The sequence below is a fragment of the Bradyrhizobium sp. AUGA SZCCT0160 genome, from assembly GCF_018130105.1.
Taxonomy (GTDB): domain Bacteria; phylum Pseudomonadota; class Alphaproteobacteria; order Rhizobiales; family Xanthobacteraceae; genus Bradyrhizobium.
In genome coordinates this window covers 1-54,255 of the sequence record NZ_JAFCMD010000007.1, presented here as the reverse complement: position 1 = coordinate 54,255, position 54,255 = coordinate 1, and the positions used below count along the sequence as shown (strand labels likewise).

Below are 54,255 nucleotides of genomic sequence, written 5' to 3'. Positions count from 1 at the left end.
TAAGCGCGCTCAGAACCTACCAGTTAAGCCAGTTTAGACCATGCGCCCGTTTTAATTGGGCCAGGCAAAACTGGAAAACGCTGCCATGTCCGAACAGAAACCCCTGCCGCGCGGCCGGACCTTCCTGGCCGGCAAGGTGATCTCCAATTACGGCCAGTCCACCATCGACTGCACCGTTCGCCGGATATCCGACACCGGCGCCGTGATCGAAGTGGAGACCGTGCTCGGCATTCCCGAGCATTTTCATCTGCTGATACCAGGCGAGGGCGATCCGCTTCCGTGCAAGCGCTCGTGGCAGTCGGAGAAACAGATCGGCCTCGTGTTCGACGTGGAAGACGTCAAGGCAGAAGCCGCCGAGGCCGGCCTCGATGGATCAAAGGGCGCTGATCAGATCATGCGGAGCCAGACGCTCGCATTGCGGGCGGCGCTTGATGTCATGGACGTCGGCGTGGTCCTGCTCGACGCCGACATGAAGTCTCAGTTCATCAACCGCGCCTTCCGCCGCATGTGGGCCTTGCCGGACGCTACAGCCGATCGAAACCCGTCTTTCGTGGCGCTCCTGTATCATGGCCGCGACACCAAGGCTTACGAGATTGAGCCCGCCGCGATCGATCGTCACATTGCCAATCGCGTCCGCACGGTAAGGGAAGGCGACGCCACGCCGATCGACGTGCGCCTGACCAACGGCGCTGTGGTGCGGGTTCAATGCGCGAGCCTGCCGAACGGCGGCAGAATTGTCACCTATTCCTACGTGACCGACATCGTCCGTCATATGGACGAGCTGGAAGTGTTGCGCAGCGCCCTCGACAATGTGTCGGAAGGGATCATCATGCTCGACAGCAATCTCAACGCGCAGTTTCTCAACGGCAAGATCCGGCAGTATTGGGCGTTGACCGAAGCAGAGGCGGACAGCCGTCCTTCCTTCGAGTCGTTGCTCAGAAGAGCGCCCCACGCGGGCGCCCGCATGCCGCCGGACGAGCTGGACGCCTTCTGCACCGCCCGCCTTGCGGCGATCCGGGATGTCAGCGAGCCGGTGCGGGTTTTGCAAACCGCCGATGGCCGCCACATTCGGGCGCATTGCACGGCGCTGAAAAACGGCGGCCGGATGCTCACCTTCGTGGGCATCACCGATCTCGTCAACAATGCGCGGAAACTGGAGGAACTGGCGACGACGGATTCGATGACCGGCCTCGCCAACCGCCGCCATTTCATGGCGCTCGCCGCGGCGGAATGGAGCCGGTTTCAGCGCTACTACCGGCCGCTCTCGGTGCTGATGATCGACGTCGACCACTTCAAATCGGTGAACGACCGCTACGGCCATGCGGTCGGCGATGACGCGCTGGTCGCGGTCGCCAATGCCTGCCTGGAGAGCAAACGCTCGTCCGATATCGTCGGGCGGATCGGGGGCGAGGAGTTTGCGATGCTGTTGCCGGAGACCGATCTCTATCAGGCGCGGATCGTGGCGGACAGGATTTGCAAGGCGGTCGCCGCCAGCAAGTTGCAGGCTGACGAGGTCCCGTTCAAGGTCACGGCCAGTATCGGCTTTGCGGCCGCGACCGTGAGCATGCCGGGATTTGAGGCCTTGCTGAAAGCGGCCGATCAGGCGCTCTACCAGGCCAAGGATCAGGGGCGCAATCGTATCGTTGGTTGGTCGCCGCCGCCGGCGACAAAACTCGCCGCGGAGTGAGGCGTAAGATGCGAAGGCAACCCGTCAGCGTTCGCCGAGCAATTCGTTGATGCGGCGCTGAAGCTGTCGCTTCTTGATTTCGCTCTTGCGCAGCCGCTCCTCCAGATCGGAAACCGGCTCGGGGGCTTGGCCGCTAAAGGCAAGGCCGACGAAATTGTCGCGCCACCACACCACCTTGGCGAGGAAGGAGCGGCCTTTCCGTGCGATGCGCAGCGAAATCTGTTCCCTCGGAAGATTGGCGGTATCGCTGAATTCGACGCTGGCGCCCTTGTCGGAGATGTTGCGGACGATGCACTCGCGGCGCGTGCCGGTCTCGCCGATTTCCGCGACGCCGCCGTAGATCACCTTGTCGCGCGCGTTCTCGCGTCGGTCCTGCATCGATATCTCCCAATCAAAGGAAGACTTTTACGCCGCTTTATCGGCCGCGAAAGGCTTTGGCCGGCAAAATGCAGCGTTAACGTAAACCAACGTCGGCCGCGATGGCGGCGATTTGGGGCTTTCGGAGGCCCAAACATGGTTACGCCGCGCTCTGGAACCGACAGCGCCGCGCGGCTATTAAGTACCTTCGATGGAAATCGGACGGCAATGCGAACAGGTCATGGTCTCCGCGCCGGGTTGAGCTTGCTGGCGATGCTGGCGTCGCTTGCGCAGGCTATCGCGGAGGACGCGACATCTCCGCCGACCGAGGCCGCGCGGCCGGGCGCTGAGGAACCGGCGAAACCGCCGGAAGCGCCGCCTCCCGAAGCGACAGCTCCAGAGAAGCCCAAGGAGACCGCGCGCGAGAGCGATACGCGCGAGGCGCTGTGCCTGATGGTGGAATCGGCGGCGAGGGCGGCAAACCTGCCGCTGGAATTCTTCGCGCGCGTGATCTGGCAGGAGAGCCGCTTTCAATCCGATGCGGTGGGGCCGATGACCAGGAGCGGCCAGCGCGCGCAGGGCATCGCGCAGTTCATGCCGGGAACCGCGAACGAGCGGCGGCTGCTCGATCCCTTCGATCCCGTACAGGCATTGCCGAAATCCGCCGAGTTCCTTAGCGAGTTACGCGACCAGTTCGGCAATCTCGGCCTCGCGGCGGCGGCCTATAATGCCGGCCCGAGGCGGGTGCAGGAATGGCTCGCCGGCACGGGATACATGCCACAGGAAACCCGCAACTATGTCGTCGCGATCACCGGCTCAACGGTCGAGGAGTGGGCGACCGCAGGACGGAACGGTAAGATGCCGGAAGCCGCACCAGCCTCCAGTTGCCGCGAACTGATGGCCTTGCTCAAGCGCGCGCCCAATCCCTTCGTGACGGGCCTCGAACAGCGCATCACGCTCTCCGCCGCGAAATTGTGGGGCGTGCAGCTCGCTGCTGGCTTCAACCGCGACAAGGCGCTGGCCATGTATGCGCGCGCGATGAAGCGACTGAGTGCTGTGATCGGCGACCAGGACCCGAGCCTGCTCAGTTCCGTGATGCGCAGCCGCGGTACCCGAGCCTTCTACCAGGTGCGGATCGGCGCGGACACGCGGCCGGCCGCGGATGATCTCTGCAACCGCATCCGCCGCGCCGGCGGGGCGTGCTTTGTGCTGCGGAACAGGGGCGTGCCGGGGTGAATTCACCTGGTGGATGGCGATTATACAATCGATCGATTGGACGAATAGCGTGCCGCTCAGGCATCACCGTTGCACCCACAACGGAGAATTCAACATGGGAACCATCGAGAACAAGGATACCATCCGCCGCATCTATCAGGCGCTGGAGACCGGCGATCGAAGCGTGTTCGGGGCGTCCGTGCATCCAGACTATGTCTGGCGCTTTCCGGGCCACAGCAGCTGGTCGAAACGCTTTAGCGGTCAGGAAGAAGTCCGCACCAAGCTGCTGAAACCGCTGTTTGCGCTGTTCGCGACCGAGTATCGGGCGCACGCCATCAATCTGGTCGCCGAGGGCGATTACGTGGTGGCCGAAGTGCGCGGCGACGTGCAGACCAAGCGCGGCCAGCGCTACAACAACGAATACTGCTTCGTGTTCAAATTTCGCGGCGACAAGATCGCCGAGGTGGTCGAATATTGCGATACCGATCTCGAAGAGCGCGTGCTGGGCAATTACGATGACGCCGTCGGGCGGATGGCGGCGTCGTAAGGCCGCGGACGCGCGGCTGCATGCCAGCCCTGAGGCGGGCCGCGCTTGACGTCGCCTTGCTTCACCGCCGTTATGCCGCCAGGATTCACCCTCGGCCGGCTATACGTGGCGCTCCCTCCGCTCGACTCCGTGACATGGCAAAGCCCGTTGCGCGCCTTCGCATTGGGGATGCGCTCGGTTGCGACGACGGTTCTGAGCCTGGTGCTGTTTGCGACCTATGTCGGCATCGGCGCGCTGGCGCATGACAGCCATTTCAGCCTGGGGTGGGTGCTCGGCAGCACGGTTCTGGTCTGGGCGGGCCCGGCGCAGATCATCCTGATTACGACGCTGGGCTCGGGGGCAACGGTGGTGCAGGCCGCGATCGCGGTCGCCGTCAGCGCCATCAGGCTGTTTCCGATGGTGGTGTCGGTGCTGCCGACCATGCGGACATCAGGCACCAAGCGTCGTCATCTCTTGCTCGCGGCGCATTTCATCGCCGTCACGCTCTGGGTCGAGTGCCACCGGCTGTTGCCGCTGGTGCCGCGCGAGCGGCGCATCGCGTTCACGCATGGGCTCGGCTGCGGACTTCTCTTGGTCTGTCTGGTCGCGACCACGGTCGGCTACGGCCTGGCCGCCAATCTGCCGGTGCTGTTCGCCGCGGCGATCCTGATGTTGACGCCGCTGGCGTTCCTGCTTTCCACCGCGCGCAACTGCCGGCAGATATCGGACGTGCTGGCGCTGGTGCTCGGGCTCGCGCTGTATCCACTCGTCGCAACGCTGCAGACCGGCGTCGATATCCTGATCAGCGGTGTCAGCGCGGGCACGATCGCCTACGGCGCGCACTGGTGGCGGGCGCGCGCATGAGCGACTGGCTCGCAAATTTTCTGGGTGACCCCCACGCGCTGCTGGTGCTTGTCGTCGCAGGTTTCCTGCCCAACGAGGTCTGGCGCATGCTCGGGCTGTGGCTCGGCGGCGGCGTCGACGAGGGCTCGGAAGCGCTGATCTGGGTGAGGGCGGTGGCGACCGCGATCCTCGCCGGCGTCATCGCGCAGATCCTGGTGCAGCCGCCGGGCGCGCTCGCGAGCGTGCCGGACTGGCTGCGCTACGGCGCGGTCGCCGCAGGCTTTGCGGTGTTCATGCTGACGCGGCGGTCGATCTTTGCCGGCGTCGTTTCGGGCGAGGTCGCGTTGGTGGCGGGAAAATGGTGGCTCGGTTGATTGCAGGTGCCGCATAATCCGGTACTGTTCCTCCAACTCAGAAACGGCGAGGAACAGCATGAATTGGCGCGCAGTGGCGGCTTTGGCCTTTGGTTTGGTTACAGCCGCGTCGCAAGGGCAGGCGGCCGAATATCCGAGCCGCGCGATCAAGCTGATCGTGCCCTATGCGGCAGGCGGCCCGACCGACGTGCTCGGCCGCATGGTCGGCGAATATCTCAGCCGCGACCTGAAGCAGCCGGTGGTGATCGAGAACAAGGCCGGCGCGCAGGGCGCGATCGGCGCCGAGGCCGCGGCGCGGGCCGAGCCCGACGGCTATACGCTGTTCTTCACAGCGGCATCGATCTTCGTGCTCAATCCGATGCTGTACAAGAAGCTGCCCTATGATCCGCAGCGGGATTTCCGGATGCTGGCGCTGATCACTGATCTGCCTGTGGTCATGGAGGTTCATCCTTCCGTACCCGCCAAGACGGTCGCGGAGTTCGTGGCTTACGCGAAACAAAACCCCGGCAAGCTCAATTTCGGATCGGCCGGCACCGGCGGCACCATTCATCTCGCCGGCGAGATGTTCAAGCAGATGGCCGGCGTCGATATGGTTCATGTCGCCTACAAGGGCGCGGGTCCTGCGCTGACCGATCTGATATCGGGCAATATCCAGCTGATGTTCGACACGCTCGGCACCGCGCTGCCGCCGGTGAAGGGCGGGTTGCTGCGGGCGCTCGCGGTCAGCTCCGCGCAACGAATCCCCGATCTGCCCGACGTGCCGACCATGGCCGAAAGCGGCTATCCGGAGTACGGCGTCAGCGTCTGGTACGGCGTTTCCGCGTCGTCAAAACTGCCTGACGATATCGCGCGAAAAATCACCGCAAGCCTCGACAAGGCGCTGGGTGATGATACGTTCCGCGCCTCGCTCGAGAAGGTCGGCTTTCCGCCGCTGCGCCCGCGCAGCCAGGCCGAGATCGACCAGTTCATCGCAACCGATCGCGCGCGCTGGGCGGGCGTGATCAAGGCGCTCAACATCTCACTCGATTAGCGTTTTCAAGCGAAGTGGGCACCGGTTCGCGTTAAGAAAACGCGTCAAACGTAAGAGCATTAGAATATGGTTCGGGAAAGTGAAATCCGCGAAGGCGAACTCGCCGTCGATATGCCACCGGCGCGCGACGCGGGCCTCATCTTCATAGGGCGCATCCGCACGCCCTGGAAATCGCGGCTGGAAACCCCGCGGCAGGGCCGTCACGACGGGCCGGTGTGCCGGCTGGAGATTTTCGAGCCCTGGGTGCCCGCGATCAAGGGCGTCGACTTCTATTCCAATCTCGAAGTGATCTACTGGCTGCACCAGTCGCGACGTGACCTCGTGCTGCAAAGCCCGAAGAACAACGGCAATACCCGCGGCGCATTCTCGCTACGCACGCCGGTGCGGCCCAATCCGATCGGCACGTCCATCGTCAAGCTGGTCGGCGTCGAGGGCAATGTGGTGCTGGTGCGCGGCCTCGATTGCCTCGACGAGACGCCGCTGATCGACCTCAAACCCGACCGCTGCGAATTCACACCGCTGGCGCCGCCGCAGGCAGGGGATTTCGAGACGGAGTAGCTGGTTTCTCCGTCGTGGCGACGAAGCAATCCACCTTTCCGTTATGCCGTGCGATGGATTGCTTCCGCTTCGCTCGCAATGACGGTCGTGGTATCGCGCGCTACCCCTTCAGCGCCGCGATCAGCTTCGTTGCGTTGTCTTCCAGCACCTTGACGTCTTCCTTGCGGCTGGCGGGCGGCAGCATGGCGACGCCGTCGTGGCGTGGCAGCACGTGCATGTGGAGGTGGAAGACGACCTGTCCGCCTGCGGGTTCGTTGAACTGCTGGATGGTGATGCCGTCGGCCTTGAACGCCTTCATCGCGGCGGCGGCGATCTTGTGGGCGCCGCGGGCGACATGGGCGTAGTCGTCGGGCGTGATGTCGAGGATGTTGCGGGCGGGGGCCTTCGGCACCACCAGCGTATGGCCGGGCGAACGCGGCATGATGTCGAGGAAGGCGAACACATGCTCGTCCTCGTAGACCTTGTGGCAGGGAAACTCGCCGCGCAGGATCTTTGCGAAGATGTTGTTGGTGTCATAGGCGGCGGACATGGTGGCTCCCTTAGGTTTGGTCTCATTCTCGGATCGGTATTGTAAAGGTCAAGCCTCGTCGGCGGCCTTGCGGAACGGCCCCGCCTCGGTGAGTTCCCGCCCGACCTCGGCCACATAGGCGCGTTCGCGCTTCAGATAGTCCGCGATCGCCCGGCGCAGATCGGGATCGGCGATGTAATGCGCCGAATAGGTCGTCTGCGGCAGATATCCGCGCGCCAGCTTGTGCTCGCCCTGTGCGCCGGCTTCCACCGTTTTCAGGCCGCGCTCGATCGCAAACTCGATGGCCTGATAATAGCAGACCTCGAAATGCAGGAACGGATGATGTTCGACCGCGCCCCAGTTGCGGCCAAACAGGGTGTCGGAGCCGATGAAATTGATGGCGCCGGCGATCCAGCGGCCGCCCCGCCGCGCCATCACCAGCATCACGTCCCGGCTCATGCTCTCGCCAATCAGCGAGAAGAATTTTCGCGTGAGGTAGGGCCGGCCCCATTTGCGCGAGCCGGTCTCCATGTAGAACGCAAAGAAGGCGTCCCAGGCCTCCTCGGTGATACCAGCTCCGGTCAGGCGGTGGATGGTGATGCCGGCGGAGACGGCCTCGCGCCGCTCGCGCTTGATCGCCTTGCGGTGGCGGGAGTTCAGCGATCCCAGGAAATCATCAAAGGTCTTGTAGCCGTCATTGTGCCAGTGGAACTGCTGGTCGGTGCGCTGCAGGAATCCCTGGGCGCCCAAAAACTTCGCTTCCGCCTCGCGCGCAAAGGTCACGTGAACGGAGGAGGCGTTGGTGGCGTTGCACAGCGCCATCAGGCCTTGCGCGAGCGCCGTCCCGATCCGCTCGTGGTCGACGTCGCCGCGGATCAGCAGGCGTGGACCGGTGGCGGGCGTAAACGGCACCGAGGCCTGCAGCTTTGGATAATAGCGGCCACCGGCGCGCTCATACGCGTCGGCCCAGCCGCGGTCGAAAACATACTCGCCCTGCGAATGGGATTTCAGATAGCAGGGCACGATGCCGGCGATGCTGCCATCGAGCCGGGCGAGCAGATGCCGCGGACCCCACCCGGTGCGGGCGCAAGCCGAGCCGGAGGCTTCGGCGGCGGCAAAAAAGGCATGTGAAACGAACGGGTTATAGGCTGGTTTTGAGTCGGCGCACGAATCACCTGACGCGCCGGGTGAAGCCAGCGTGTCGAGGTTTTCGAGGCTGTTCGGATCGCCTTTTGGATTGGCGCAGGCGTCCCATTCCGCAGCCGGGATATCGCTGGCGGAGGGGACGGCTTCGAGGGTGATTTCGGATGACGCCATCGAGAATTCGCAGCCGGTCCCTTGCGATCAGCCATCGCGATGGTGACCAAGTCAGGCAAAGATCAAGTCAGGCAAAGATGTTGCATTGCGCCCGTGACTTCAAGGCCTGCAGTGCGGATCAGGTTCCCGGCGGGAAACTCCGAGCCCAATACGTCAGGGCACAAATCCCTCAAAGATCATCTGGTCGGCGTACCGGGCAGCGCGGGCGCGCTGGTCCGGCGTGCGCACGGTCCAGGTCAGCAGCGGCAGGCCGAAAATATTGCGGGCGATCCAGGGCGCGGCCGCCGGCAGTTCGTTGACCCAATAGGCGACGAAATGCGGCCGGGTGCGGAAGGCGTGGCGCAGATGCGTCATGCCCCGGCGTTGCGCCGCCGACGCCTCCGGCCATTCGTCCTCGGTATATTCGCGCTCGGCAACGATGCCGCGGGGCAGTGAAGGGATCAATTCGCGCAGCGCCAGCACCTGGTCCGGGTCGAACGACATGCCGACTGCGGGTCCGGAATAGGTCGCGAGCACCTCTGCCATCCGCTTCACCAGCCTGCGGTCGCCGTCGAAATGGCTTTTGACCTCGATCACCAGCGGCACGCGGCCGGCGACCAGCGCGCAGAGGTCGCTGAGCGACATCATCCGCTCCGGCGTGTTCTTGAACTTCACGGCCTTCAGTTCGGCCGCGGTCTTGCCGAGCAACGCGCCCGAGCCCTCGGTGAGCCGGCCGAGCGCATTGTCATGGTGCACCATCGCCTCGCCATCGGCGGTGAGCTGGATATCGACCTCGATCGAGAAGTTTCCTGCGATCGCCGCATGCACCGCGCCCGGCATGTTCTCGAGGATGCCGCGCGCGGCATCATGCAGGCCGCGATGGGCGACCGGCCGCGCCGTCAACCAGTCAGGTGCAGACACTCCGAATTTCCCTCAGGAGACCTCGAACACGCCGTCGACTTCGACCGCCGCATCGGAGGGAAGGGAAGAGACGCCGACGGTGGTGCGGGCATGGCGGCCCTTGTCGCCGAAGGCGGTGACCATCAGGTCCGAAGCACCGTTCAGCACCTTCGGCCCGTCGAAATAATCCGGCGCCGAATTGACGAAGCCGCCGAGGCGGACCACGCGCACCACCTTGTCGAGATCCCCGAGCGCGGCCTTGATCTGCGCGAGTAGGTTGACCGCGCAACCCTGTGCAGCGGCATAGCCCTGTTCGGTGGTGACGCCGGCGCCGAGCTTGCCCTTGGCGATCAGCTTGCCTTCGGCATCGGCGCACACCTGGCCGGAGACGAACAGCAGGTTTCCGGTGCGGACGAAGCCGACATAGTTCGCCATGGCGGCGCGGGGCTCAGGCAAGGTGATACCTTGTGCCGCCAGCTTCTGTTCGACCGTGCCCGCCATGTTTCGTCCCCGTTTGAATTGACCACACCTGAACCTTTTCAGGTCCGCTTTGTTTCGCGCATCGCGTCCGTGGTTGCAAGCGAGGGTGGATTGGAGGCGAACACCCGCAAGCGGCGGCAATTCCGAGAAACAGGCCGGAAAACGTGGCATTCCGACGTCAAATTCCTACGATTTCGTGACACCGCCCTAGTTGCGACGCAATACAGCCGACAGTAATGTATCGAATCTTCCGCTGCACAAGGAGAACACATGGCTCGACCGTTCCGGATTCCGCCTCGTGCTTGGGTGCTGACAATCGCAGCCGTTGCAACAGGATCGGTTTTCCAGGCCGGGCCAGCGCTGTCAGCCGCAAGCGGGCCATTCCTTGCCCATCAGGCGCTCTACGAACTCAACCTGGTCAAGTCGCGCGGCTCCAACGCCATCAGCGGCGCGCGCGGGCGCATCCTCTACAATTTCTCCGGCAGCGCCTGCGAGGGCTACACCTCCGAATTCAGGCAGGTGTCGGAGCTCGACAGCGGCGAGGGCAAGCTGACGCTCAGCGATTTGCGCTCGACGTCCTGGGAGGATGCGGCAGGCAAGAGCTACCGCTTCAAGATCGACACGCGGATGAACGATACCGAATCCGCCCCGGTCGACGGCGTCGCCGAGCGGACCGGCGATCACATCACGGTCAAGCTGAAGCAGCCGGTGGCCAAGACGTTCAACCTCGAAGGCAAGATCGTGTTCCCGACCGAGCAGATCCAGCACATCATCGCGGCCGCGCGCGAAGGCAAGTCGGTGCTGGAACTGATGGTCTATGACGGCTCTGACAATGGCGAGAAGGTCTACAACACGCTGTCGGTGATCGGGCAGCCGATTCCCGGCACCAAGACCATCGCTTCGCCCGATCCCTCCACCGCGAACGACCAGATGAAATCGCTGACGCGCTGGCCGGTCACGGTGAGCTATTACGACCGCGACGCCAAGGCCAAGGATGGCGAGCAGACGCCGGTTTATGCGATGTCGTTCGAGCTATTCGAGAACGGCGTCTCCCGCGCGCTGATGCTGGATTACAATGACTTTGTCATTTCCGGCGCGATGGGGAAGTTTGACGTCAGGGATTCCAAGCCTTGTAAGTGACGGGCGGGGGCGATCCCAGTGGTCCGTCACCCTGAGGAGCGCGCACTTGCGCGCGTCTCGAAGGGCGACGGCCCGAATCTTTCCTCGCATCCTTCGAGGCTCGCAAGCGCTCGCACCTCCAGCGACAACGGCGAAGCCGTTGCGCGGGGATGACGTTTCCGCGAGCTATTCCTCCTCCTCTTCCTCGTCCTTTTCCGGCCCTCGATACGCAATGCCCCTGATCACAGCGGCATTGCCGAACTTCTTCCTCAGATCATCCATCGCGCGTTCGGCGTGGGCCGAGCGGCGATCCAGCATGTCGGTGTCGTCGGCCTGCGAGCCTGCGCGCAGCGCGCTGACGCCGGTACCCATCAGGCGAAAGGCGGTGCCGTCGATCTCCTTCGCCAGCAATTCGCGGGACACCGCAAAGATCTTTGCCGCCAGTTGCGTCGGCGCCTGGATCGATTGCGAGCGGGTGCGCTGCCTGAAATCGGCGGTCTTCAATTTCAGCGTGATGGTCAATCCGGAAAGGTTGCTGCTTTTGAGGCGCGACGACACCTTCTCCGACAGCCGCCACAGCGTCCGCTCCAGCGTCGCGAAATCGCGGATGTCCTTATCGAAGGTGGTTTCGTTCGAAATGGTCTTGGCGCCGCGATCGGGCACCACCAGGCGGTCGTCGATGCCGCGCGCCAGCCGCCATAGCCTGCGGCCTTCGCTGGCGAACTGCTTCATCAGATCGACCTCGTCGGCGCGCTGCAGATCGGCGATGGTGCGAAAACCGCGCTGCAGCAGCTTTTCCTGGGTCGCGGGGCCGACGCCATAGATGAATCCGACCGGCCGGTCCGCTAGCATCTCGCGGGCTTCGGCCTGGTCGAGGGCGGCAAAGCCGCGGGGCTTGTCGAGATCGGAGGCGATCTTGGCGAGGAACTTGTTGCAGGACAGGCCGACCGACACGGTGATGCCGATGCCCCGTTCGACGTCACGGGCAAAGCGCGCCAGCACTTTTGCGGGGATCATGCCGTGGACGCGCTGGGTGCCGGAAAGGTCGAGAAACGCCTCGTCGATCGACAGCGGCTCGACCAGCGGCGTCAGCGTCTGCATGGCGTGGCGCACCTCGCGGCCGACCCGGACATATTTGGCCATGTCCGGCCGAATCACGATGGCGTTGGGACAAAGCGCCAGCGCCTTGAACATAGGCATCGCCGAGCGCACGCCAAACGTCCGCGAGATGTAGCAGGCGGCCGACACCACGCCGCGCTTGCCGCCGCCGATGATGACCGGCTTGTCGGCAAGTTCCGGGTTGTCGCGCTTTTCCACCGTCGCGTAGAACGCGTCACAATCGATATGCGCCATCGCCAGCGCCGGCAACGCATGGTGGCGAACAAGGCGAGGCGAGCCGCATTCACCGCACCGCCTGGCCTTGATGTCGAGGTCGCCGAGGCAATCCCGGCAAAAACAGCGCGGCCCCTGCGCCAGCGCGCTCACGGCACGTCACGCTCCCAATGCGGGTCGCCCAGCACCTGACGGGCGGCGGCGATGTTGGTCGGATGGAGCTCGGAGGCGGCCGCAAACGCCTTCACGGTTGCGTCATCGCGCATCACGAAATCCAGCACGCTGGCCAGAAATTGCGGGTCGGCGGCGGCCGTCCGGAGCGTCTCCGGGCCTAAACCGCTCTCGGCCAGAAACAGGCCCAGCCGCTCCGGATCGGACGCAATGAAGGACAGCGCCTGAACCGCAACGATTTCAGCTACTTCCCGGGGGTTGTGAACAGGCTTTTTCAACAGATGGGTTTGCCTTTCCGTTAACTTATGGTCTCTAGTTTGACGGCCATCATGCCCGAGTCTGCGGAATGTGTTCAAGCAAGTGGAAACCGCTTCGCGAAAAGATGGCACTTGTTAGTAGAAAAACAGGACTCGGATTTAACGGGTTAGAGCGAATCTGGCGCTAGTTTGATTTCACTTTTCGACAAGCCCGGAAAGGCGGTGCGCAAGCACCCCAAGGCCGGGCCTGTTTCCTGGGATAGGGGAGGGACGGGATGGCCAAAACCGTCCTGATCGTGGAGGACAACGAGCTCAACATGAAGCTCTTTCGCGACCTGCTGGAGGCGCATGGTTATCAGACCTCGGGCACCAGCAATGGTTTCGAGGCACTGGATCTCGTTCGCAAGCTGCGCCCCGATTTGATCCTGATGGATATCCAGCTGCCGCAGGTGTCCGGCCTCGAGGTGACGCGCTGGATCAAGGACGATCCGGAACTCCGCGCGATACCGGTCGTTGCGGTGACGGCGTTCGCGATGAAGGGTGACGAGGAACGCATCCGCGAGGGCGGCTGCGAGGCGTATTTGTCCAAACCAATTTCGGTCGGCAAGTTTATTGAAACGGTACGGCGTTTTATTGGGTAGTGGGAGTGAGTTTCGATGTCTGCGCGTATCCTGGTCGTCGATGATGTTCCCGCCAACGTCAAGCTGCTGGAAGCCCGTCTGTCGGCCGAGTATTTCGATGTGCTGACGGCGACCAACGGCGCCGAGGCGCTCGAAGTCTGTTCGCGCGCCGAATGCGACATCATCCTGCTCGACGTCATGATGCCCGACATGGACGGCTTTGAGGTCTGCCGCCGGCTGAAGTCCAATCCGGCCACGCATTTCATTCCGGTTGTCATCGTCACCGCGCTCGACAGCCCGGCTGACCGCGTGCGCGGCCTCGAGGCCGGCGCCGACGATTTCCTGACCAAGCCGGTATCCGACGTGGTGCTGATTGCGCGCGTCCGTTCGCTGACGCGGCTGAAGATGATGACCGATGAGCTGCGCATGCGCGCCATCACCTCGCTCGAAATCGGCATGGAAGCCCCCGAGCGAACCGCCGTGGCCGACAAGGGCATCGGCGGACGCATCCTCCTGGTCGACGACCGCCCGTCATCCTACGAGCGGCTGGCGCCGCTGCTTTCCGCCGAGCATACCGTCGATGTCGAGGCCAATCCGGCCGAAGCGCTATTTCACGCTGCCGAAGGCAATTACGATCTGCTGATCGTCTCGCTCAGCCTCGAAAACTACGACGGCTTGCGGCTGTGCAGCCAGGCGCGCTCGCTGGAGCGGACCCGTCAGGTGCCGATACTGGCGATCTCTGATGCCGACAACAACGCGCGGCTGCTCCGCGGGCTCGAGATCGGCGTCAACGACTATCTGCTGCGCCCGGTCGACAAGAACGAACTTTTGGCGCGCGCGCGCACCCAGATCCGCCGGCGCCGCTATACCGATCATCTGCGCGACAACGTGCAGAACTCGATCGAAATGGCGATCACCGACGCGCTGACCGGCTTGCATAACCGCCGCTACATGGAGAGCCATCTGGCGACGCTCGCCGAGCAGGCCTCGAGCCGCGGCAAGCCGCTGGCGCTGATGATCCTCGACATCGATTTCTTCAAGGCCATCAACGACAATTACGGCCATGACGGCGGCGACGACGTGCTGCGTGAATTCGCGGTGCGCATCCGCAAGTCGATCCGCGGCATCGATCTCGCCTGCCGTTATGGCGGCGAGGAGTTCGTCATCGTGATGCCGGAAACCGACCTGCATGTCGCGGGCATGGTGGCGGAGCGGCTGCGCCGCTCGATCGTGAGCGAGAAGTTCGCTATCGCCAAGGGCACCAAGCGCATCGAGGTCACGGTCTCGATCGGACTATCGACGCTGGAGCGCAAGGGCGAGCCGATCGGCGACGTGCTCAAACGCGCCGACACCGCGCTGTACCGCGCCAAGCACGATGGACGGAACAGGGTCGTGGTTTCGGCGGCGGCGTAAGCATTGGCGTTTCACCTAGCTCGGTGTCATCACCCGCGCATGCGGGTGATCCAGTACGCCGCGGCTTCTCGATTCAATCGCTAACGTCTCTGGAATACTGGATCACCCGCATTCGCGGGTGATGACAGCATTTGTAATGGTCGCAGTCGAGCTACCGCCCACGCTTCACCGCGTCGTACGCCAGACGCTTGAATTCGAACGAGAACGGATGGACGAACGCCATCTGCCGCTGCGCCATCATCACGCCGGCCATGTTGTGTCGCGGCGAAATCCACCATTGCGTGCCGGCGACGCCGCCCCAATAGAGCTCGCCCGAAGCGTCCGGGTGGTCGAAGGGTGTCGGATTGACGATCAGGCCGCCGGCCAGCGTGTGCGCCTTGCCGACCTGTTCGCCCATCAGCGCGAAGCGGATCCACTGGCCGTCCGGCAGCTGGTTGGTCATCATCTGCGCAATGGTCTCCGGCCTGAGCAGCGTTCGGTCGCCAGGCAGCAGGCTTCGGATCAACGCGACCATGTCGGGCATCGTGGAGACCAGGCCGCCGCCGCCATTGAGCCGCGCAATGGGCCGCAGATAGGCGCCGGGGAAGGGCGCGTTGTCGGTGCGGGTGAGGCCCGGCTTCATCGGCTCCATCATGTCGGCGCCGGCGTAATATGCGACCAGCCGCCCCTGATCTTTTTCCGGGACGACGAAACCGGTGTCGACCATGCCGAGTGGATCGAGGATGCGCGCCTTGATGAACTTGTCGAAGCTTTGGCCGCTGATGACTTCCACCAGCCGCGCCACCACATCGATGGCAAGCGAGTATTCCCAGGACGTGCCCGGCTGATAGATCAGCGGCAGGTCGGCCAGCACATCGACCATCTGGGCCAGCGTCGTCATGGGATTGTGGACGCCGCGCTCGTTGAGCGCCGTGAAGATGGTGGTGCCGGGATCGAAGAAACCGTAGCTCAGACCGGAGCTGTGGCTCAGCAGTTGCCGGATGGTGATCGAGCTCCTGGCCGGCTCGGTGTCGTCGAGCGAAGTCGCTCCAGCGCGCAACACCTTTCGATTTCCAAGCTGCGGAATATACTTCTCGATCGGATCATCGAGCCGGAATTTGCCTTCCTCGAACAGCAACAATGCGGCGCAGGAAGTGATCAGCTTGGTGTTGGAAAAAATCCGGAAGATGTGGTCGGGGCGCAGCGGCGCCTGCGCTTCCTTGTCGGCCCAGCCGACGCAATTCACATCCACCAGATCGCGGCCAACCATGACAGCCCAGGATATGCCGGACAGCAGATCGCCGTCGATATAACGCTGCATGGCCGCGTGGGCCGGTTTGAAGTCGTAACCCTTGGCGGTCACCGTCAAGTCTTCCATGGTGTTTCCTTGCTTGCGCCGTTTGTTTGGCTGTTGTTCCTAGCGTTAGCAGGGACGGCGATAGAGGGTCAACGCGCGCTGATCTGTGGCTATTGCGCGGTCTCCCCGCCGCCGACTTTCACCCCGGCATGCCTGAGCAACACCGTTGCGGCTTCTTTCGCCGCCCGCGCCATCGCCGGATCGTTGCGAACCATATCTTGCGCGATGCAGCCGTCGACGAGGACGGCCAATTGCGTTGCCAGCGCCTCGGCATTCCCGACGCCAATCTGCAGCAGCAGATCGCGAAACCACAGACGGCGGCTTTCCTTGAACGCGATTGCGATCTTGCGGACGGATTTATCCTCGCCGCCGAGTTCGGCCACCGCGTTGACGAACGGGCAGCCGCGAAAATCCTTGGCTGCAAAGCGCCGCTCCAACGCATCGAAGGTGCTGAGAATCTGCTCGACGGCTGGCTTGTCTGACGGCCGAGGCTGCACGAAGCGGCGTGCCAGATAGGCCGATATCAGCGCATCCTTGGAGGGGAAGTGGTTGTACAGCGTGCGCTTGCTGATGCCGATTTCGGCCGCGATGGTGTCGACGCCGACCGCGCGAATCCCCTGCAGATAGAACAGCCTATCGGCGGTTTCCAGGATCCGGTCTTTCATTGCCGGTTTGGCGGGCAGGGGTGCCATGCGCGTGCGCGATATCCTTCAGGCTTGACAGCAGACGGCCCTTATAGCCTTGTTACACAGGTCTGTGTACCTAAATCAGACCGCAAACGCAGGACGCGGCTTTCGCATCGCGGCCGCTAGGGAGAATAAAAACAATGGCCCTGCTGCAAATCCTGCGTCCAACCCTCCCGATCCTGATCGGCGCCTCTGTCATGCTGACCCTGAGCATGGGCCTGCGGCAGAGTTTTGGTATCTTCATGCAGCCGCTGACGAAGGACATCGGAATTTCCGTGTCGGATTTCACGCTGGCGCTGGCGGTGCAAAATCTCGCCTGGGGATTCCTGCAGCCGGTCGCCGGCGCCTTGACGGTGCGCTACGGCTTCCGCCCGATCATGATCGTGGGCACGCTGATGTACATCGTCGGCCTTGCCCTGATGGCGACCGCGCAAGGCATGATCCCGATCCTGATCGGCGCAGGTCTATTGATCGGTTTCTCGCTGGCCTGCACGGCCAATGCGATTGCGATGTCGGTTTCCGCGCGCGCGGTGCCGGCCACGGTGCGCAGCACCGTGATGGGCATGGTCTCGGCGGCGGGGTCGCTCGGCGCGTTGGTGTCGGCGCCGATCGGGCAGATGTTGAATGAAGGTTTTGGCTGGCGCGCCGGCGTCGCCGGCTTTGTGATTCTGTCGCTGTTCATGCTGCCGGCCGCCTGGTACGCGGGCAGGGCCGACAAGATCCCGCTGCCGCCCAAGGCCGCCGACGACATCGGCGACGCTTCGGCTTCGACCGCCGCCAAGATCGCGTTCGGCAACGCATCGTTCGTGGTGATGACCTGCGCCTATTTCGTCTGCGGCATGCAGCTCGTGTTTCTCACCACGCATCTGCCGTCCTATCTTTTGATCTGCGGCCTCGATCCGATGCTGAGCGCGCAGACGCTCGGCATGATCGGCGGCTTCAACGTGCTGGGCAGCCTGTTCTTCGGCTGGGCCGGCCAGCGCTGGAACAAGCTGGCGCTGCTCGGCGGCATCTACGTTTTCCGTTCGATCGCGCTCGCCTGGTACTTCATGCTGCCGGCAACCCCGGCGACCACGCTGTTGTTTGGCGCGATCATGGGTTTCCTCTGGATGGGCGTCGGCCCGCTGGTCGCGGGCGCCGTCGCTGAAATGTTCGGCCTGAAATGGCAGGCGATGATTCAGGGCCTCGCCTTCATGAGCCACCAGATCGGCTCGTTCCTTGGCGCTTACGGGGGAGGGCTGATCTACGACCAGCTCGGCTCCTACACCATGGCGTGGCGGATCGGCGTCGCGCTCGGACTTGCGGGCGGAATCATCCAGGTGGCATTCGCCTTGATCCGGCCGAGCGAGCCGCCACGACAGATGCAGGCGGCTTAGAGCACGCACAGAATCAAAAAACGGGGCCGCGAGGCCCCGTTCGAGTCAGAAAGCAGCGTTGGTACGCTTACTTGATCTTCGATTCCTTGAACTCGACGTGCTTGCGCGCGACCGGGTCGTACTTCTTCTTGACCAGCTTGTCGGTCATGGTGCGCGAGTTCTTCTTGGCGACGTAATAGAAGCCGGTGTCCGCCGTGGAAACGAGCTTGACCTTGATGGTGACCGCTTTGGCCATTGTTCAGAACCCTTGATGTGTGAAAATCGGGTGCCGGCCAAATCGGCCCGCATTTGCCGGGCAACCTAGCTTCTGATCGCCCAAAGTCAAGGTTTCCAGGCTGGAAACCTGCATGAAACCGGGTAATTAACCCTCAAAGAACCGGTTTTTCGGCCTCGGCAGCCCCAAATTCTCCCGCAGTGTCTTGCCTTCGTACTCCTTGCGGAAAATCCCGCGTTTCTGCAGTTCCGGCACCACCTTGTCGACGAAATCGTCGAGGCCGGCGGGCAGGAACGGGAACATGATGTTGAACCCGTCGCTGCCGCGGCTCACCAGCCACTCCTCCATCTGGTCGGCGATGGTCACCGGCGTGCCGACGAAGGAAAGCCCGCCATAGCCGCCGACGCGCTGGGCGAGCTGGCGCACGGTGAGCTTGTCGCGCGCGGCGACATCGACCAGTCGCTGGCGGCCACTCTTGCTGGCATTAGTCTCGGGGATGTCAGGCAATTGTCCGTCGGGATCGAAACCGGAGGCGTCGGTGCCGAGCTGGACGGACAGCGAGGCGATCGCGCTGTCGTAATGCACCATGCTGTCGAGCTTTGCGCGCTTCTCCTTTGCCTCATCGACGCTGTCGCCGACCACGACGAAGGCGCCGGGCAGAATAACGAGATGCTCGGGGTTGCGGCCGATTTTTTCCATCCGGCCCTTGATGTCGGCGTAGAGTTTTTGGGCATCGGCGAGAGGACCGCCGCCGGTGAACACGGCTTCGGCGGTCTCCGCCGCCAACTGCCGCCCGTCGTCGGAGGCACCGGCCTGCACGATCAGCGGCCAGCCCTGCACAGGGCGGGCGATGTTGAGAGGGCCGCGCACGCTCAGATATTTTCCCTTGTGATTGAGCACGTGCATTTTTGCTGGATCGAAATAGAGCCCGGATTCGACGTCGCGCACGAAGGCATCGTCGGCAAAGGAATCCCACAGACCCGTGACCACGTCATAGAATTCGCGCGCCCGCTTGTAGCGCTCGGCATGCTCCATATGATCGTCGAGCCCGAAATTCAGCGCGGCGTCCGGATTGGACGTGGTGACGATATTCCACCCCGCGCGCCCATTGCTGATGTGATCGAGCGAAGCAAAACGGCGCGCAACATGATAAGGCTCGTCGAACGTGGTCGAACCCGTCGCGATCAGGCCGATATGTTCGGTGGCGCCGGCCAGCGCCGACAACAGCGTGAACGGTTCGAACGAGGTCACGGTGTGGCTGCGCTTGAGCGCATTGACCGGCATGTTCAGCACGGCCAGATGATCGGCCATGAAGAAGGCGTCGAATTTGCCGGCTTCGAGCTTCTGGATCAGTTGCTTGATACGCGGGAAATTGAAGTTGGCATCGGGCCATGCGCCGGGATAGCGCCACGCGCCGGTGTGGATAGAGACCGGCCGCATGAACGCGCCGAGCTTGAGTTGCCGCTGTGCCATCGCCCCGTTTCCGTGTTTGTTGGTGTTGGGGAAAGAGATAGGCATGGGTGAAGGCTGCGCCATCGGCGGCCAGCAGAAGAATTTTGCAATTTAAGGGATCGAGAGAGGATATTTGCCGTGACGCCAATACCGTCATTGCGAGGAGCGTAGCGACGAAGCAATCCATCTTTCCCCGTGCAGAAGCATGGATTGCTTCGCTCCGCTCGCAATCACTGGGAGAGAGGTCGGGCTACGCCCCGAGCACGTCCTTCTGCATCTTGCCGCCGTAGAAATGGAAGAACGGCACCGGGGCGTCGTGGCGCAGCGGGCCGGTGGCGAGGCGGCGGTCGAGTTCGGCGAGCACGTTCTTGGTCATGGCATGCGCATCGGCGAGCGGTTTTGAACCGATCTCGACCCAGACCAGTTCCACCAGTTCGGCGTCGGCATGGATCACGCCCTCAACCTTGTGCGCGATGGCGGAAGCGTCGGCGGTGAAGAAGCGGGTGTCGAAACGGCGGACGCGGCCGGGCGGGGTGATCGCGCGTGCGATCAGGAACAGACTGGACGGATCGGGCAGCAGGCCGGCATCCGAGAACGGCTGCCAGGCGCCTTCGAGTTTTACGGGTTTTTCGACCTTGCGGCCGAGGCAGAGACCGGTCTCCTCGCAGGCTTCGCGGATCGCTGCTACCGCCAGTGCACGCGCACGCGATGGCGCGATCTTGGGGCTGCCCTTGAGCAGATTGGCTTCGAGTTCATTGGTGATGGGGGCAGCGACGGGGACGCGGTTGTCTGATTTGTCGACGCGGCCGCCTGGGAAAACATATTTGCCCGGCATGAACACCACATTGTCGTGGCGTTTGCCGACCAAGACCTTCGGTTTGTCGCCGCTCCGGTCGATCAGGATCAGCGTCGCGGCGTCCTTCGGTCGGAAGTAGGGATGGTGATCGGCTTCTTTTCCTTCGACGATTGCAGGCGCTGCTTCGGTCATTCCATCCCCGTTCAGTCTCTTGTTGTTCTTGGTTTAGCTAGACCGGAGGGATGTCGCTAGGGGCATTTTCGTCAAAGCCATGCATGCGCAGCGCCCATTGGAAACCGACCACGGCGCCCTTGACCGGTTGCAGCAACAACAGCGACGAGAGGAAGGTGAAGGGCAGGTAGATCGCCATTTGCAGCCAGATCGCCGGCGAATAATTGGTTTCCACCCACAGCACGACCGGTACCACGATGTGGCCGACGATGACGATGACGAGATAGGCCGGCAAATCATCGGCGCGGTGCGGCGTGTAATCGAGCCCGCAGGTCTTGCAGTGGTCGTCGACTTTCAGGAACGCCCGAAACAGCTTGCCTTCGCCGCAACGCGGGCAGCGGCACATGAAGCCACGCTTCATCGCGCTCCAGAGATCACGCTTTTCGCCCTTCACGGATTCCCTGGTCCAGACTGTCGTCGCGGGGCTCACCGTTTCCATGACTTGCCTCTCTTCGATTTGCCGGGCTTGGCTTTGCCCTTGCGTTCCTTCGGATGCGGGCTACGGCCCGGACGCGTCTTCGATGGCGTGACCGGGGCTTTCGAACCTTCGCGGCGGCCGCCCTGTTTTCTGCCGCGCGGAATGACCTTGCTTTCAGATAGTAACTCGAACCGCAGCGCGCCAGCTACTGGCGCTGCTTCTACCAGACGTACGTCGACAACGTCCCCCAGCCGGTGCATGGCACCGCTGCGTGAGCCGACGAGCGCGTGCCGGGTCTCGTCATAGTTGAAATATTCTGTTCCCAGCGTGCGGATCGGGATCAGCCCGTCGGCGCCGGTATCAGACAACTTCACGAACAGTCCGGCGCGGGTGACGCCGGAAATGCGGCCCTGGAACGTCGCACCGATGCGGTCGGCGAGGAAATGCGCAATCAGCCGGTCGGCGGTCTCGCGTTCGGCCTTCATGGCGCGACGTTCGGTGACGGATATCTGTGCGGCGACTTCGCTCAGCGTTTCCAGCGTTTCGGTGTCCGGCAACGCGCCTTCGCCGAGGCCGAGCGCGCGGATCAGCGCGCGATGCACGATCAGATCGGCGTATCGCCTGATCGGCGAAGTGAAATGCGCATAGCGCCGCAGGTTGAGGCCGAAATGGCCGTAATTCTCCGCGGAATATTCCGCCTGCGCCTGCGAGCGCAGCACCACTTCATTGACCAGCGGCTCATAATCCTCGCCGCGGACCTGGCCGAGCACGCGATTGAACAGGGCGGGGCGCAACGCACCGGCTTTCGCAAACGGCAGATCGAGTGTTTTTAAGAATTCCTGGAGGTTATGAACCTTCTCCTGGCTCGGCTCGTCGTGCACGCGGTAGATCAGCGGCAGCGCCTTCTTCTCCAGCATCTCGGCGGCGGCCACGTTAGCGAGGATCATGAATTCCTCGATCAGCCGATGCGCATCCAGCCGCTCCGGCACGATGACGCGGTCGACGGTGCCGTCGGGCTTCAGCAGGATCTTGCGCTCGGGCAGATCGAGATCCAGCGGATCACGCTCGTCGCGCGCCAGCTTTACCAGTGCATAGGCCGTATAGAGCGGTTTGAGGATCGGTTCGAGCAGGGGGCCGGTGGTGTCGTCGGGCCGGCCGTCGATTGCGGCCTGCGCCTGCGCATAGTTCAGTTTGGCGGCAGAGCGCATCAGCACGCGATGAAAGCTGTGCGAGCGCTTGCGGCCATCGGCACCGATCACCATCCGCACGGCGAGCGCGCCGCGCGGCTCGCCCGGCACCAGCGAGCACAGATCGTTGGAGATACGCTCGGGCAGCATCGGCACGACGCGGTCCGGGAAATACACCGAGTTGCCGCGCGTCAGCGCGTCGCGATCGAGCGCCGAAGCCGGGCGCACATAGAACGCGACATCGGCGATCGCGACATGGACGATATAGCCGCCCTTGTTGTTCGGATCGTCGTCGGGGGCGGCATGAACCGCGTCGTCATGGTCCTTGGCATCAGGGGGATCGATGGTCACGAGCGGCAACTCGCGCCAGTCCTCGCGACCCTTGAGGGTCGCCGGCTTTGCGTCCTCGGCTTCGCGCAATGCTGATGGGGTGAAGGCCTGCGGAATGTCGTGGGCGTGGATTGCGATCAGGCTGACCGCTTTTTCGGTCGCGAGCGAGCCGAGCCGCTCCTTTACCTTGCCGGACGCCAGCCCGTAGCCGCGCGTGCGCACCAGATCGACGCTGATCAGGTCGCCATCCTCGGCGCCACCGGTGTCGGTGCTGGCGATGTTCAGTTCGCGCCCGGCCTGCTTCTTGTCGACCGGGATCATCCTTCCGCCGCCATTGGGCAGCTTCCGAAAAATACCGAGCAGGCGGGTGCGGGCGTGGTCGATGACCTTGATGACGCGCCCGCGATAGGGCGTGCCAGCGGTGTCGTCGGTCTTCTCGACGCGCAGCAGCGCGCGGTCGCCGACACCGGCGGCAGTGCCCGGTTGCGGACGACGCGGAACATGGATGCGGATCTTCGGTGCCGCGCCGAATTCCTCTTCATCCCATTCGGTGGGGGTGGCGAGCAGCTCGCCGTCGGTGTCGCGGCCGGTGATGTCGGCCATCACGGTCGGCGGCAGCGCGGCGGGTTCGAGAACCTTGCGGCCGCGCTTGGCGATGGTGCCCTCGTCGGCGAGTTCGCGCAGGATTCGCTTCAGTTCGACACGATCGGCGTTCTTCAGGCCGAACTCGCGGGCGATCTCGCGGGTGCCGATCTTGCCTGGATTGGCACGGATGAAGGCAACGATGGCGTCCCGGGCCGGAAAGCCATTGTCGTGTTTTCTCTTCACTTATCCCCGGGCCTTGCCCGCGCTTTTCTTCGCAGGCGTTTTGGGTGCTGCTGCAGGCTTTGCTGCTGAGGTCTTTGCCGCGGACGCGACCGGTGCGCGCGCCTTGCTCACCGCTTCCGATTTCGGCTTAGCCGCAGCCTTCTTCACCGCCGGCTTCTTGGCCGGCTTCGGCGCGTCTGGATCAACGGGCGCTTTGGCCTTGGCGGCCTTCTTCGGTGCGGCTTTCTTCGCGCCACGCTTCGGCTTGCCGCCGCCCTTGGCGGCGCGTTCGTCGATCAGTGCAATGGCTTCGGCGAGCGTAATCGTATCCGGCGTCTTGTCGCTCGGGATGGTGGCGTTGACGCCGCCGGCGGTCACGTAAGCGCCGTAGCGGCCGTTCTTGACGGCAACGCCGCCGAGGCTCGGGTGCTCACCGATCGGCTTGCCGGGATCGGCGCCGAAGCGGCGGCCGCTCGGGCCCTTCAAGATCTTTTCGGCGATCAACGTCACCGCGCGATTGAGGCCGATGTCAAACACCTCGTCGCCGGCTTCCAGGCTCGCATAGGTCTTTTCGTGGCGCACGAATGGGCCGAAGCGACCGATGCCGGCGGTGATCGGCTCGCCAGTCTCGGGATGCTTGCCGATCTCGCGCGGCAACGACAGCAGTTTTAGCGCAAGCTCGAGCTCCATATCGCCGGGCGAGGAGCCTTTCGGAATACCGGCGCGCTTGGGCTTTTCGCCCTCGGCATAATCCTTCTGCTCGCCGAGCTGGATATAGGGACCGAAGCGGCCGGCCTTCACCGCGACGTCGAGATCGGTCTCGGGATCCTTGCCGAGGACGCGGTCGGCGGTGGCCTCGGAGTCGGCAGCAAGCGGTCGGGTATGACGGCATTCCGGATAATTCGAGCAACCGACAAAGGCGCCGAACTTTCCGGCCTTCAGGTTGAGTCTGCCGGTGCCGCAGGTCGGGCACTGCCGGACATCGCCGCCGTCCGCGCGGGGCGGATAGATGTGCGGTCCCAGCATGTCGTCGAGCGCATCCAGCACTTCGGAGACGCGAATATCCTTGATGTCGCTCACCGCGCCGGCGAACCCGGTCCAGAACTCCTTCAGCACCTGCTGCCAGGAAATCTCGTTGTTGGAGATGCGATCGAGCTGCTCTTCCAAATTGGCGGTAAAATCATATTCCACATAGCGCGCGAAGAAGTTTTCCAGGAACGCGACCACGACGCGGCCCTTGTCCTCGCCATGCAATCGCTTCTTCTCGAGCTTGACGTAGCCGCGGTCTTTCAGCACCTGCAGGATCGAGGCATAGGTTGAGGGGCGGCCGATGCCGAGCTCTTCCATCCGCTTGACCAGCGAGGCTTCCGAGAAGCGCGGCGGCGGTTCGGTGAAATGCTGGGTAACGGCGAGGTCCTGCCGCTTCAGCGCTTCGCCCTCGCTCATCGCGGGGAGGCGACGGGAATCCTCGTCTTCCTCGTCGTCGCGGCCTTCCTGATAGAGCGCGAGGAAACCGTCGAACTTCACCACCTGGCCGCTGGCGCGCAGGTCCAGCACGCGTGAGCCGGCTTTGGCGGCGATATCGACGGTGGTGCGTTCCAGTTCTGCGGATTCCATCTGGCTTGCGATGGTGCGGATCCAGATCAGCTCATAGAGCTTGGCCTGATCGGTATCGAGACGCCGGCGCATTTCGGCCGGACGGCGCGACATATCGGTCGGGCGAATCGCTTCATGCGCTTCCTGGGCGTTCTTGGCCTTGCTCTGGTACTGGCGCGGCGCCTCCGGCACATAGGCGTTGCCGTAATCCTCGCCGATCACCTTGCGGGCCTGGGTAATGGCCGAGCCGTCGATCTGCACGCCGTCGGTACGCATATAGGTAATGAGACCGGTGGTCTCGCCGCCGATATCGATGCCTTCATACAGGCGCTGCGCGATCCGCATCGTATGCGCCGGCGCAAAGCCGAGCTTGCGGCTGGCTTCCTGCTGCAGCGTCGAGGTGGTGAAGGGGGCCTGCGGATTGCGGCGGGCGGGCTTGGCTTCGACGGTCGAGACCGTGAAGTTGGCGGCCTCGATCGCCTTTTTGAGGTCTTCGGCTTCGGCGCCGGTGCCGATGTCGAGGCGCTGGATCTTCCTGCCGTCGGCGCCGACCAGCCGCGCCTCGAACGTGTCGCCGCGCGGCGTTGTCAATGTGGCCACCAGCGACCAGTATTCGCGCGGCACGAATTTCTCGATTTCGAGCTCGCGGTCGCAAACCAGCCGCAACGCGACCGATTGAACGCGGCCGGCAGAGCGGGCGCCCGGCAGCTTGCGCCACAGCACCGGCGACAGCGTGAAGCCGACCAGATAGTCCAGCGCGCGGCGCGCCATATAGGCGTCGACCAGCGCGCCATCGATCTGGCGCGGCGACTTCATCGCATCGGTCACCGCCTGCTTGGTGATGGCGTTGAACACCACGCGCTCGATCTTGTGGTCCTTCAGCGCGCGCTTTTCCTTGAGCACTTCGAGCACGTGCCAGGAGATCGCTTCGCCCTCGCGATCAGGGTCGGTTGCGAGAATCAGTCGGTCGGCGCCCTTCAGGGCCTTGGCGATATCGTTGAGCCGGCCTGCCGCCTTGGGGTCGACCTCCCAGATCATCTGGAAATTGGCGTCCGGATCGACCGATCCGTTCTTGGCGGGGAGGTCGCGGACATGGCCGAACGAGGCCAGAACCTCATAGGAGGCGCCCAAATATTTGTTGATCGTCTTGGCTTTCGCCGGCGACTCCACAATGACGATATTCATGTCATTCCAATAGCTTACGGGAAAAGATTAAGGCCGGTTCCGCGAGACTCGCGGCCGCCGTTTCGACCCGAACATGGGTGGTGAGGCGGCCCCTGTCAAATCGACAGATGAGGAGCAGGGGCCAAAAAGGGGTTTTGGACGTCCGAACTTGTATACAGGAAGTTGCGAATTGCGCCCTAGAGTTGCGCCCGCAAAGGGGTTATTTCTTGTCTATACTATATGGGATTGGGTGCATTTTTATTGAGCAAGGCAGGGGGAGGCCGGAAGCGCACCGCTTCAGGCAAGAATCGGCGAGCGCCAGCGGTTGAATCGGGAGAGGAGGGCGGCCCCGACGAGGCCGTGGCCTTCATAGCGGAGACCGTTGCCGAATTGACAAAACTCGCCGAGCGCCACCGGCTTGAGGTCCTCAGCCATTTGCTCGGGATGGCGCTGCTGGAAGCCCAGGAGCACCTGCGGCTGCGGAGCAAGCGCAAGCTGTCGTAAGCGGCGCATCTGTTCAGGCCGAAATAGACCTGAGTTTCCGTGATGACTTGGAGTCCCGCCGCGGCTTGAGCGCGGTATCGGCCGCGGTCAATAGCCGCCCATCTTGCGAATAGAGTTCGAGCTTGCGAACCGGGCGGCCCTTTTCCTTGTCGACCAGGATGGTCGCGATTTCCGCAGGGTGATCGTCGAATTCCTCGCTCCACTGGCGCAGAGCTACCAGGATCGGAAACACGCCGCGGCCTTTCGGCGTCAAAAGATATTCCTGATAGGCGCTGCCATCGGAGGCGGGGGCCAGCTTGAGAATGCCCTGATCGACCAGCGCGCGCAGTCGCACAGTGAGGATATTCTTGGCGAGCCCGAGACTTTTCTGGAATTCGCCGAAGCGGCGGCTGCCGAACAGCGCCTCGCGGATGATCAGCAGCGACCACCAGTCGCCGATCGCATCCAGCGATCGCGCGATCGGGCAATCGTCATTCTCAAAGCTGGTCCGTTTCACCATGGCCATCTCCGGAGATTCTTTGTCTGACGCGTTTTCTACCGCAGATAAGTCTACGCAATCTGCGCAAGCTTGATTGCTATGCGAACCGGACTCCACTTCGCTCGAAAAATGCTTTGGATGATCACAGCCCTGTGTAGTTGCATTATAAAACCAGATAGCCTAGATGGCAACTTAGTTTAATAATGCAACCATCGGAGGCTCCCGTGAGGCTGGCGAACAAGACGGCGTTCATTACTGGCGGAAACAGCGGCATCGGACTTGCGACGGCCAAGCTGTTCGTGGCGGAGGGGGCGCGGGTCGCCATCACCGGGCGCAACCAAGAGACGCTGGAGGCGGCCGCCAGGGAATTGGGTCCGAACGCGCTCGCGATCGTCGCCGACGCCACCGACATCGCGGCGACGGAAGCCGCCATCAAGCAGGCGGTTGCGAAGTTCGGCAAGCTCGACGTCATTTTCGCCAATGCCGGCATTGCGGGCGGCACGCCGCTTGGGTCAGCCACGTTAGAGACCTTTGAGAACGTGATCCGGACCAACATCACGGCGGTGTTCTTCACCGTGCAGGCCGCGGTGCCGCATCTCAACGACGGCGCCTCCATCATCCTGAACGGCTCGGTGATTTCAGTGCTCGGCAATCCCGGCTACTCCGCCTACGCGGCCAGCAAGGCCGGCGTGCGCGCGATGGCGCGGGTGATGGCGTCCGAACTGTCGCCGCGCAATATCCGCGTCAACGTGGTCTCGCCGGGTGCAATCCGCACCCCGATCTGGGGCGCGGCACTGGCGACCCCCGAAGCCGAAAAGGCGTTCGAGAAGCGCATCGGCGCCACCACGCCGCTCGGCCGCATCGGCGAACCCGATCACATTTCGAGGACGGTGCTGTTCCTGGCCTCCGACGATGCCGCGCATATCCAGGGTCAGGAATTGTTCGTCGACGGCGGTGCTACGGCCTCGCCAAGCGGGGCGCCGATCTATCGAGGGTGAGGCGACAATCCCCGCAATATCGAAGCCGGCCGGCGGGACGCTGGCCGGCTTCTGCGCCCTGCGGCGGATTGGCGCTGAGCCAGAACGCCCATTGAACCCTGCGTGTAACTGCTTGAGATTTCGAGGACAGGAGTTTCGTAAGCAACCATCAACCGGTGAGCCCTGTCGTGAAGACCACTGGCATCTCCTCGACCCCGGCGGAAAATTCGGACACCGCGCAATTTGTTTCAGTCGCGCTGTTTTCGGGTGTCGGTCTTCTGGCCTCCTTGATTGTCGTTATCCTCCGCATCAACGGCGTTTTCTGATTGGAGCGGCTGCCGTCACGCGCCTGGCGACGGCAACCGCTCACGCATCAACTCAGGCTGCGTTCAGATTGCCCGCGGCTTTCAGCGCGCCGGCGACCGCTTTTTCGCGATGCTCGGGACCGATCTGGATTCCGTCGGCGGAGATGAATTCGGGATTGGCTATGCCGATGAAGCCGAACACCCAGCGCAAATAGGTCTCCAGATGCTCGCCAACGGCGGCCGGCGTGCCCGGGCCGTAAAATCCGCCGCGCGAGATCGCGACGATGACGCGCTTGTTGCCGGCCAGACCTTCGACACCCTGCGCGCTGTATTTGAACGTCTTGCCCGCGACCAAAATGCGGTCGATCCAGGCCTTGAGCTGGCTCGGAATGGTGAAATTGTACATCGGCGCGCCGAGCACGACGATGTCGGTGGCCAAAAACTCTTCGAGCACCGCCTGACCGGCGGCGAGGTCCGGCTGCAGCGACGCCTCGGGCGTGGTGCCCTGGCCGGCGGCGAGGTGCGAGCCCGACAGATGCGCCAGCGGTGTCAGGGTCAGGTCGCGGTAACTGACCTCGAGGCCGGGGGTGGATTGACGCAGGCGGTCCACGATGGCGGCGGAAACCTGGCGGCTGACGGAGTGGGGGCCGAGGACGCTGGAGTCGATATGTAGAAGCTTCATTTGGGTCACCCTTGGTATTGGTTTGTAACTGGCGCTATATGAGTGACTGTCGTAAAACCCCGCAAGAACGCACAATTTTGAAACCCGAGCACATCCATGAGACCCGAGCACATCAATGTGCCTGCCTTACCGGCCAATCCGCATGCCTCCGGCGATTGCCGCGCCGTCGCCTCGGTGCTGGCTCGCGTCGGTGACAAATGGAGCGTGTTCGTGATTATGCAGCTGATCGGCGGGCCGCAGCGCTTCAACGAACTCAAGCGCGTGATTGGCGGCATCTCGCAGCGGATGCTGACCTTGACGCTGCGCGGACTGGAGCGGGATGGCCTAGTCACGCGTACTGTTTTTCCGACCATTCCGCCGCGGGTCGATTACGAACTGACCGATCTCGGCCGCGGGCTGGCGGAGCCGGTCAAGGCGCTCGGCCAATGGGCGTTCGCGCATCTGCCGGAAATCGAGGGAGCGCGCAGCAGTTTCGACGCGCGCAACGACAAGCGCTAACTTAGCGTCGTAAGTAGCACGGTACCGCTAGTCGTGGCTTATCTTACTTTGCATGGGGTTGTTTTCGCGATTTTGTGTCTCAGCCCTGCCGAAGAGGCACAGCGCTTCTAAACCAGCGACACCAGCCCGCCGCCGTGGCGCTCCAGCCGTCCGGCAAGTTCGAGTTCGAGCAGCACCGATCGGACGATGGCGGGTGAGGCGTCCGACATCCGGATCAGATCGTCGAGGCTGATCGGGCTCGGTCCGAGCAGATCGACGATGCGGGCGCGCTCGCTTAGCCCCGCGTCGAAATCAAGCGGCTCGCCGTCGCGCTCGCGCAAATCAATCGCGACCGGCCGCTCCATGATCGGCGCGACCGCGTTGATGACGTCGCTGGCTTCCGTGGTCAGCGTCGCGCCCTGCTTGATCAGATCGTTGGTGCCGGCGGCGCGTGGATCGAGCGGCGAGCCGGGGACCGCAAACACCTCGCGGCCTTGTTCTGCGGCCATCCGCGCCGTGATCAACGATCCCGAGCGATGCGCGGCTTCGACCACGACGACGCCGAGCGACGCGCCGGAGATCAGGCGATTGCGGCGTGGAAAATCGCGGGCGCGGGGTACGTGGCCAAGCGGCATTTCGGAAATCGCACCGCCATGTTCGAGCAGTGCCGTCAGCAGGTTCTCATGCTCGGGCGGATAGATCCGGTCATGGCCACCAGCCAGCACCGCCACCGTGCCGCTCGCAACCGTTGCCCGATGCGCGGCCTGGTCGATGCCGCGCGCCAAGCCGGAGATCACCACAAAACCGGCTTCGCCGAGGTCGCGCGCGATCTGGCCTGCGAATTTCAATCCGGCTCCGGAGGCGTTGCGCGAGCCAACGATCGCAATCATCGGCCGCATCATCACCTCGGGCGCGCCGCGGACGCCGAGCAGCGGCGGCGCATCGTCCAGCGTGGCCAGCCGCGGAGGGTAGCCGGCTTCGCCGGGCGCGACGAGAGCGATGCCGATCTTTCTGCTGGCTGCGAGTTCACCTCGCGCATCGTCCTCGCTGCAGATGCGCCCCGGTCCTGACGCGCCACCCCGCCGCGCCAGATCGGGCAGCCGCTCCAGCGCGGCGCGGGCGCTGCCGAAATGCCGGAGCAGGGAGGCGAAGGTGCGTGGGCCGACATTGTCGGAGCGAATGAGCCGCAACCGGTCGATCCGTTCGGAATCGGTGAGGTGGGGCGCGCTGGGCGTACGGTCGTGCATGTCGGTACAGCTTTGCCCAACCGGAGATTGCAAGCAACACCTGTTCTCACGGCTGCCATGCCCGCCGATGCGTTGCCCCGTTCCGGTCCGCTCCGTAAAACCCGTTGGTCCGCCGCAGGAGGAATGTCCATGATCTCGCTCGCCGACCTTCAACGCCGTATCGCGCAGGGCGATCTCTCCGCGGCTTCAGCGATTGCCCAGTCGCTGGAGGCGATCGGCGCGCAGGAAAAGAAGATCGGTGCGTTCGTGTGCCATGACGCGAATATTCGCGCGCAAGACAACGGGCCGTTGCGCGGCATTGCCGTCGGCATCAAGGACATCATGGATACCGTCGATTTCCCGACCGAGATGGGCTCGTCGATCTACAAGGGGTTTCGATCGCGCGGGGATGCGGCTGTCGTGATGGCGCTGAAGGCGGCAGGGGCCAGCATCGTCGGAAAGACCACGACGACGGCGTTCGCATCTTCAGATCCGACCGCGACGCTCAACCCGCGCAACAATGCTCACACGCCGGGTGGATCATCGGCAGGCTCGGCAGCCGCGGTCGCGGCCGGCATGATCCCGCTGGCGCTGGGCACGCAGACCGGTGGCTCGGTGATCCGGCCGGCCTCGTTCTGCGGCTGTGCCGCGATCAAGCCGTCCTACCGCCTGCTGCCGACCGTCGGCGTGAAGTGCTATTCGTGGACGCTGGATACCGTTGGTTTGTTCGCAGCCGGAGTCCGTGACGTCGCGCACGGGCTTGCGGCGATGACCGGCCGTGATGAATTCTTGCCGCTGGCGTCGGTATCGACGCCGCGTATCGGCGTCGTGACCCAGGACTTTGCCGGTGCACCGGAGGCCGAAGGCGCCGAGGCACTGCAGATCGCCGCCAGGACTGCGGAACGGGCAGGGGCATCCGTGCGCACGCTGGCGATGCCGGAGATCGTAGCCGAAGCGTGGCGCCAGCACCCGACGGTACAGGAATTCGAAGCGCATCAGGCGCTCGCCTTTGAATACCGCGTGCATTACGACGCCGTCGCGCCGAACCTGCGTGGACGGCTCGACGAAAGCAAGGGCATGCTGCCTGCCGCCTATGACGGGGCGATGCAAGTTACACGTCAGGCCAGAATCGCGCTGGCAAAAGTTTTCGAAGACGTCGACGTGCTGCTGGCCATATCGGCCCCGGGCGCAGCACCTGCGGGATTGGGCTCGACGGGCGACGCCCGCTACAACCGGCTGTGGACGTTGATGGGAACGCCCTGCGTCAACATCCCCGCGCATATCGCTGCCGGCGGCTTGCCGGTGGGCGTGCAGGTCATCGCGCACTATGGCGAGGACGCGAAGGCGCTGGCGGCGGCGCGGTTCGTCGAGGAAGCGCTGGCGCGGTGACTTGTCATTCCGGGATGGAAGGACGAGACCTCAGGTGCGCAATTGCGCACCGGGGAATCTCGAGATTCCGGGTTCTCGCTTCGCGAGCCCCGGAATGACGACAAAGATGTCGTCATTTCGCGCCGATGCGGCTCTCGGTTCCGGTCTGCAAGCGCTTGATATTTTCGCGGTGCGCGTAGAACAGCAATAGCGTCATCACCGCAAACAGCGAAGCCAGCGCCGGGTGGAGGAACCACCACAGGAACAGCGGCGTCACGAACGCCGCGATCAATGCCGACAGCGACGAGTAGCGCGTGGTGATGGCGGTCGCGATCCACATCACGCAGAACACGACGGCCGCAGGCCAGAACAGGCCGATCAGCACGCCGATATAGGTCGCGACGCCTTTGCCGCCTTTGAACTTGAGCCAGACCGGATAGAGATGGCCGAGAAAGGCGCCGAATGCGGCCAGCATTGCGGCGTTGGGGCCGCCATAATAGCCGCAGACGACGACCGCGAGCGTGCCCTTGAGCGCGTCGCCGATCAGCGTCCCGGCGGCGAGGCTCTTGCGGCCGGTGCGAAGCACGTTGGTGGCGCCGATACTGCCGGAGCCGATCGAGCGCAGATCCTCGGTGCCGGCGAACTTGGTCAGCAACAGCCCGAATGGAATCGAGCCAAAGAAATAGCCCACGAAAAGCGCAACGACGAGGAATGGTTCAAACGTCATCGCGGTTGCTCCTGCCGCGGAAGTATGTCGCGCACGTCTTTTTTTGACGCGTTTTCTTGACGCGAACCGGTGCCCACTTCGCTTGAAAACGCTCTGCTAGACATGCTCATAGACCGTCCGTCCGCCTACGATAGTACGGACCACGCGGCCCGAGAAGCGGGCTTCGTCGAACGGCGTATTCTTGCATTGCGATTTGAGATCGTCGCGGTCGAGCACCCAGGGTACGTCGGCATCGATCACGACGACGTCGGCAGGGGAACCGGCGCGCAGCGAGCCGCCGGCGAGGCCCAAAATCTCGGCCGGGCGCGTCGACATCGCGCGGATCAGGGTCTTGAAGTCCATCTCGCCATTGTGGATCAGCCGCAGGCCCGCCGGCAGCATGGTCTGCAGCCCAACCGCGCCGGCGGCGGCTTCCGCGAACGGCAGCCGCTTCACTTCGACGTCCTGCGGATTGTGATCGGACATCACGACGTCGATCAGGCCGGAGGCTACGGCGGCGACCAGCGCTAGACGGTCGTCCTCGGTGCGCAGCGGCGGCGACAGTTTCAGGAACGTCCGGTAGGGACCGATGTCGTTTTCGTTCAGCGTGACGTGGTTGATCGAAACCGACGCCGAAACTGCAAGTCCCGCGTCTCGCGCGCGCTTGAGGATTTCGAGCGACTCGATACAGCTCAGTGACGCTGCGTGATAGCGGCCGCCGGTCAGCGCCACGAGGCGCATGTCGCGTTCCAGCATCACCGCCTCGGCGGCATTGGGGATCCCGACGAGGCCGAGCCTTGCGGCGAACTCGCCCTCGTTCATCACGCCTTCGCCGACCAGATCGGGGTCTTCGGTGTGGTGCACGATCAGCGCGTCGAAATCGCGCGCATAGGTCAAAGCGCGCCGCATCACCTGCGCATTGGTGACGCTGTGGGCGCCATCGGTAAAGGCGACGGCGCCGGCGGCCTTCAACAGGCCGATCTCGGTCATTTCCTCGCCGCCCATGCCCTTGGTCAGCGCCGCCATCGGGTGAATGTTGACGATCGCGGTGTCGCGCGCCCGGCGCAGCACGAAGTCGACGGTGGCCGAATTGTCGATCACCGGCGAGGTGTCAGGCTGGCAGATGATGGTGGTGATGCCGCCGGCGGCCGCCGCCTGGCTGGCGGAAGCAAAGGTTTCGCGGTGGCTGGCGCCGGGCTCGCCGACAAAGGCGCGCATGTCGATCAGCCCGGGGGCGACGACCTTGCCGGCGCAATTGACGATGTCGGTGCCTTCGGGGACGCCGGCAGCGCCAATGCCGCGCTTTGAGTCGCGGATCATGCCGTCGGCGATCAGGACGTCACCGGGGCCGTCGAAGTCGCGCGAGGGGTCGACGACGCGGGCGTTGGCCAGGAGGATGGGGCGGCGATCGGTCAGCATGTCAGGCGTTCGGCAGGTTGCGGGCGAGTGCTTCCAGCACCGCCATGCGCACCGCCACTCCCATTTCCACCTGTTCGCGGATCAGCGATTGCGCGCCATCCGCCACGAATGAGTCGATCTCGACGCCGCGGTTCATCGGGCCCGGATGCATCACCAGCGCGTCGGGCTTGGCGTAGGCGAGCTTCTTCTGGTCGAGACCGAAATAATGGAAGTACTCGCCGGACGAGGGCACGAACGAGCCGTTCATGCGCTCGCGCTGCAGCCGCAGCATCATGACGATGTCGGCGCCGTTGAGGCCCTCGCGCATGTCGCGCGCGACCTCGACACCCATCCGCTCGATGCCGCGCGGCAACAGCGTGGAGGGCGCCACCACGCGGACGCGGGCGCCCATGGTGTTAAGCAGCAGGATATTGGAGCGGGCGACGCGGGAATGCATCACGTCGCCGCAGATCGCGATCACGAGGCCTTCCAGCCGGCCTTTGTTGCGGCGGATCGTCAGCGCGTCCAGCAGCGCCTGGGTCGGATGCTCGTGGCTGCCGTCGCCGGCATTGATCACGGAACCGTCAACCTTGCGCGCCAGAAGTTCCACCGCACCTGAGGCGTGGTGGCGCACCACCAGGATGTCCGGATGCATGGCATTGAGCGTGACGGCGGTATCCATCAGCGTCTCGCCCTTGCGGATCGAGGACGAGGATACCGACATGTTCATGACGTCGGCGCCGAGCCGTTTGCCGGCCAGTTCGAACGAGGATTGGGTTCGGGTCGAGGCCTCGAAGAACAGGTTCACCTGGGTGCGACCGCGCAGCGAAGTGCGCTTTTTGTCTACCTGGCGGTTGAGCTCGACATATTCCTCGGAAAGGTCGAGCAGGCCGGTAATATCGGCGGCGGAAAGCCCCTCGATTCCCAGCAGATGCCGGTGACCGAGGACGAAGGTCGATTTCGATGCAGGGGTCATTAAAACGAGAGCTATAGGCAGACTTCCCAAGCGGGGCAAGCGCGAATAGGGGGCTTGCGAGTTATCCCCCGGTCAGTCGCCGCGCAGGGTAAAGAGGGTTGCCGCAATTGCGCCGCGTTCGGCGCGCGGGGAAGGCGTCCAATGCAGAAATGGCACGTTATTTTAGCGATCGGATTAACCGGTCTTGGCCTGTCCGGGCCGCAGACTGCAAACGCGCAGGGCCTGCCGGGCGGCTTCGTCTACCTGCGCGATATCGATCCCAGCATCATCCAGGACATGCGCTATGCGACCTCGAACAACTTTGTCGGCAAGCCGCTGAGGGGGTATGACGCCGCCGAATGCGTCGTGAAGCGCGAGGTCGGCCTCGCGCTGAAGAACATCCAGCAGGAACTCGCCAGGCAAAAGCTGTCGTTGAAGATGTTCGACTGCTATCGGCCCGAGCGCGCGGTCGCCGACATGGTGGCGTGGTCGAAGAACGGCAAGGAGACGCAAGCCGATCGCCGCTTTAGCCCGGCTTTCCGCAAGGCCGATTTGTTCCGCCTGGGCTATATCGCGACCCGGTCCGGACATTCAACCGGTGCCGCGCTCGATCTGACCCTGGTCGATCTGACTGCCGACAATTCCGCGAAGTTCGATTCCAGCAAGGCCTATGCCGACTGCACCGCGCCCGCCGAGGCGCGGGCGCCGGAAGGCAGCGTCGATATGGGCACCGGCTATGATTGCTCGGACATCAAATCGCATACGGCCGCCCCCTCAATCACGCCAGCGCAACGGAGGTCAAGGAACACGCTGGTTGCCGCGATGGCCCGGCAAGGGTTTGTGAACTATTCGAAGGAGTGGTGGCACTTTTCGCTGCCGGGGGTCGGCCGGCAGGCCTATGATTTCCCGATCACGCGACGGAATTGATTCCCGGAGCAGGACCCGCCATGAGCCAGGCATCATTCGCGACCCACGAGGTCTTCAACCAGTCACCGCCGTTCGAAGATGTCGACCTGTTCGCGGTCGACCGGCCGCTTGCCGACGCCGTTGCCGCCAATGGCGGTGGCGAGGCGAGCCGTGAACTATCCGAATTCGGCAAGCATTGGGGTTCGGCGGCGATGGCGGCGCGAGGCCGTGCCGCCAATGAGAACACTCCGAAACTGCGGACCTTCGATTCCCGCGGCAACCGCCGCGACGAGGTCGAGTTTCATCCGGCCTATCACGAGCTGATGGCGCATTCGGCTCACGCCGGCGTGCACAATTCGACCTGGAGCGCTGACGGCAAGCCGGCGGGCGGTGCTTCGGAAGTGGTGCGCGCGGCCAAATTCTACATCGCCTCGCAGGTCGAGACCGGGCATCTCTGCCCGATCACCATGACGCGCGCATCGGTCGCGGCGCTGGCCGAGCAGCCCGATCTGCTGGCGAAGGTGATGCCGGTGCTTGCGACGCGTTCTTACGATCCGAGCTTTGCGCCGTGGTGGACCAAGCGCGGCATGACGGTCGGCATGGGCATGACCGAGAAGCAGGGCGGCACGGATGTTCGCTCCAATATGACGCGCGCCGAGCGTGACGGCGAGGCCTATCGCATCACCGGCCACAAATGGTTCATGTCGGCGCCGATGTGCGACGCCTTTTTGGTGCTGGCGCAGGCCGAGGGCGGCTTGAGCTGTTTCTTCATGCCGCGCTTTGCGTCCGATGGCACCGTCAACGCGATCCGCTTCCAGCGTCTGAAGGACAAGCTCGGCAACCGCTCCAACGCTTCATCAGAAGTAGAATTCACAGGCGCCTCTGCAGAGCGCATCGGTGACGAGGGCAAGGGCATCCGCACCATCATCCAGATGGTGCAACTGACGCGGCAGGATTGCGCGATTGCGTCCGCCGGCCTGATGCGCTCAGGCCTGGCGCATGCGCTGCACCACGCAAGGCACCGCAGCGTGTTCCAGAAGCATCTCGCCGATCAGCCGCTGATGCAGGCGGTGCTGTCGGACATGGCGCTGCATGTCGAAGCCTCGATCGCGCTGGTCATGCGCCTGTGCCGGGCGTTCGACCGGGCGCCGTCAGACGCCAAAGAGGCCGCCTATATGCGGCTGCTGACGCCGGCGATCAAATACTGGGTCTGCAAGAGCGCGCCGGGCTTTTTGTATGAGGCGATGGAATGCCTCGGCGGCAACGGCTACGTCGAGGAGGGGATTTTGGCGCGGCATTACCGGGAGTCACCGGTCAACGCGATCTGGGAAGGGTCAGGCAATGTGATGTGCCTCGACGTGCTCCGGGCGCTGTCACGCGAGGCCGATGCGGCATCGGCGGTCCTGCACGAGCTCACCGGCGAAACGCTGGGTCTGCCGGGGGCTGGCGAGGCGGTCAGCTTTATCGGCAAGGCATTCCGCCGGCCCGACAGCGAACGGGTGGCGCGGCTGGCGGTCGAAAAACTTGCGCTGCTTGCGGCCGCAGCGGCTCTCAACGCGGTGTCGCCACGGCATGCGGAACTGTTTGCCGCCACGCGTCTTGCCGGGAATCACGCCAGCATGTACGGCGCGGTCGATCTTGCCAGCGCCGACGTCGCTGGTCTGCTGGAACGGGCGCTGCCCTAAAAGTCAGTTGATGGATTCCCTCAGCCTCCCGCAACCGCCCCCTCCCGTCGCGTCCGCCCTGCGTCCGCCCCGGATCTGGAAGTTCTGGGGCACGGCGCTGTGGGGGCTGTTCATCTTTGCCGGGTTGTTCGTCGGCCAGGCTGCGGTGATCGCCTATTTTGTGTTGCGGCAGGGGTCGTGGGATCTCGCCGCGGCGATCCATGTCGTCGGCGCCGGGCTGACGATCTCGCTGTCCGTGATCATGGGAATGCCTGCGGTGCTGCTCGCGGCCTGGGTCGCGACGCGCGCCTCGCGCACGCCATTTGTTGACTATCTCGCGCTGCGCTGGACCACGTGGCAGAATTTTTTGATCGGTGCGGTCTCACTGGCCGTGCTGGTCGGCGGCTGGGATTTGCTGTCACGCGCTCTGGGGCGCGAAATAACGCCTGGCTTTATGGGCGATGTGCTGAAGTCGGCGCAGACCGACGGCGCGCTGTGGCTGCTCGTGATCGCGTTCTGCGTCGCTGCGCCGATCTCGGAGGAAATCATGGCGCGCGGCTTTCTCTACCGAGGCTGGTCGGAATCGCGCCTCGGAGTGCCCGGCGCCATCTTCCTGTCGTCGCTGGTTTGGACTTCGATGCACCTGCAGTACAGCTGGTTCTTCTTCGGTGAGGTGTTCACCATCGGTCTGCTGCTCGGCTATTTCCGCTACCGCACCGGTTCGACCTGGCTGACCATCGTGCTGCACGGTCTCAACAACACGGCGGCGACAATTCAGACGTTCTGGCTCGCCGGGCAATAACGAACCTGACGCGGCGCCTTCGGGCCGATCTTCGGGCGTCTGCGGCGACGCGTTTGCGTACTTCTGATCTCACCCGACCAATGCGATCGCGATTGGCATCGTGATCGCCGCCAGAATGGTCTGCAACGTGATGATTTGCGCCAGCAGCGGCGCATCGCCGCCCATCTGCCGGGCGAGCACATAGGCGCTCGAGGAGGCCGGCACCGCCGCGCACGCGGTGACGATCGCCAGATTGGAGCCTGACAGCCCGAACCACAGCGCCAGCGCGACGGCGATCACGGGCATCAGCACCAGCTTGAGAAACACCGCGACCGACGCCGCAAGGCTCGGGCGGAACATTCCGTTGAGATGCAGGCCGGCGCCGGTCACCAGCAGGCCGATCGCCAGCGAGGATCGGCCGAGCGCGTCGGCGACGTCATGCCAGAGCTTGGGCAGGGGAAGGTGGGTGACGTTGATCAGGAGCCCGATCACGCAGGCCCAAATCAGGGGATTGCGCACGACCGTCATGGCGATCGATCCGACCGATTGTTTTTCGGTCGAGGCGTACTGCGCGAGCACGCTGACGCTGAACACGTTGACCAGGGGAATGATGGCGACCATCGCCACCGACGCCAGCGCCAGCCCGGCATCGCCGAACAGGCTGCCAGAGACGGCCAGCGCCACATAGGTCTGCCAGCGGATGGCGCCCTGGAAGATCGAGGTGAAGGAGGGCCCATCGACCGCGCTGCGGGCGAGCAGGGGCTGCAGCGCCAGGCACAGCAGCGACATCAGCAGCGCCGACAGCAGCAGCGCGCCGCCGACGCCGGCGACCGGGACCTTGCTGAGGTCGGCCTTCACCAGCGTCTGGATCAGGAGCACCGGAAACAACACGTAATAGGTCAGCCGCTCCAGCCCGTGCCACTGCGTCTCCAGCCGCAACAACGTCCGCTTCAGGATGAAGCCGAGCACGATCAGCAAGAACACCGGCAGCAGCGCCGCGACCACCACCGCCATCTTCAGCGCTCGCCGCGCAGGGTGGCGAGCCGGTCGAGCGCGCCCTGCAGGATGAAGATCGCGGCATGCTCGTCGATCACTTCGGCGCGGCGGGCCCGGCTGACGTCCATCCCGATCAATTCGCGCTCGACAGCGGCCGTTGAGAGCCGCTCATCCCAAAGCGCGATTGCGAGGTCGGTAAGTTTGGAAAAATTGCGCGCAAAGGCGCGGGTCGATTGCGCGCGCGGACCCTCGCTGCCGTCCATGTTGATGGGCAGGCCGAGGATGAAGCCGACCGCGTTGCGCTCGCCGGCAAGGACGAGCAGCCGCGCCGCGTCGGCCTTGAAGGCCTTGCGCTGGATGGTTTCAACCCCGGTCGCCAGCCTGCGATCGGCGTTGGAAACCGCAACGCCGATGGTCTTGGTGCCGAGATCGAGGCCGATTAGCGCGCCGCGCTCGGGCCAATGCGTGACCGCTTCGATCAGAGGGAGGATAGGGGCGGGCATGGACCCGCATAACACGCAGCTAGTCTGACATGCAAAGCCGGAAGCGGCGTGGCGTCCATGCGAGAACGCCACGCCACCTATCGAAGTCGTCTCAGCGGATCGCCACAGGGTTGATCATGCTCTGCACGCCGCCCTTGAAGCGGGGATGGCCGAGCACGAACAGGAACTCATAGGCCTTGTCCTTGGCGAGTTCGGCGGTGTCCATATTTTCGAGGATGTAAGTCCCGCTCATCGGCAGCAGGATTTGGTGCACCTCGAATATGTTCTTGGTCTCGAACGGGACCGCTTCGAGACCCCAGGTATCGGCGCCGACCGCGACCACGCCCTTACCGACGAGGTATTTTGCACCTTCGACGCCCAGGCCGGGTTCGCCGGCGCCAAAGCGCTTGTCGTCCTTGCCGATCAGGCTGAGCCAACCGGTGTGGAAGATCACGACGTCGCCCTGACGGATTTCGACGCCCTGCTTCTTGGCGACTTCCTCGATCTCCTTGACGTTGAAGGCGGTGCCTTCCTTGACCACGTCGGTGCCGTAGTGGGCGGCCATGTCGAGCAGCACGCCACGGGTCACCATCGGCGGGATTTTTTCGACGCCAAGTTTCTTCAGGCCGGTGGGATCGGCGAAATCGGCGAGCTTGTTGTTATTGTAATAGACGTGCTCGACGCCGATATGGCCGAGACCGTCGAGTTGGCTGCCGACGCCGACCCAGCCTTCGATGATGTCGTCATTATAGGTGGTCTTGGTGGGCCCGAGGCCCGGGATGCCCGCCTGGCCGGGTTGCACGACGGTGATCTTGAAGGCGCGCGGCGGGTAGGCCGGCGTCTTGGTATCGACGGGAATGCCAAGCGCGTAGGTCTTACCGGTCTTGACGAGGCCGGCCGCCTTAACAACCAGCTCCGGGGTCATATAGTTGGCGGCGCCGATCTCGTCGTTCGGTCCCCATTTCGATTTCGTCCAGTCTTGAGCGCTTGCCGTTGCAACCGTTCCCAACAAGGCAGCCGAACAGCACAGCACGAACGCGTGGCGCATCGCAGATCCTCCCAGAGTTGACGTTATGGTTCTTGGTAGTCAGCGTCTCATACTAACGTAGTAGTGCGCGACGATCCAAATATTTTGATGTGGCTTTTCGCGATGGGCGCACAGCGCGGCCCGAGTTTCCTTGTTACAGAAATGTGGCAACGAAATTTCGCATAGCGGAACGGCGCGACGAGGCAACGCGATGGATGCACTGCAATTGTTCGGCTTGTTCGCGGTAACGGCGATGCTCATCTGCTACGCGCTTGAAGACCGCGGCCACTGGTACATCCTCGGTTTCGCCGGAGCATGTGCGCTCGGTTCGGCCTACGGGGTTTTGCAGGGCGCCTGGCCGTTCGGACTGGTCGAGGCCATCTGGGCCGTTGTTGCGCTGCGGCGCTGGAGCGTCAGGCGGCAGCTGATGGCATAGGCCGTTCCGTCATGTCGCAACTCCGGCGCCGTTGAATGGCCGCTGACCCGAAGCGTCTGACGTCAGTAACATTGCATGATCACCCGCGCCTCTTCAAAGCGCCGGGCGCGCAAGGCGTCCCGATGGATCCAAACATAGAGGTTGCCGACATCACCCCACATCATGCCGGCACGATCGTCGGATGCGATTTGCAGCAGCAGCAGCCAGTTCGCCGCGTCGGATTTCAACGGCTCGGCTGCCTTCGAATTCCACGCGCTGAGGTCGAGCCCCTTGCTGACGAGCGCGCATTCGGTTTGCATGTTGCCCTGGATCTGCAGCGGATGCCCCCCGAAGCGGTGATCATGACCGTCGCGGGTGACGTCGTACCACCAGGCTTCCACGGTCTTCTCCGCCTTAGCCTTGATCTCGCAGGCATTCCATTCGGGCGAGCCGAAATAGGGAGGCCACACGCCGGCACGAAGCGCGCACCGCTGTGGCCGAAAACTTGCGGTCCGCTTGTGAGCCAATAATTCGACCGGCGGGCTTGCTCGCCTTATGGAATGGGTGGGCGTCAAATCATAGATCAGCCGAGCCCCCGTGATGTCTGCCGGTCGATCGCCCCCGGGCCGATGGTCGGTGTCGTAAAAAAGCAAAAGCCGCCCGTCGCGCGGGATGTCCGGGTCGATGGGTCCCGTAGACCAGACGTCGGCCAAGTCGACCTGTGCGATGAACTGGAGCGGCGCCGGCTCCGCGGTCCGCCGCGCATCCTCCACAAGAAAATCGAGATTGAAATCGACCTTCGCGGAATCGGCTGCGAAGCCTTCGAACGCGCTGGGCAACAGCTTGCGAAACTCTTCGAGCGTCTCGGCCTGAAGGGCGGCCATGTCCTGCGGGTTGAAGAGCGTCACGCCAGTCTGCATCTCTTCGACCCGCTGCTCATGATCGGGATACGGCGGACGCCAGGGCCATGGCATCGTGACTGGAAGGTCTGGCGTTCCGCCTATCTTGGTTGCGCCCAAGGTAATCTCGACTTCGTCGTCGGCCGGTGCGGTTTCGAGCCAGATGTACGGCTTCGACCTTGCGGCCAGGGCCATTGCGTCAGCGGCACGGACCCCCGCCGCGCGCAGCGAGCCATCATCTCGGCTGCGGTCCTGAATAGCTTTCGCATCGCGGTCGCATCATGTCTCACGAGATTTCGTGAAACGGTAGACGACAGATCCGCGGACCAGGTTCGATCTCAGGCGGCAATGACCTCGCCATTATTGTTCAGGCAGGCGGTAAAGCCTTGCAGCGCGCTATATTGGTGGGCGCTGCGGCGCTGGATGAACAGGGTGTCGACAACAGACTGAGCGGCCTTCAGCTTGTGGATGTTGACGGTCTCGTTTTTTCCGACAACGGCACGCGGCAGCAGCGTCACGCCCATGTCCGCGGCGACGCAGCCGATCATGCCGTCGAGCGTGCCGAGCTCGAACCGCGCCGAAGACGGCCAGCCGAACTCCGAGAAAACCTGTTCGAGCCGCTGCCGATAGCTGCAGCCGGTGCGGAAGACCAGGGCGGTCGGCCCCGATTCTGGCGTGCCCGCGCGCAAAGCGGCTAGACTTGCCCAGCGCCTCGACGTCACGAGCACGAGTTCTTCCGTGAAAGCGATTGTCGAACTGAGGTCGGCGTGATCGATCGGACCGGCCACAAAGGCGCCGTCAAGCGATCCGTCAAGCACGGCTGCAACCAGGTCTGCGGTCGGCGAGGTGCGCAGGCTCAAGCGCACCGCCGGAAAGCGGCGGTGGAATTCGGCGAGCAGGGAAGGCAGCCGCACCGCAGCTGTTGTCTCCATCGAGCCGATCGACAGCGGCCCCTTTGGCTCGCCATCGTCGCGCGCGGCCAGCACGGCTTCGCGTGACAAGGCGGCCATCCGCTGTGCATAGGGAAGCAGGCGGCGGCCGGCGCCGGTCAATGTCATGCCGCGGCTATGCCGCTCGAACAGTGCGGTGCCGATCTCGGTCTCCAGTGCTTTGACGCGCTGGGTGACATTGGATTGCACGGTGTTGAGTTCGTCCGCGGCGCGGGTGATGCCGCCGAGGCGCGCCACCGTCGAAAATGTCACGAGATCGCTCAATTCCATGGACCGCTCTCCGTTTCATGGTAGCGATGGCAGCATTCTATAGTATTCATTTTATGAGAATGATACGTCGGCTTATCGTGTCTGTCCAGATTAGAAGGGTTTGGACATGTCGATCAGCACGCCATTGACGGCTCTCCTTGGCATCACGCATCCGATCCTGTCGGCGCCGATGGACGTGATCGCCGGCGCGCGGCTGACGGCGGCGGTCAGCGCCGCGGGCGGTTTTGGCATTTTGGGTGGTGGCTATGGCGATCAGGCCTGGCTGGAGCGGGAGACCGCCAAGCTCAAAAGCGTACCCGACCCCTTTGGCATCGGCTTCATCACCTGGAGTCTCGCCAAGCGGCCGGAGCTGATGGACATCGCGCTCGCGGCGCGGCCGCGCGCGATCATGCTCTCGTTCGGCGATCCAAAACCCTTTGCGACCAAGATCAAGGCCAGCGGCGCGCTGCTGATCTGCCAGGTGCAGGACGAGGGCATGGCGCTGATGGCACTAGACGCCGGTGCCGACCTGCTGATTGCACAAGGCAGCGAGGCCGGCGGACACGGTGCCTCCCGCACCACCATCGACATCGTGCCGGCGATTGTCGATCTCGTGGCGGGCCGGGTGCCGGTTGCGGCGGCGGGCGGCATCGGTGACGGCCGCGGGCTGGCGGCGATGATGATGCTGGGAGCGTCCGGTGTACTGCTCGGCACGCGCTTTTACGCCAGCCAGGAATGCGACGGCGCCGATGAAGCCAAGAAGCGTATCTGTAACGCGACCAGCGGCAGCAGCATCAGGAGTATCATCTTCGATATTTCCCGGAACAATGTCTGGCCGGCGCCGTTCAACGGCCGCTGCCTGATCAATGATCACGCGCGCCGCTGGATCGGGCGCGAGGTCGAACTGATGCAGAATGTCCCCGCTGTCGCGGCCGAATATGCCGCCGCGAGAGCCGCCGGAAATTACGACGTCGCTGCTGTGATCGCCGGTGAGGCCGTCGGCCTGATCCATGACGTTCCGCCGGCGGCCGTGATCGTTGACAGGATCGTCGGCGAGGCCGATCAGCTCCTGGCTGGACGGCGCAACTCTTCCGCACCAACAAGAGCCTGATTCAACTCATTCAAGCGAGCAGATCCATGTGGCCAGACCGCCGACTTCTCGATCTCTTCAAGACCGAATTTCCGATCGTGCTGGCGCCAATGGCCGGCGTGATGGACCAGGAGCTGGCAATCGCGGCGGCCCAGGGTGGCGCGCTGGGTTCGCTGCCATGCGCGATGATCACGGTGGAGAAGGCGCGCGAACAGATCAACATCATGCGCCAGCGCGTCTCCGCGCCGATCAACCTGAATTTCTTCTGCCACGCGCCGGTCGTGGCCGATCCCGCGCGCGAAGCCGGATGGAAGGCGCGGCTCGCCCCCTATTACAAGGAGCTGGGCCTCGATCCCGCGGCGCCGGCCGCTGCCGCCAATCGCGCGCCTTTCGATGAGGCGATGTGCGCGCTGGTCGAGGAGATGAATCCGGAAGTGGTCAGCTTCCATTTCGGCCTGCCGGATGCCGCACTGGTGAAGCGCGTCAAGGCGACCGGCGCCATCGTGATGTCGTCAGCCACGATCGTAAAAGAGGCGATATGGCTCGAGGAGCACGGCGCCGACGTCATCATTGCGCAAGGCGCCGAAGCCGGCGGCCATCGCGGCATGTTCCTGACCGAGAATATCGCCCAGCAGCCCGGCACCTTCGCGCTGGTGCCGCAGGTCGTCGACGCGGTGAAAGTGCCTGTCATCGCGGCCGGTGGCATTGCCGACGGGCGCGGCATCGCGGCGGCCTTTGCGCTCGGAGCTGCGGGCGTCCAGATCGGCACGGCCTATCTGCGCTGCCCGGAATCGAAGGTGACCGCGCCGGCGCGGATAGCGCTTGCCCAGGCGAGTGATGACGCCACCGTGATTACCAACGTCATGACCGGACGGCCCGCGCGCGGCGTCGCCAACCGCGTGATGCGCGAGGTCGGACCGATTTGCCCGGATGCGCCTGATTTTCCGCACGCCGCGACCGCACTCGGTCCGCTGAAGGCGGGCGCCGAAAAGCTCGGCAAGGTCGATTTCACCAATCTCTGGGCCGGGCAGGCGGTGCGGATGGGCCGCGAGATGCCAGCCGCAGAAATGACGCGGGCTTTGGCGGGCGCGGCGTTGGTTAGGCTGAGTTCGCTGGCTTAGTGTCCGGCGGCTACCGGGGTCGTTGTGTTAATGCGCCGGCTCGTCGCGTTTGACGACGTCCAGGTGCTCGACGGCGAGCGATCGATAATGCGCGGCCATCTCTTTGTAGTGACGTTGCGAGATGGGATCGGTGGCGCTTTCTGCGCGCCGCTCGAACATCTCGGCCTTTTCCTGAAGTTCTTTCGCTTTGGACATGGCGTTGCCTCACGTTCGTCAGGCCAGACACGCCAGATATAGGATCGCGGCGCCAAGCACGCCACCGATCGACCACAGAGCAGGATCCCAACTTTCCGTTACACCGTCGTGTTCCGTTGTCCACATGGCACGACCTCCAGGGTGATGGCCGAGTACACGCCGCGACTGTTTCAAAACGACTGCATCACCCGGTAAATGGTTTCGTCGGCGGCTTTTCCCTGTCGAAACCCCCGGACTCCCGGCGCGGGGCACAACGGCGGCACTTTGATGCGGCCTATAAGGACCGTTTGGCGGTATTTTGGCCCCAAAATGCCGGCGGGGCGGTTCCCCGTAGTTGCGGCGCAAAACCGGGCTCTGCTATACGGCGGGTGCGATCCCCCGATTGAGGCCTTATATTAATGTCCGTTGATGCCGCTACCGTTCGCCGCATCGCGCATCTTGCGCGAATTGCGGTCGCCGAGGCCGAAGTTCCCCATCTGCAGGGCGAACTGAACGCCATGCTGGCGTTCGTAGAGCAGCTTTCGGAGGTGAATGTTGACGGCGTCGAACCGATGACCTCGGTGACCCCGATGGAAATGAAGAAACGTCCTGATGTGATCAATGACGGCGAGATCACCGACGATGTCGTCAGAAACGCGCCCGACACTGTGAACCATTTCTTTCTGGTGCCGAAGGTCGTGGAATAACTCTTTCTTTGTTCGAGATCGGAAGTCCGATGTGCATGCTCTGCGACGATGAAAAGGCCTACCAAGCCTACATGAACTATCTCGACGCGATGGAGCGGCAAGGCAAGGTCGCCGATCCCGACAAGGCGATGGACGCCGTGCTCGACGCGCTCGAGGCGTCCGAGCTGACGCGGCCCAAGCAAGACGACCCGGCGAGCGACAAGACCCTGTCTCCATTCTTCTGCAGCCCGATCAATAAATGACCGATTTGATTTCGATGACGATCGCCGAGGCCAGGAATGGTCTCGCGAACAAGTCTTTCACCTCGCTTGAACTGACCGACGCGCACCTTGCCGCGATCGAGGCGGCGCGCGCGCTCAACGCCTTCGTGCTGGAAACGCCGGACAAGGCCCGCGCCATGGCCCGCGCGATCGACGCCAAAATTGCAAAGGGCGAGGGCGGTCCGCTGGCCGGCATTCCGCTCGGCATCAAGGATCTGTTCGCAACCAAGGACGTGCGGACCACTGCGTGCTCAAAAATCCTCGGCAATTTCGTGCCGCCTTATGAGTCGACCGTCACTTCGCAACTCTGGCGCGACGGTGCGGTCATGCTGGGCAAGCTCAACAACGACGAATTCGCGATGGGCTCCTCGAACGAGACCTCGTGCTTCGGCCCGGTGGTCAATCCGTGGCGGCGCGAAGGCTCCAATACCTCGCTGGTGCCGGGCGGTTCGTCGGGCGGCTCGGCTTCCGCGGTCGCCGCATTGCTTTGCATGGGCGCGACCGCGACCGACACTGGCGGTTCGATCCGCCAGCCGGCGGCCTTCACCGCCACCGTCGGCGTCAAGCCGACCTATGGCCGCTGCTCGCGCTGGGGCATCGTTGCGTTTGCCTCCTCGCTCGATCAGGCAGGGCCCATCGCGCGCACCGTGCGCGACGCGGCGATTCTGATGCGCTCGATGGCGGGGCACGATCCCAAGGACACGACCTCCGTCGATCGTGCGGTGCCGGACTACGAGGCCGCGATCGGCAAGTCCGTCAAAGGCATGAAGATCGGAATCCCCAAGGAATACCGCCTCGACGGCATGCCGGCCGAAGTCGAAAAGCTCTGGACCGAAGGCGCAGCCTGGCTGAAGGCGGCCGGCGCGGAGCTGGTCGACATATCGCTGCCGCATACCAAATACGCGCTGCCGGCCTATTACATCGTGGCGCCGGCCGAGGCGTCGTCGAACCTGGCGCGCTACGACGGCGTGCGCTACGGCCTGCGCGTGCCCGGCCGCTCCATTGGCGAAATGTACGAGAACACCCGCGCCGAAGGTTTTGGCGACGAAGTGCGCCGCCGCGTCATGATCGGCACCTATGTGCTCTCCGCCGGCTATTACGACGCCTATTACCTGCGCGCGCAAAAAGTCCGCACCCTGATCAAGAAGGACTTTGAGGATTGTTTTGCGAAGGGCGTCAACGCGATCCTGACGCCGGCGACGCCATCGGCGGCGTTCGGCGTCGGCGAGAAGGGTGGCGCCGATCCCGTGGAAATGTATCTCAACGACATCTTCACGGTGACTGTGAACATGGCGGGACTGCCGGGCATTGCCGTTCCCGCCGGCAAGGATGCGCAGGGGCTGCCGCTCGGCCTGCAACTGATCGGACGTCCCTTCGACGAGGAGACGCTGTTCTCGCTCGGCGAAGTGGTCGAGCAGGCGGCCGGACGCTTCACGCCCGAGCGCTGGTGGTAGCGATGGGCGACTTCCGCGCCAGTTTGTCGGGGACGTCTCCGGCACCTAGCCTGGAACCGCCGCTGGCGGCATTGTGGTGGGCGGCCAAGGGCCAATGGGACGAGGCGCACAAGATCGTCCAGGACGAAAACACGCACGAAGCCGCCTGGGTGCATGCCTATCTGCATCGCGTCGAGGGTGATCTCGGCAATGCCGGCTATTGGTACCGGCAGGCGGGCCAGCCTGTGGCCAAGGATTCTCTGGAAGCCGAATGGGAGCGGATCGTGTCCGCGCTGCTCGGGAGTGGAAAAGCATGAACGCGTCAGTCAAACCGGCAAAATTGATCAAGGGCGCCACCGGCGATTGGGAAATGGTGATCGGGCTGGAAGTCCATGCGCAGGTCACCTCGCAGTCAAAACTGTTCTCGGGCGCTTCGACCGAATTCGGCGGCGAGCCGAATACCCATGTCTCGCTGGTGGACGCCGCGATGCCGGGCATGCTGCCCGTGATCAATGAAGAATGCGTGCGGCAGGCGGTGCGGACCGGGCTTGGCCTGAATGCCCAGATCAATCTGCGCTCGGTGTTCGATCGCAAGAACTATTTCTATCCGGATTCGCCGCAGGGCTACCAGATCAGCCAGTACAAGTCGCCGATCGTGGGCGAGGGCGTGGTCGAGGTCGAACTCGACGGCGGGCGCACGGTCAACATCGGCATCGAGCGTCTGCACCTGGAGCAGGACGCCGGCAAGTTGCTGCACGACCAGGCGCCGTCGCTATCCTATGTCGACCTCAACCGCTGCGGCGTGGCGCTGATGGAGATCGTGTCAAAACCCGACATCCGCGATGCCGAGCAGGCCAAGGCCTATGTGACAAAACTGCGTTCGATCCTGCGCTATCTCGGCACCTGCGATGGCGACATGGAGAAGGGCTCGTTGCGCGCTGACGTCAACGTCTCCGTGCGCAAGCCGGGCGGGCCGCTCGGGACCCGCTGCGAAATCAAGAACATGAACTCGATCAACTTCATCGGTCAGGCGATCGAGTATGAGGCGCGGCGCCAGATCGAGATCATCGAGGATGGCGGCGTCATCGATCAGGAAACGCGGCTGTTCGACCCAAACAAGGGCGAGACGCGCTCGATGCGCTCCAAGGAAGAGGCGCACGACTACCGGTACTTCCCCGATCCCGATTTGCTGCCGCTCGAGTTCGGCGAAGCCTACGTGGCTGGGCTGAAAGCGGAGCTGCCGGAATTGCCGGACCAGAAGAAGGCCCGCTTCATCGATAGCTTTGGACTGTCGCCCTACGACGCCAGCGTGCTGGTGGCCGAGCGCGAGAGCGCGGACTTCTATGAAACCGTGCTGGCCGGGCTCACCGACAAGGCGCGCGACGGCAAGCTTGCCGCCAACTGGGTGATCAACGAACTGTTCGGACGCCTCAACAAGGAAGGCCGTGATATTACGGGCTCACCGGTCTCGGCGGTGCAACTTGCGGCGATCGTCGACCTGATCGGCGAGGGCACCATCTCCGGGAAGATCGCAAAGGACCTGTTTGAGATCGTCTGGCAGGAAGGTGGCGACCCGCGTGCGCTGGTCGAGACGCGCGGCATGAAGCAGGTCACGGACTTAAGCGCAATCGAGAAGGTGGTGGACGACATCATCGCCGCCAACCCGGACAAGGTCGCGCAGGCGAAAGCCAAGCCGCAACTCGCCGGCTGGTTCGTCGGCCAGGTGATGAAGTCGTCCGGCGGCAAGGCCAATCCGCAAGCCGTCAACGATCTCTTGAAGGCGAAGCTCGGCATCTGAAGCGTCCCGTAACGGGACGCTTTCGCCGTCGCTGCCGTCGCGATCGACGCGCGCAAGCGTGCATCGATCGCGCATCGCGGATCAAAATCATCGTCACGCCGGACAACGGGATCAGCGAATCGGTCGCTGCGATTCGTCCCAAAAATCGGTTTTGGCGAGCGCCGATGAGACGTGGAGGCTGTATCCACGAAAATTTTTTTATTGCCAAAATTCGCGACTCAGAGTCCGCGCAAGCGGCTTTTGGGCGGTCTTGCTGAGTCGCGATGACGTTGGTTGCGCATTGATCATTGCATGCGTGAATCGCCAAAACATCTATAGTGCAAGCGTTTCCTTCAATATTGACAAACGCCGACGTCGGTCGTTGCTGCACTTTTTGCATCGCTGCGCGAGCTTGTTGCGCCGCCGCCGAAGGATGCTTCGAGCGCGCCCTCGCATTCCCGCGTCAACACTTCCTTAAGCGGGACGCTGTTTTTTTGAACGTGTTGGTGTATTCGGGATGTAGTGCACATCGATTCCCGAGTGCACGCAGCGAACTAAGCCATCTCACTTACATTAGGAGGGCAACATGGCCAAGAAAGCTAAGAAGGCAAAGAAGGCGAAGAGCGCAGTGAAGAAGACTGCGAAGAAGACCCGCAAGGTCGCCAAGAAGAAGAAGTAAGCTCTCGTCTTTGAGAGAATTGCCGGCGGCTTGATGCCGGCGCGTCACTCGAGCCTTCAGACGGTTTGCTTCTCGGAGCAAACATAATCAAGGCTCGGTCGACGAAAGAGGGTGTCGGCGAGACATCAGGTCAAACGGCTGGATCGACTTTCGGAAGAGTTCGCTTTTCCAAAACCGGTCCGGCAGAAGAAACGAGTTTTCTTCGTTCGGTGCGGAATCTTTGCTCCGCAATTTCACCGGGCCAAAGCCCGATTGAAATCTGGTCCTGACGTGTTCGCCGACGCCCTCGTTCCCCGGAACGCCTCCTGTTCCCCGGAACGGCTGCTCCCCGGAACGTCTTGCGTTCCGATCGCCGCGCCTTTGGCGCCCGGCAGGTTGATCTTTCCAAATCCCTTTGGGTTCCTGTCCTGACCGCCCACGGCCGCCGGGCGGGCGCAGATCGCGCCCATGCGTCACCGCGCATCGGTCAGGCGCGCACCCGCCCGATCCATTGCGGGAACTTTTGCAATACCAGGTCTTCCGTTTCCGCCGATGATGGCGCGCGCGAGATGCGAGGCGTCGCGATGGTTATCGTTCTGCCAAGCGGCACGGTAAACCGGTCTTCACGAATCCTCACTTGTTGCTGCGGCACAGGCACTTCTGCGATTCCCCATCGGCGCCCGGGCGCTTCACGTTTACACCCCGTTCATCGCGATATTTAAACTGCCCTTCAAATTTGATGGGCCATGATCATCCCAACAAGCCGGCAAACGGCGCGGGGCGATAACGGGACGTTTTGACAGTGGACAGGGGCCGCGCTCGGGGGAGGGCGGCAACAATAAAAAGGGGAGACTACGATGTTTCAGGGACAATTCGATCTGGAAACGGCGACACCGGTGGAGACCGCAATCCCCGACCTGCTGTTCGAGCGCGGCCTGTACTGGGCGAGCGGCCGTTCCGGCGTCGTCAACCTGGTCGCCGCCCATAAATGGTTCAATCTCGCCGCCCTGAAGGGCCGCGCAGACGCGATCTCGATGCGCCGCGAAGTCGCCGAGATGATGTCGGATGTCGAGATCGCCACGGCGCAGCGCGAAGCCCGCGCCTGGATGACCTCGCACTGAGTTCGCGAGCCGCGACGGAGCGGCCGGAATGCCTGGTGTCTCTGTACCGGCATCGGCAGCATCCAAAAAAAGGCTCAGTGCCCGCTCAGCACCAGTGTCTTGACGGGCAGCAGCAGGGCCTGAATCCGCAACAGCAGGGCGTGCACGAGGCCGGTGGCGTCGACGACGTGCAGCGCAAAGCTCTTGAACGCGCTGAGCTTGCCTGACGCGATCCGTTCGTGATTGCTGGTGTAGGCGTTGGCGATACAGCTGCTGCCGGGCGTGACGCCCTCCAGACCGCCCTGGTAGATCGGCTCCATGAACACGAGAATGGTGCCCGGACGCGCGGTGTTCTGCGCCTCGATCAGTTGTTCGCCGCCCCTGAACTGGCCAGCCGCGATGTAGTCCTGCACAACGGTAACCACCATCGGAATGATCACCCACGGCTTGGAAATGCAGGTGGCCTCGGCCACCATTCCGACTTTCATGACCTGACCCTCGATCTGGCCAAATCCTGCCATGAGAGCCCTCCGTCCCGCGCCCTCCGGAATGAGAACGCCGGCCGTCCGTATCATTGGATTGACGATATCGCCCGGCCTCAGCCCGAACTGCTCGACCCGCCCGTCGAACCCGGCACGAATGAAGGTCTTGTCCAGATCGACCTGCGCTTCGGCCAGCGCTGCCTCCGCGCTTGCTTTCTCGGCGGGAAGAAGAGCGGTGACGCGGACCGCCGCGGATTGTTTTGCAGCGTTGGCGGCATCAAGCGATCCTTGCCGGCCCGCCTGCAGCACCTGCAGCTTTTCGATGTCACGCTGCGGGACGATGCCGGGATTGCGTTGCTGCAGGTCCCGCTTGGTGTTCAACTCGTCGGTGGCTTGCTGATAATCGCCCTGAGCCTGCAGGATCTGCCCTTCCGCCTTGAGAACATCGGCCTGAGCCGACAGCATGGCGGCATCGACTTCGGCGATCTTGCGCTTGGCGGTCAGCAGCGCGGCCTCCTGCTTGGCGCTGTCCAGTCTGAAAATCACCTCACCTTGTTTGACGTTCGCGCTGACATCGATGTTAACTTCGGCGACCCGGCCGGCCACTTCGGTCATGATCGGGACGGTCCGGTAGTACATCGTCGCCGTATTGGTCGAGGGATGATAATAGAAGATCATCGTGATCAGCGCGACTGTGAGCATCAGGCAGGTGATGATGCCATATCGCAGCTCGAACCAGACCGAATAAAGCGTGATTTCGTGGCCGATGCGCTTTCCCTGCCGATAGCGGCGATAGAGATAGTCCGGCAGTATCGTCACCAGCGAGCAGAGGATGATCTCAAGCATGAGCCTTTGCCTCACTCTTGGCGGCGGGGCCGTGCGTGCCGGCGTGGGCTGCGGTTTCTGGAGCCGGCTCGGTCGGGTCTGGTTCGGGCGGGCCGCCGGCCATCTTCTCGACCGATCCGGCGATCCTGCGCAGCGGCGTGCCGAAGTCGGGCAGGTCGATCATGGCGAGGAGCAATCCGATCACCCAGAACAGGTGGTTGTGCGTAAACAACGCCAGCAGGCCCAGCACGGCCACGATCTCAAATTGCAGCTTCTGCGTTTTGTGGGCCATCCGTTCCGGCAGCGTGTGCAGGTGCAAATAGAGATTGCCGACCCCGACGACGGCGGCAATCAGGATAATGCCGACAACGATCATCAGGACGTCGGTGTCTCCCGGCGCCGTGATGAAGCCTGGCAGATGATGAGGGGCGGCAGGGTGAAGGGATTCGCTCACGCAACTCTCCATTCCGAAAGAGCAAGCCGAAGTATCAAGCAATGCACCAAGAAGGCATGGACAGGCGCCCGGCCAGGCGCAGCCATCTTTGCATAATGCGGGAACTTGGCAAGCACGGGTTGTCGTTGCGAGTTGGTGCTTCGATTCCGATTTGCCTTCCGCAACGTGAAATTAGCCCGATTGCGATGATGGTCTTCTGATCTGAATCAAACAATGTGAGGGCATGGGTCCACATTCTCACGGCATGAGATGCCCGAGTTTTGCGTCACTTTTCGCCCTTCCTGAAGGAGGAGGGCGCAGGGAAGACCGGGTGCGCGCTGCACCCGCGGTCCCGTGTGCGGTTAGCACAAAACAAAATGCACACGAGCATACAGGGCAGCGGAGAACACCCGGCCTTCCCTGCGCAATGGCTTTACGGCTTATGCCGTGCTCTCCCCGGAGACGAGTTCT

General features: G+C 63.4%; 58 protein-coding genes. 28 read left to right on the top strand and 30 right to left on the bottom strand.

Annotated features, from left to right (window positions below):
• Positions 1-85 precede the first annotated feature (85 nt).
• The gene (locus JQ558_RS13690) at positions 86-1,687 is read left to right on the top strand and encodes a sensor domain-containing diguanylate cyclase (protein ID WP_249119389.1); all 1,602 of its coding nucleotides are present in this window, start codon (positions 86-88) and stop codon (positions 1,685-1,687) included.
• A gap of 24 nt (positions 1,688-1,711) precedes the next feature.
• On the opposite strand, the gene JQ558_RS13685 is transcribed toward JQ558_RS13690, so the two are convergent.
• The gene (locus tag JQ558_RS13685) at positions 1,712-2,065 is read right to left on the bottom strand and encodes a PilZ domain-containing protein (protein ID WP_212293940.1); all 354 of its coding nucleotides are present in this window, start codon (positions 2,063-2,065) and stop codon (positions 1,712-1,714) included.
• A 207-nt stretch (positions 2,066-2,272) separates the two neighbouring features.
• Here JQ558_RS13685 and JQ558_RS13680 point away from each other — a divergent pair, with 207 nt between their 5' ends.
• The 6 genes from JQ558_RS13680 to tsaA all read left to right on the top strand — a co-directional run bounded on the left by JQ558_RS13680 (position 2,273) and on the right by tsaA (position 6,590).
• Positions 2,273-3,280, top strand: coding sequence for a lytic transglycosylase domain-containing protein (locus tag JQ558_RS13680; protein WP_249142457.1), 1,008 nt, complete (start codon positions 2,273-2,275; stop codon positions 3,278-3,280).
• Between the two features lie 94 nt (positions 3,281-3,374).
• The gene (locus JQ558_RS13675; RefSeq protein ID WP_212212384.1) at positions 3,375-3,806 is read left to right on the top strand and encodes a nuclear transport factor 2 family protein; all 432 of its coding nucleotides are present in this window, start codon (positions 3,375-3,377) and stop codon (positions 3,804-3,806) included.
• A gap of 105 nt (positions 3,807-3,911) precedes the next feature.
• Entirely contained in the window at positions 3,912-4,649 is a 738-nt protein-coding gene (locus JQ558_RS13670) for an AzlC family ABC transporter permease (protein ID WP_212293939.1), read from the top strand.
• Complete coding sequence (locus tag JQ558_RS13665) at positions 4,646-5,002, top strand: AzlD domain-containing protein (protein ID WP_212212381.1); 357 nt, start codon at positions 4,646-4,648, stop codon at positions 5,000-5,002. The genes JQ558_RS13670 and JQ558_RS13665 overlap by 4 nt, the downstream gene beginning before the upstream one ends.
• Positions 5,003-5,060: 58 nt before the next feature.
• The gene (locus tag JQ558_RS13660; RefSeq protein WP_212293938.1) at positions 5,061-6,032 is read left to right on the top strand and encodes a tripartite tricarboxylate transporter substrate binding protein; all 972 of its coding nucleotides are present in this window, start codon (positions 5,061-5,063) and stop codon (positions 6,030-6,032) included.
• A 66-nt stretch (positions 6,033-6,098) separates the two neighbouring features.
• Entirely contained in the window at positions 6,099-6,590 is a 492-nt protein-coding gene (tsaA, locus tag JQ558_RS13655) for a tRNA (N6-threonylcarbamoyladenosine(37)-N6)-methyltransferase TrmO (RefSeq protein ID WP_212293937.1), read from the top strand.
• Positions 6,591-6,690: 100 nt separating this feature from the next.
• Here tsaA and JQ558_RS13650 read toward each other — a convergent pair whose 3' ends face one another.
• The 4 genes from JQ558_RS13650 to JQ558_RS13635 all read right to left on the bottom strand — a co-directional run bounded on the left by JQ558_RS13650 (position 6,691) and on the right by JQ558_RS13635 (position 9,795).
• Positions 6,691-7,119 carry an HIT family protein gene (locus JQ558_RS13650; RefSeq protein WP_212212369.1) on the bottom strand — a complete coding sequence of 143 codons (429 nt, stop codon included), beginning with the start codon at positions 7,117-7,119 and terminating at the stop codon, positions 6,691-6,693.
• 48 nt (positions 7,120-7,167) lie between these two features.
• Complete coding sequence (locus JQ558_RS13645) at positions 7,168-8,415, bottom strand: GNAT family N-acetyltransferase (protein ID WP_212293936.1); 1,248 nt, start codon at positions 8,413-8,415, stop codon at positions 7,168-7,170.
• Positions 8,416-8,568: 153 nt separating this feature from the next.
• Complete coding sequence (locus JQ558_RS13640; protein ID WP_212293935.1) at positions 8,569-9,315, bottom strand: glycerophosphodiester phosphodiesterase; 747 nt, start codon at positions 9,313-9,315, stop codon at positions 8,569-8,571.
• A gap of 12 nt (positions 9,316-9,327) precedes the next feature.
• Entirely contained in the window at positions 9,328-9,795 is a 468-nt protein-coding gene (locus tag JQ558_RS13635; protein ID WP_192733716.1) for a RidA family protein, read from the bottom strand.
• Between the two features lie 249 nt (positions 9,796-10,044).
• On the opposite strand from JQ558_RS13635, the gene JQ558_RS13630 reads away from it, so the two are divergent.
• Positions 10,045-10,914, top strand: coding sequence for a cell envelope integrity EipB family protein (locus tag JQ558_RS13630; protein ID WP_212212352.1), 870 nt, complete (start codon positions 10,045-10,047; stop codon positions 10,912-10,914).
• A 165-nt stretch (positions 10,915-11,079) separates the two neighbouring features.
• Here the strand turns inward: JQ558_RS13630 and JQ558_RS13625 are convergent, their stop codons facing one another.
• Both JQ558_RS13625 and JQ558_RS13620 read right to left on the bottom strand, forming a co-directional pair.
• Entirely contained in the window at positions 11,080-12,378 is a 1,299-nt protein-coding gene (locus JQ558_RS13625; RefSeq protein ID WP_212293934.1) for a DNA polymerase IV, read from the bottom strand.
• Positions 12,375-12,674: a DUF3572 domain-containing protein gene (locus JQ558_RS13620; protein WP_192734246.1), complete on the bottom strand. Its 300-nt coding sequence runs from the start codon at positions 12,672-12,674 to the stop codon at positions 12,375-12,377. The genes JQ558_RS13625 and JQ558_RS13620 overlap by 4 nt, the downstream gene beginning before the upstream one ends.
• A gap of 254 nt (positions 12,675-12,928) precedes the next feature.
• Between JQ558_RS13620 and JQ558_RS13615 the strand changes: the two genes are divergently transcribed.
• The gene (locus JQ558_RS13615; protein ID WP_027538546.1) at positions 12,929-13,294 is read left to right on the top strand and encodes a response regulator; all 366 of its coding nucleotides are present in this window, start codon (positions 12,929-12,931) and stop codon (positions 13,292-13,294) included.
• A gap of 15 nt (positions 13,295-13,309) precedes the next feature.
• Positions 13,310-14,686 (top strand): PleD family two-component system response regulator, encoded by a 1,377-nt coding sequence (locus JQ558_RS13610; RefSeq protein ID WP_212212348.1) that lies wholly within the window; start codon positions 13,310-13,312, stop codon positions 14,684-14,686.
• A gap of 151 nt (positions 14,687-14,837) precedes the next feature.
• Here JQ558_RS13610 and JQ558_RS13605 read toward each other — a convergent pair whose 3' ends face one another.
• Entirely contained in the window at positions 14,838-16,043 is a 1,206-nt protein-coding gene (locus JQ558_RS13605; protein WP_249142456.1) for a serine hydrolase, read from the bottom strand.
• Between the two features lie 89 nt (positions 16,044-16,132).
• On the bottom strand, positions 16,133-16,714 hold the full coding sequence (locus JQ558_RS13600; protein ID WP_212293933.1) for a TetR/AcrR family transcriptional regulator: 582 nt from the start codon (positions 16,712-16,714) through the stop codon (positions 16,133-16,135).
• A 134-nt stretch (positions 16,715-16,848) separates the two neighbouring features.
• On the opposite strand from JQ558_RS13600, the gene JQ558_RS13595 reads away from it, so the two are divergent.
• Positions 16,849-18,084 carry an MFS transporter gene (locus tag JQ558_RS13595; RefSeq protein WP_212293932.1) on the top strand — a complete coding sequence of 412 codons (1,236 nt, stop codon included), beginning with the start codon at positions 16,849-16,851 and terminating at the stop codon, positions 18,082-18,084.
• A 67-nt stretch (positions 18,085-18,151) separates the two neighbouring features.
• Here JQ558_RS13595 and rpmG read toward each other — a convergent pair whose 3' ends face one another.
• From rpmG to topA, 6 genes are all read right to left on the bottom strand, one after another.
• Positions 18,152-18,319: a 50S ribosomal protein L33 gene (gene rpmG, locus JQ558_RS13590; protein ID WP_027537094.1), complete on the bottom strand. Its 168-nt coding sequence runs from the start codon at positions 18,317-18,319 to the stop codon at positions 18,152-18,154.
• A gap of 126 nt (positions 18,320-18,445) precedes the next feature.
• On the bottom strand, positions 18,446-19,771 hold the full coding sequence (locus JQ558_RS13585) for an LLM class flavin-dependent oxidoreductase (protein WP_212293931.1): 1,326 nt from the start codon (positions 19,769-19,771) through the stop codon (positions 18,446-18,448).
• 229 nt (positions 19,772-20,000) lie between these two features.
• The gene (locus tag JQ558_RS13580) at positions 20,001-20,738 is read right to left on the bottom strand and encodes an NUDIX domain-containing protein (protein ID WP_212293930.1); all 738 of its coding nucleotides are present in this window, start codon (positions 20,736-20,738) and stop codon (positions 20,001-20,003) included.
• 37 nt (positions 20,739-20,775) lie between these two features.
• The gene (locus JQ558_RS13575) at positions 20,776-21,216 is read right to left on the bottom strand and encodes a DUF983 domain-containing protein (RefSeq protein ID WP_212212337.1); all 441 of its coding nucleotides are present in this window, start codon (positions 21,214-21,216) and stop codon (positions 20,776-20,778) included.
• A complete protein-coding gene (gene rnr, locus JQ558_RS13570) occupies positions 21,204-23,540 on the bottom strand; it encodes a ribonuclease R (protein WP_212293929.1) in 2,337 nt (778 codons plus the stop codon). The genes JQ558_RS13575 and rnr overlap by 13 nt, the downstream gene beginning before the upstream one ends.
• On the bottom strand, positions 23,541-26,300 hold the full coding sequence (topA, locus tag JQ558_RS13565) for a type I DNA topoisomerase (RefSeq protein ID WP_212293928.1): 2,760 nt from the start codon (positions 26,298-26,300) through the stop codon (positions 23,541-23,543).
• Positions 26,301-26,639: 339 nt separating this feature from the next.
• On the opposite strand from topA, the gene JQ558_RS13560 reads away from it, so the two are divergent.
• Positions 26,640-26,783 carry a hypothetical protein gene (locus JQ558_RS13560; protein WP_192733705.1) on the top strand — a complete coding sequence of 48 codons (144 nt, stop codon included), beginning with the start codon at positions 26,640-26,642 and terminating at the stop codon, positions 26,781-26,783.
• 13 nt (positions 26,784-26,796) lie between these two features.
• Here the strand turns inward: JQ558_RS13560 and JQ558_RS13555 are convergent, their stop codons facing one another.
• The gene (locus tag JQ558_RS13555) at positions 26,797-27,282 is read right to left on the bottom strand and encodes a helix-turn-helix domain-containing protein (RefSeq protein ID WP_212212328.1); all 486 of its coding nucleotides are present in this window, start codon (positions 27,280-27,282) and stop codon (positions 26,797-26,799) included.
• Positions 27,283-27,485: 203 nt separating this feature from the next.
• Here JQ558_RS13555 and JQ558_RS13550 point away from each other — a divergent pair, with 203 nt between their 5' ends.
• Both JQ558_RS13550 and JQ558_RS13545 read left to right on the top strand, forming a co-directional pair.
• Entirely contained in the window at positions 27,486-28,259 is a 774-nt protein-coding gene (locus JQ558_RS13550; RefSeq protein WP_212272278.1) for an SDR family NAD(P)-dependent oxidoreductase, read from the top strand.
• A gap of 167 nt (positions 28,260-28,426) precedes the next feature.
• Positions 28,427-28,564 (top strand): hypothetical protein, encoded by a 138-nt coding sequence (locus JQ558_RS13545; protein ID WP_212294066.1) that lies wholly within the window; start codon positions 28,427-28,429, stop codon positions 28,562-28,564.
• Positions 28,565-28,616: 52 nt separating this feature from the next.
• On the opposite strand, the gene JQ558_RS13540 is transcribed toward JQ558_RS13545, so the two are convergent.
• The gene (locus JQ558_RS13540) at positions 28,617-29,225 is read right to left on the bottom strand and encodes an FMN-dependent NADH-azoreductase (protein ID WP_212293927.1); all 609 of its coding nucleotides are present in this window, start codon (positions 29,223-29,225) and stop codon (positions 28,617-28,619) included.
• Positions 29,226-29,321: 96 nt separating this feature from the next.
• Here JQ558_RS13540 and JQ558_RS13535 point away from each other — a divergent pair, with 96 nt between their 5' ends.
• On the top strand, positions 29,322-29,723 hold the full coding sequence (locus JQ558_RS13535) for a helix-turn-helix domain-containing protein (protein ID WP_212212319.1): 402 nt from the start codon (positions 29,322-29,324) through the stop codon (positions 29,721-29,723).
• A gap of 107 nt (positions 29,724-29,830) precedes the next feature.
• Here JQ558_RS13535 and dprA read toward each other — a convergent pair whose 3' ends face one another.
• The gene (gene dprA / locus JQ558_RS13530) at positions 29,831-30,949 is read right to left on the bottom strand and encodes a DNA-processing protein DprA (protein ID WP_212293926.1); all 1,119 of its coding nucleotides are present in this window, start codon (positions 30,947-30,949) and stop codon (positions 29,831-29,833) included.
• A 129-nt stretch (positions 30,950-31,078) separates the two neighbouring features.
• Here dprA and JQ558_RS13525 point away from each other — a divergent pair, with 129 nt between their 5' ends.
• Entirely contained in the window at positions 31,079-32,317 is a 1,239-nt protein-coding gene (locus JQ558_RS13525) for an amidase (protein WP_212293925.1), read from the top strand.
• Positions 32,318-32,429: 112 nt separating this feature from the next.
• Here the strand turns inward: JQ558_RS13525 and plsY are convergent, their stop codons facing one another.
• From plsY to JQ558_RS13510, 3 genes are all read right to left on the bottom strand, one after another.
• A complete protein-coding gene (gene plsY, locus JQ558_RS13520) occupies positions 32,430-33,023 on the bottom strand; it encodes a glycerol-3-phosphate 1-O-acyltransferase PlsY (protein ID WP_212272282.1) in 594 nt (197 codons plus the stop codon).
• A gap of 96 nt (positions 33,024-33,119) precedes the next feature.
• Positions 33,120-34,421 (bottom strand): dihydroorotase, encoded by a 1,302-nt coding sequence (locus JQ558_RS13515; protein ID WP_212272283.1) that lies wholly within the window; start codon positions 34,419-34,421, stop codon positions 33,120-33,122.
• 1 nt (position 34,422) lies between these two features.
• Positions 34,423-35,376, bottom strand: a complete 954-nt coding sequence (locus JQ558_RS13510; RefSeq protein WP_192733697.1) for an aspartate carbamoyltransferase catalytic subunit — start codon at positions 35,374-35,376, stop codon at positions 34,423-34,425.
• 141 nt (positions 35,377-35,517) lie between these two features.
• Between JQ558_RS13510 and JQ558_RS13505 the strand changes: the two genes are divergently transcribed.
• From JQ558_RS13505 to JQ558_RS13495, 3 genes are read left to right on the top strand one after another with little or no spacing between them, the layout of a single operon-like run.
• Positions 35,518-36,282 carry a M15 family metallopeptidase gene (locus tag JQ558_RS13505; RefSeq protein WP_212293924.1) on the top strand — a complete coding sequence of 255 codons (765 nt, stop codon included), beginning with the start codon at positions 35,518-35,520 and terminating at the stop codon, positions 36,280-36,282.
• Between the two features lie 20 nt (positions 36,283-36,302).
• On the top strand, positions 36,303-37,946 hold the full coding sequence (locus tag JQ558_RS13500) for an isovaleryl-CoA dehydrogenase (RefSeq protein WP_212293923.1): 1,644 nt from the start codon (positions 36,303-36,305) through the stop codon (positions 37,944-37,946).
• A 10-nt stretch (positions 37,947-37,956) separates the two neighbouring features.
• The gene (locus JQ558_RS13495) at positions 37,957-38,727 is read left to right on the top strand and encodes a CPBP family intramembrane glutamic endopeptidase (protein ID WP_212212285.1); all 771 of its coding nucleotides are present in this window, start codon (positions 37,957-37,959) and stop codon (positions 38,725-38,727) included.
• 69 nt (positions 38,728-38,796) lie between these two features.
• Here the strand turns inward: JQ558_RS13495 and JQ558_RS13490 are convergent, their stop codons facing one another.
• The 3 genes from JQ558_RS13490 to JQ558_RS13480 form a co-directional block, all read right to left on the bottom strand.
• Positions 38,797-39,720, bottom strand: coding sequence for an AEC family transporter (locus tag JQ558_RS13490; RefSeq protein WP_212293922.1), 924 nt, complete (start codon positions 39,718-39,720; stop codon positions 38,797-38,799).
• Between the two features lie 2 nt (positions 39,721-39,722).
• A complete protein-coding gene (gene ruvX, locus JQ558_RS13485) occupies positions 39,723-40,205 on the bottom strand; it encodes a Holliday junction resolvase RuvX (RefSeq protein ID WP_212293921.1) in 483 nt (160 codons plus the stop codon).
• A gap of 91 nt (positions 40,206-40,296) precedes the next feature.
• Positions 40,297-41,232 carry a cyclase family protein gene (locus JQ558_RS13480; protein ID WP_212272288.1) on the bottom strand — a complete coding sequence of 312 codons (936 nt, stop codon included), beginning with the start codon at positions 41,230-41,232 and terminating at the stop codon, positions 40,297-40,299.
• 190 nt (positions 41,233-41,422) lie between these two features.
• Between JQ558_RS13480 and JQ558_RS13475 the strand changes: the two genes are divergently transcribed.
• A complete protein-coding gene (locus tag JQ558_RS13475; protein ID WP_212293920.1) occupies positions 41,423-41,647 on the top strand; it encodes a hypothetical protein in 225 nt (74 codons plus the stop codon).
• Between the two features lie 62 nt (positions 41,648-41,709).
• Here the strand turns inward: JQ558_RS13475 and JQ558_RS13470 are convergent, their stop codons facing one another.
• Both JQ558_RS13470 and JQ558_RS13465 read right to left on the bottom strand, forming a co-directional pair.
• A complete protein-coding gene (locus JQ558_RS13470) occupies positions 41,710-42,720 on the bottom strand; it encodes a DUF1963 domain-containing protein (RefSeq protein ID WP_212293919.1) in 1,011 nt (336 codons plus the stop codon).
• 143 nt (positions 42,721-42,863) lie between these two features.
• On the bottom strand, positions 42,864-43,745 hold the full coding sequence (locus JQ558_RS13465; protein ID WP_212212271.1) for a LysR family transcriptional regulator: 882 nt from the start codon (positions 43,743-43,745) through the stop codon (positions 42,864-42,866).
• A gap of 106 nt (positions 43,746-43,851) precedes the next feature.
• Between JQ558_RS13465 and JQ558_RS13460 the strand changes: the two genes are divergently transcribed.
• Together JQ558_RS13460 and JQ558_RS13455 are read left to right on the top strand one after the other, a co-directional pair.
• Positions 43,852-44,835 carry a nitronate monooxygenase family protein gene (locus tag JQ558_RS13460; protein WP_212293918.1) on the top strand — a complete coding sequence of 328 codons (984 nt, stop codon included), beginning with the start codon at positions 43,852-43,854 and terminating at the stop codon, positions 44,833-44,835.
• 26 nt (positions 44,836-44,861) lie between these two features.
• Positions 44,862-45,935, top strand: coding sequence for a nitronate monooxygenase family protein (locus JQ558_RS13455; RefSeq protein ID WP_212293917.1), 1,074 nt, complete (start codon positions 44,862-44,864; stop codon positions 45,933-45,935).
• Between the two features lie 27 nt (positions 45,936-45,962).
• On the opposite strand, the gene JQ558_RS13450 is transcribed toward JQ558_RS13455, so the two are convergent.
• A complete protein-coding gene (locus JQ558_RS13450; protein ID WP_192733686.1) occupies positions 45,963-46,130 on the bottom strand; it encodes a hypothetical protein in 168 nt (55 codons plus the stop codon).
• 398 nt (positions 46,131-46,528) lie between these two features.
• Here JQ558_RS13450 and gatC point away from each other — a divergent pair, with 398 nt between their 5' ends.
• The 5 genes from gatC to gatB are packed head-to-tail and all read left to right on the top strand — an operon-like array spanning position 46,529 to position 50,307.
• Positions 46,529-46,816, top strand: a complete 288-nt coding sequence (gene gatC / locus JQ558_RS13445; protein WP_192733685.1) for an Asp-tRNA(Asn)/Glu-tRNA(Gln) amidotransferase subunit GatC — start codon at positions 46,529-46,531, stop codon at positions 46,814-46,816.
• 29 nt (positions 46,817-46,845) lie between these two features.
• Positions 46,846-47,058 (top strand): hypothetical protein, encoded by a 213-nt coding sequence (locus JQ558_RS13440; protein ID WP_212212263.1) that lies wholly within the window; start codon positions 46,846-46,848, stop codon positions 47,056-47,058.
• Positions 47,055-48,530 carry an Asp-tRNA(Asn)/Glu-tRNA(Gln) amidotransferase subunit GatA gene (gene gatA, locus JQ558_RS13435; RefSeq protein WP_212293916.1) on the top strand — a complete coding sequence of 492 codons (1,476 nt, stop codon included), beginning with the start codon at positions 47,055-47,057 and terminating at the stop codon, positions 48,528-48,530. Before JQ558_RS13440 ends, gatA begins: the two co-directional genes overlap by 4 nt.
• A gap of 2 nt (positions 48,531-48,532) precedes the next feature.
• Positions 48,533-48,826 carry a hypothetical protein gene (locus JQ558_RS13430; RefSeq protein ID WP_249142455.1) on the top strand — a complete coding sequence of 98 codons (294 nt, stop codon included), beginning with the start codon at positions 48,533-48,535 and terminating at the stop codon, positions 48,824-48,826.
• A complete protein-coding gene (gene gatB / locus JQ558_RS13425; protein ID WP_212293915.1) occupies positions 48,823-50,307 on the top strand; it encodes an Asp-tRNA(Asn)/Glu-tRNA(Gln) amidotransferase subunit GatB in 1,485 nt (494 codons plus the stop codon). The genes JQ558_RS13430 and gatB overlap by 4 nt, the downstream gene beginning before the upstream one ends.
• A 1,124-nt stretch (positions 50,308-51,431) precedes the next feature.
• On the opposite strand, the gene JQ558_RS13420 is transcribed toward gatB, so the two are convergent.
• The gene (locus tag JQ558_RS13420; protein ID WP_212272298.1) at positions 51,432-51,602 is read right to left on the bottom strand and encodes a hypothetical protein; all 171 of its coding nucleotides are present in this window, start codon (positions 51,600-51,602) and stop codon (positions 51,432-51,434) included.
• A gap of 199 nt (positions 51,603-51,801) precedes the next feature.
• On the opposite strand from JQ558_RS13420, the gene JQ558_RS13415 reads away from it, so the two are divergent.
• Entirely contained in the window at positions 51,802-52,065 is a 264-nt protein-coding gene (locus JQ558_RS13415) for a hypothetical protein (RefSeq protein ID WP_192733680.1), read from the top strand.
• Positions 52,066-52,139: 74 nt separating this feature from the next.
• Here JQ558_RS13415 and JQ558_RS13410 read toward each other — a convergent pair whose 3' ends face one another.
• Both JQ558_RS13410 and JQ558_RS13405 read right to left on the bottom strand, forming a co-directional pair.
• Entirely contained in the window at positions 52,140-53,372 is a 1,233-nt protein-coding gene (locus JQ558_RS13410) for an HlyD family secretion protein (RefSeq protein ID WP_212293914.1), read from the bottom strand.
• Positions 53,365-53,805 carry a hypothetical protein gene (locus JQ558_RS13405; RefSeq protein ID WP_312014802.1) on the bottom strand — a complete coding sequence of 147 codons (441 nt, stop codon included), beginning with the start codon at positions 53,803-53,805 and terminating at the stop codon, positions 53,365-53,367. The genes JQ558_RS13410 and JQ558_RS13405 overlap by 8 nt, the downstream gene beginning before the upstream one ends.
• Between the last annotated feature and the right edge of the window lie 450 nt (positions 53,806-54,255).

What these genes read in the sequence shown, in the direction of transcription:
- JQ558_RS13690 (WP_249119389.1), top strand. Translation starts at nt 86, where the DNA reads ATGTCCGAACAGAAACCCCTGCCGCGCGGCCGGACCTTCCTGGCCGGC.
- JQ558_RS13685 (WP_212293940.1), bottom strand. Translation starts at nt 2,065, where the DNA reads ATGCAGGACCGACGCGAGAACGCGCGCGACAAGGTGATCTACGGCGGC.
- JQ558_RS13680 (WP_249142457.1), top strand. Translation starts at nt 2,273, where the DNA reads ATGCGAACAGGTCATGGTCTCCGCGCCGGGTTGAGCTTGCTGGCGATG.
- JQ558_RS13675 (WP_212212384.1), top strand. Translation starts at nt 3,375, where the DNA reads ATGGGAACCATCGAGAACAAGGATACCATCCGCCGCATCTATCAGGCG.
- JQ558_RS13665 (WP_212212381.1), top strand. Translation starts at nt 4,646, where the DNA reads ATGAGCGACTGGCTCGCAAATTTTCTGGGTGACCCCCACGCGCTGCTG.
- JQ558_RS13660 (WP_212293938.1), top strand. Translation starts at nt 5,061, where the DNA reads ATGAATTGGCGCGCAGTGGCGGCTTTGGCCTTTGGTTTGGTTACAGCC.
- tsaA (WP_212293937.1), top strand. Translation starts at nt 6,099, where the DNA reads ATGGTTCGGGAAAGTGAAATCCGCGAAGGCGAACTCGCCGTCGATATG.
- JQ558_RS13650 (WP_212212369.1), bottom strand. Translation starts at nt 7,119, where the DNA reads ATGTCCGCCGCCTATGACACCAACAACATCTTCGCAAAGATCCTGCGC.
- JQ558_RS13645 (WP_212293936.1), bottom strand. Translation starts at nt 8,415, where the DNA reads ATGGCGTCATCCGAAATCACCCTCGAAGCCGTCCCCTCCGCCAGCGAT.
- JQ558_RS13635 (WP_192733716.1), bottom strand. Translation starts at nt 9,795, where the DNA reads ATGGCGGGCACGGTCGAACAGAAGCTGGCGGCACAAGGTATCACCTTG.
- JQ558_RS13630 (WP_212212352.1), top strand. Translation starts at nt 10,045, where the DNA reads ATGGCTCGACCGTTCCGGATTCCGCCTCGTGCTTGGGTGCTGACAATC.
- JQ558_RS13615 (WP_027538546.1), top strand. Translation starts at nt 12,929, where the DNA reads ATGGCCAAAACCGTCCTGATCGTGGAGGACAACGAGCTCAACATGAAG.
- JQ558_RS13610 (WP_212212348.1), top strand. Translation starts at nt 13,310, where the DNA reads ATGTCTGCGCGTATCCTGGTCGTCGATGATGTTCCCGCCAACGTCAAG.
- JQ558_RS13605 (WP_249142456.1), bottom strand. Translation starts at nt 16,043, where the DNA reads ATGGAAGACTTGACGGTGACCGCCAAGGGTTACGACTTCAAACCGGCC.
- JQ558_RS13600 (WP_212293933.1), bottom strand. Translation starts at nt 16,714, where the DNA reads ATGGCACCCCTGCCCGCCAAACCGGCAATGAAAGACCGGATCCTGGAA.
- JQ558_RS13595 (WP_212293932.1), top strand. Translation starts at nt 16,849, where the DNA reads ATGGCCCTGCTGCAAATCCTGCGTCCAACCCTCCCGATCCTGATCGGC.
- rpmG (WP_027537094.1), bottom strand. Translation starts at nt 18,319, where the DNA reads ATGGCCAAAGCGGTCACCATCAAGGTCAAGCTCGTTTCCACGGCGGAC.
- JQ558_RS13585 (WP_212293931.1), bottom strand. Translation starts at nt 19,771, where the DNA reads ATGGCACAGCGGCAACTCAAGCTCGGCGCGTTCATGCGGCCGGTCTCT.
- JQ558_RS13580 (WP_212293930.1), bottom strand. Translation starts at nt 20,738, where the DNA reads ATGACCGAAGCAGCGCCTGCAATCGTCGAAGGAAAAGAAGCCGATCAC.
- JQ558_RS13575 (WP_212212337.1), bottom strand. Translation starts at nt 21,216, where the DNA reads ATGGAAACGGTGAGCCCCGCGACGACAGTCTGGACCAGGGAATCCGTG.
- topA (WP_212293928.1), bottom strand. Translation starts at nt 26,300, where the DNA reads ATGAATATCGTCATTGTGGAGTCGCCGGCGAAAGCCAAGACGATCAAC.
- JQ558_RS13555 (WP_212212328.1), bottom strand. Translation starts at nt 27,282, where the DNA reads ATGGTGAAACGGACCAGCTTTGAGAATGACGATTGCCCGATCGCGCGA.
- JQ558_RS13540 (WP_212293927.1), bottom strand. Translation starts at nt 29,225, where the DNA reads ATGAAGCTTCTACATATCGACTCCAGCGTCCTCGGCCCCCACTCCGTC.
- JQ558_RS13535 (WP_212212319.1), top strand. Translation starts at nt 29,322, where the DNA reads ATGAGACCCGAGCACATCAATGTGCCTGCCTTACCGGCCAATCCGCAT.
- dprA (WP_212293926.1), bottom strand. Translation starts at nt 30,949, where the DNA reads ATGCACGACCGTACGCCCAGCGCGCCCCACCTCACCGATTCCGAACGG.
- JQ558_RS13525 (WP_212293925.1), top strand. Translation starts at nt 31,079, where the DNA reads ATGATCTCGCTCGCCGACCTTCAACGCCGTATCGCGCAGGGCGATCTC.
- plsY (WP_212272282.1), bottom strand. Translation starts at nt 33,023, where the DNA reads ATGACGTTTGAACCATTCCTCGTCGTTGCGCTTTTCGTGGGCTATTTC.
- JQ558_RS13515 (WP_212272283.1), bottom strand. Translation starts at nt 34,421, where the DNA reads ATGCTGACCGATCGCCGCCCCATCCTCCTGGCCAACGCCCGCGTCGTC.
- JQ558_RS13510 (WP_192733697.1), bottom strand. Translation starts at nt 35,376, where the DNA reads ATGACCCCTGCATCGAAATCGACCTTCGTCCTCGGTCACCGGCATCTG.
- JQ558_RS13505 (WP_212293924.1), top strand. Translation starts at nt 35,518, where the DNA reads ATGCAGAAATGGCACGTTATTTTAGCGATCGGATTAACCGGTCTTGGC.
- JQ558_RS13500 (WP_212293923.1), top strand. Translation starts at nt 36,303, where the DNA reads ATGAGCCAGGCATCATTCGCGACCCACGAGGTCTTCAACCAGTCACCG.
- JQ558_RS13495 (WP_212212285.1), top strand. Translation starts at nt 37,957, where the DNA reads ATGGATTCCCTCAGCCTCCCGCAACCGCCCCCTCCCGTCGCGTCCGCC.
- JQ558_RS13490 (WP_212293922.1), bottom strand. Translation starts at nt 39,720, where the DNA reads ATGGCGGTGGTGGTCGCGGCGCTGCTGCCGGTGTTCTTGCTGATCGTG.
- ruvX (WP_212293921.1), bottom strand. Translation starts at nt 40,205, where the DNA reads ATGCCCGCCCCTATCCTCCCTCTGATCGAAGCGGTCACGCATTGGCCC.
- JQ558_RS13480 (WP_212272288.1), bottom strand. Translation starts at nt 41,232, where the DNA reads ATGCGCCACGCGTTCGTGCTGTGCTGTTCGGCTGCCTTGTTGGGAACG.
- JQ558_RS13475 (WP_212293920.1), top strand. Translation starts at nt 41,423, where the DNA reads ATGGATGCACTGCAATTGTTCGGCTTGTTCGCGGTAACGGCGATGCTC.
- JQ558_RS13470 (WP_212293919.1), bottom strand. Translation starts at nt 42,720, where the DNA reads ATGGCCCTGGCCGCAAGGTCGAAGCCGTACATCTGGCTCGAAACCGCA.
- JQ558_RS13465 (WP_212212271.1), bottom strand. Translation starts at nt 43,745, where the DNA reads ATGGAATTGAGCGATCTCGTGACATTTTCGACGGTGGCGCGCCTCGGC.
- JQ558_RS13460 (WP_212293918.1), top strand. Translation starts at nt 43,852, where the DNA reads ATGTCGATCAGCACGCCATTGACGGCTCTCCTTGGCATCACGCATCCG.
- JQ558_RS13455 (WP_212293917.1), top strand. Translation starts at nt 44,862, where the DNA reads ATGTGGCCAGACCGCCGACTTCTCGATCTCTTCAAGACCGAATTTCCG.
- JQ558_RS13450 (WP_192733686.1), bottom strand. Translation starts at nt 46,130, where the DNA reads ATGTCCAAAGCGAAAGAACTTCAGGAAAAGGCCGAGATGTTCGAGCGG.
- gatC (WP_192733685.1), top strand. Translation starts at nt 46,529, where the DNA reads ATGTCCGTTGATGCCGCTACCGTTCGCCGCATCGCGCATCTTGCGCGA.
- JQ558_RS13440 (WP_212212263.1), top strand. Translation starts at nt 46,846, where the DNA reads ATGTGCATGCTCTGCGACGATGAAAAGGCCTACCAAGCCTACATGAAC.
- gatA (WP_212293916.1), top strand. Translation starts at nt 47,055, where the DNA reads ATGACCGATTTGATTTCGATGACGATCGCCGAGGCCAGGAATGGTCTC.
- JQ558_RS13430 (WP_249142455.1), top strand. Translation starts at nt 48,533, where the DNA reads ATGGGCGACTTCCGCGCCAGTTTGTCGGGGACGTCTCCGGCACCTAGC.
- gatB (WP_212293915.1), top strand. Translation starts at nt 48,823, where the DNA reads ATGAACGCGTCAGTCAAACCGGCAAAATTGATCAAGGGCGCCACCGGC.
- JQ558_RS13415 (WP_192733680.1), top strand. Translation starts at nt 51,802, where the DNA reads ATGTTTCAGGGACAATTCGATCTGGAAACGGCGACACCGGTGGAGACC.
- JQ558_RS13410 (WP_212293914.1), bottom strand. Translation starts at nt 53,372, where the DNA reads ATGCTTGAGATCATCCTCTGCTCGCTGGTGACGATACTGCCGGACTAT.